The sequence below is a fragment of the Streptomyces sp. NPDC058678 genome (assembly GCF_042714835.1).
In the GTDB taxonomy this organism is placed as follows: Bacteria; Actinomycetota; Actinomycetes; order Streptomycetales; family Streptomycetaceae; genus Streptomyces.
Genome location: NZ_JBHXSG010000034.1, coordinates 72,352 through 116,035, shown reverse-complemented (window position 1 = coordinate 116,035; position 43,684 = coordinate 72,352). Strand labels below are relative to the sequence as shown.

Below are 43,684 nucleotides of genomic sequence, written 5' to 3'. Positions count from 1 at the left end.
TGCGTCTGTTGTGTATATGAGACTGTCCACGTTTGTGGTGGGGAGGGGTGGGGGCGGCGGGCGCAGATTTCGCCCCCGCCGCCCCCACCCGTCCGAACCTCACATCCCGCTGCGCTGCCCCGGCAGACTCGCCCGGCTCCCCGCATACGCCTCGCGGCCGTTGTCCGAGGCCGGGCCGAGGGACGCGGACGTCCCGACCGGGCTCGGCGGTGCCGTGCGGCGGGTCTGGAGCGGTACCGGGCCGCCGCCGTCGGGGTGCAGCGGAGAGGGCGCGCTCGGCGGACCGGCCGCACCCTCGGGGTCCGGCTGCCGCTCGGCCTGCGGCCGCCGCGCCCGGTAGGCCGCGCGGTACGCGGCCGGCGACGAACCCAGCTGGCGGCGGAAGTGCCCGCGCAGCGCCACCGGTGAGCGGAAGCCGCAGCGGCCCGCGACCTCGTCCACCGAGTAGTCCGACGTCTCCAGCAGCCGCTGGGCCTGCAGCACCCGCTGGGTGATCAGCCACTGCAGCGGCGCGCTCCCGGTGAGGGAGCGGAACCGGCGGTCGAAGGTACGACGGCTCATGTACGCGCGTGCGGCGAGCGTCTCCACGTCGAACTGCTCGTGGAGGTGCTCCAGCGCCCAGGCGACGACCTCGGCGAGCGGGTCGGCGCCGATCTCCTCAGGTAAAGACCGGTCGAGGTAGCGCTCCTGACCGCCGCTTCGGCGCGGGGGGACCACCAGGCGTCGGGCCAGCGCGCCGGCCGCCTCGTTGCCGTGGTCCGTCCGCACGATGTGGAGACAGAGATCGATTCCGGCCGCCGTACCCGCGGACGTCAGCACATCGCCGTCGTCCACGAACAGCTCGCGCGGATCCACGTGCACCGACGGGTAGCGCTTGGCGAGCGTCGGTGCGTACATCCAGTGGGTGGTGGCCGGCCGGCTGTCCAGCAGGCCCGCCGCCGCCAGCACGAAGGCGCCGGTGCACAGACCCACTATGCGGGCGCCCTCCTCGTGCGCCCGGCGCAGTGCGTCGAGTGCGTCCTCCGGTGGCGGCGAGGTGATCGAACGCCAGGCGGGCACGACGACGGTGCCCGCTCGCGAGATCGCCTCCAGGCCATGCGGTGCGGTGAGTTCCAGGCCTCCTGTGGTCCGCAGTGGGCCTTCCTCGCCGCCGCACACCAGCAGTCGGTAGCGCGGAACGCCGGCGTCCTGGCGGTCGATTCCGAACACCGACAGCGGTATGGAACTCTCGAAGATGGGGCCGCCGCTGAACAGCAGCACCGCGACGATCTCCTTGCGGCGTCGCCCGGAAAGTTTCCGGGCCGCGGCTTCCGGCGCGGCAGTGGAGTCGTGGCTCATACTGCTAAGCCCCCCTCGGTGGTCGCGGCTCCTCGGTTGTGTCGCTCCTGCACGTTTCCCCTTGGTCCTGCACGAGTCCCCCGCCGTAAGACAGTCAAGATCGAATCTACTGCGTCACGTGGTGCCGGGGAGACCAGTTGGGCATCCGGCACATTGTCGACTTGGCAACTTGGCGTGAAGCATTCGATCACGAAGCGTTGCACTCGTGGGGCGTGCAGGGAAGTGCGCCTTGTCGCCGTGGCCAATCCACGTAGGGTGCGCGGTGCCCCTCAGGCCCTTTCCGTGCAGGTGGAACGGGGGTTGGGGGGTGGTCGGGGCAAGGGACGCGCGGTGGCCGGAAGTTGGCTGAAAAGAGACGGATGCGTGCGCGGAAACCGGTCAGCCGACCGGTGTATTTCCCCCACTGTGACGTCCGCCTCTGCGCGTCCCCGATCCGGTCCTGTAGCGGTGGCCGCGACGCGGTGCGCGTTCCTCGGCGAGCATGCGTGCCGCGCCGCGCTCCGACTGGCGCAGGAGGATACGGCAGACCGCGGTGACGGCGGCGAGACCGAGGGCGGTGCCCGCGGCGCCGGCGAGGGAGGTGCCGTACCAGAGGAGGACCACGGGGACCACGACACAGCTGAAGGCCGCCCACCGGACGACGTCGGTCGAGGAGTCATGGGCGGGGGGTCGTGGTCCGGACATGGTGTACTCCCTGTGCGTGGCTCGTGGGGTTCAACGCGTGTTCGATCGGTCGGTCACTGTGCGTGCGGGTATGAGCCGGGAAGCCCGGCCGGTGCCTGAGCGCTGGGCAAAACCGCCTGTACAGCGCAGCAACCATTGCGTTGCGGGCGCCCCCTCGTGCATGCTCCCTGGAACCCCCACGCACCGGGGGCGCGATCTGGGCTAAGGAGGCGTGCCGCCGTACCCTTGGGGGTATGGGGTTGGGAAGATGATTCCCGGACACAGGCTCCGCCGCACACTGTCGGCCCACCCATAAAAGGATCACAACGCCGAGACAGCCATGGCCGGTCACGAATTCTTCGAACCCGCGGACCGCAAGCGGCCCGTCGCCGACCCCACGGCGGCCGAGCCCCTGGCGGCGGAAGAGCCACGCCAATCCTGCGACCCCGCCTTCAAGCATGGCGTCGTGGTGGGCTTCGACGGCTCCATGTCCAGTGAGCGCGCCCTCGCGTACGCCATCGGTATGGCTCATCGCTCCGGGTCGGGCCTGATCATCGTCCACGTCGCCAACCGGCTGCCCACCACCGTGTGGGCGGGCTGCGAGCCACCGGTCTTCGTCGACGTTCCCGATCACCGCACCGAGGTGCTCGGCCTCGAGCTCGCCTGCGCGGAGTACCTCGCCGAGGTGCCCTGGATCCTCGTCGAGCGCGGCGGCGACATCTGTCACGAGCTCGAAGAGGTCGGGCGGGAGTACGAGGCGGACGCGATCGTCGTCGGCTCCACCCACGGCCTCGTCGGACGCATCTTCGGCTCCGTCGCCGGGCGGCTCGCCAAGCGGGCGAAGCGGCCGGTCGTCGTCATTCCCTGACTCGTCGTCCCCCCAGGTGGGACCCGCCGTGGGATCGGCTCAACTCCCTTGTGCAGCGCATAAATCTACTCGCGCGTAGAGGTGTTTGTGCCCTTGTGAAGGGCATATACCGGTCACCGCGCAACTGCACATGCATGAAGGGAGCCCGCCGTGGACAACGACGTCTCTGCGGGAAGCACCACCACGGTCGTCGGCCGACTCGCGCTCGGCGTCACCCTGTTGGCCGTGGGCCTCGGGTACACCGACGTGATCGACGGCGTGACGGCGGCCGACGCCGTGTCAATTGCCCAGTACGTGGGCGGAGTCGCCCTCTTCGTCGCCGGACTCATGGCGTTCCGCGACCGGGACACCGCCGGTGGTACGGCTTTCTCGGCGCTCGGCGCCCTCTGGTTCACCTGGGCCGTCTCGGCGCCGGGCTCCGACAATGCGGCCGGGTTGTTCCTGCTGCTCTTCGCCCTCGTGGCGCTGTCTCTCACGGTCGCTGCGGGCGACCAACTCGCCAAGGGCACCTACGGGTTGTTCGTCGTGTCGTTGGTGCTGCTCGCTGTCGCGAACTTCGCCGACAGCGGGAGTCTCGCCCAGGCCGGCGGCTGGTTCGCCGTGGCTGCGGGGGCGGTGGCCTGGTATGCGGCGACCGCGGCCCTGGCGCACTGGCCGACGGCCCTGCCGCGACGCGCTGCCGGCCGGGGCGTGACGGCCACCGGTTGAGCTGCGCCGGCTGGGGGTTGGGCGGCCCCCGGCGAAGAGAGCGGACCCCCCGTGTCAGGTGGCGACACGTGGGGTCCGTTCCTGTTGTCTGGCCTCTGCGGGTGCGTGGGGGCTGGTCGCGCCCACGCGGCGGAGCCGCACATTGATACAGCCCCGCGCCCCTTCAGGGCGCTTACTCCACCGTTACCGACTTGGCGAGGTTGCGCGGCTTGTCGATGTCCCGTCCCAGGGCCAAGGCCGTGTGGTAGGCGAGGAGTTGGAGGGGGATGCCCATGAGGATCGGGTCCAGCTCGTCCTCGTTCTTGGGGACGATGATCGTCTGGTCGGCCTTCTCCTGGTTCTGGTGGGCGACCGCGAGGATCTTGCCGCTGCGGGCCTTGATCTCCTCCAGGGCGGCGCGGTTCTTCTCGAGGAGGTCGTCGTCGGGGACGATCGCGACCGTCGGGAGGGCCGGCTCGATCAGGGCCAGCGGGCCGTGCTTGAGCTCGGAGGCCGGGTAGGCCTCGGCGTGGATGTAGGAGACCTCCTTGAGCTTCAGGGAGGCCTCACGGGCCACCGGGTAGCCCCGGACACGGCCGATGAAGAGCATCGAGCGGGCCTCGGCGTACTCCGCGGCCAGCTTCTTGATCTCGTCCTCCTGCTCCAGCATCTCGGAGATCTGCGCGGGCAGCCTGCGCAGGCCCTCGATGATCCGCTTGCCGTCCCGGACGGAGAGGTCACGGGTGCGGCCCAGGTGCAGGGCGAGCAGCGCGAAGGCGACCGTGGTGTTCGTGAAGCACTTCGTCGAGACCACGCAGACCTCGGGGCCCGCGTGGACGTACACGCCGCCGTCGGCCTCGCGGGCGATCGCCGAGCCGACCACGTTCACCACGCCGAGGACCCGCGCGCCCTTGCGCTTCAGCTCCTGGACGGCGGCCAGCACGTCGTACGTCTCACCGGACTGGGAGACCGCGATGTAGAGGGTGTCGGGGTCGACGACCGCGTTGCGGTAGCGGAACTCCGAGGCGGGCTCGGCGTCGGCGGGGATGCGGGCCAGCTCCTCGATCATCTGGGCGCCGATCATGCCCGCGTGGTACGAGGTGCCGCAGCCGAGGATCTTCACGCGGCGGATCTGGCGCGCGGCGCGGGCGTCCAGGTTCAGGCCGCCGAGGTGCACGGTGGAGAAGCGGTCGTCGATGCGGCCCCGCAGCACGCGGTCCACGGCGTCGGCCTGCTCGTGGATCTCCTTGTGCATGTAGGTGTCGTGGCCGCCCATGTCGTACGAAGCGGCCTCCCACTCCACGGTGGTCGGCTCGGCGGTCGTCCGGGTGCCCTCGGTGGTGTAGGTGCGGAAGTCGTCGGCCTTGAGGGTGGCCATCTCGCCGTCGTCGAGGGTGACGATCTGCCGGGTGTGGGCGACCAGGGCGGCGATGTCCGAGGCGACGAACATCTCCTTCTCGCCGATGCCGAGGACGACCGGGGAGCCGTTGCGGGCGACCACGATCCGGTCGGGGAAGTCGGCGTGCAGGACGGCGATGCCGTACGTGCCCTCGATGACCCGCAGTGTGTCGCGGACCTTGTCCTCCAGCTTCTCGGCCTGCGAGCGGGCGATGAGGTGGACGAGGACCTCGGTGTCGGTGTCGGAGAGGAACTCGACGCCGTCCGCCTCCAGCTTGCGCCGCAGGTCGGAGGCGTTGTCGATGATGCCGTTGTGGACGACGGCGACCCTGCCCTCGGCGTCCAGGTGCGGGTGGGCGTTCACGTCGGAGGGGGCGCCGTGGGTGGCCCAGCGGGTGTGGGCGATGCCGGTCGTGCCCTTGAAGCGGGCGGGGACCTTGGCCTCCAGGTCCCGGACCCGGCCCTTGGCCTTGACCATCTTGAGGCCGGCCGCCTTCGGGGAGGTGACGACGATGCCCGCCGAGTCGTAGCCGCGGTACTCCAGGCGCTGCAGGCCCTCCAGGAGCAGGGGGGCGACGTCACGCTTCCCGATGTATCCGACGATTCCGCACATATATACGTATTCCTCAGGTTGGGCCCGGTGGAAGGCGGCCGGCTCGGCTCAGCCGTAGACGATCCGCCGCAGCTGCCGGAGCGTGAGCTCCGGCGGCGCCACCGTGCGATATTTCAGGTCCGCCTCGATCCGTCCGAAGATCTCCGCGTTCACCAGGCCCTGTGCCTGGAGCTCGCGGTGGCGGCGACGGACGTACTCCTCGGTCGTCTCGTCGAAGTAGGCGAGCACGTCCTGGACCACCCGCAGCGCCTCGCCCCGGCTCAGGGGCGTGGACCGCGTCAGATGATCAACAAGTTCGTCGTGCACCCGGTAGATCCTGGGGTACCGGCGGCACTTTCGCAAGAAAGCTGCCCGATTTCGGGCAGAGGTCTGTGGGGACTCCTTGGGTGAACGTTGAAGCTGTCATGAGTCCCTGTTCGTGAGCCGTCCATTCCGCGTCCGGCAACCCGTTGCCTGAGGGGACGAGTTTCAGACGCTATGGACATTCCTCGCATGGGAGTACCCGAGCAGCTCGCCGAGCGCATGAGCATGGCCGAGCAGCACGAATACCTGCACGCCAGATTCTCGCGGCGCACGATGATCAGGGGCGGCGCGGTCACCGTGGGCGCCGTCGTGGGCGGCGCGTTCGTGCCGGGTGCCACCGCACAGGCGGCGACCCGGGCCGCCACCCGGACCGTCACGCGTACGGAGAGCGTCGACGGCGCCCTCGTCGCCCCCTTCGGCCGCCACCTCGCCTACGGCAGCGACCCGCGCACCGAGATGACCGTCTCCTGGCAGGTCCCGGTCGCCGTGAATAAGCCCTTCATCCGGATCGGCGCCCGGCCCTGGGACCTCTCCCGGAAGATCGAGGCCGAGGTGCGCACCCTGTACACCCCGGCCGGCGTCGGGGCGAGCGGCGACCACACGCAGTACTACCTGCACGCCGAGCTCACGCACCTCAGGCCCGGCACGACGTATTACTACGGCGTCGGCCACCAGGGCTTCGACCCGGCCGAACCGCACCTCCTCGGCACCCTCGGCACCTTCACCACCGCCCCGGCCCACAAGGCGCCGTTCACCTTCACCGCCTTCGGCGACGAGGGCGTCGGCTACCACGGCCTCGCCAACAACAGCCTGCTGCTCGGCCAGAACCCCGCCTTCCACCTGCACGCCGGCGACATCGCCTACGCCGACCCGGCCGGCCAGGGCAAGACCGCCGACACCGGCTTCGACTCGCGGGTGTGGGACCAGTTCCTCGCCCAGACCGAGTCGGTCGCGGGGTCCGTCCCGTGGATGCCGGCGTACGGCAACCACGACATGGAGGCCTGGTACTCGCCGAACGGCTACGGCGGCGAGGACGCCCGCTGGAACCTGCCCGGCAACGGGCCCGACAAGAAGAACCTCCCGGGCGTCTACTCCTTCGTCCACGGCAACACCGCGGTCATCTCGCTCGACGCCAACGACATCTCCTTCGAGATCCCGGCCAACCTCGGCATCTCCGGCGGCACCCAGACCACGTGGCTGGAGGCGCAGCTCAAGAAGTACCGCGCCTCCAGGGACATCGACTTCGTCGTCGTGTTCTTCCACCACTGCGCTTACTGCACCTCCACCGCGCACGCCTCGGAGGGGGGCGTGCGCCAGGAGTGGGTGCCGCTGTTCGAGAAGTACACCGTCGACCTGGTGATCAACGGCCACAACCACCAGTACGAGCGCACCGACGTCATCAAGGCGGGCGCGGTCACCAAGAAGCTCCCGATCGGCGGCACGGCGTACCCCGAGACCGACGGCGTGGTGTACGTGACGGCGGGCGCGGCGGGCCGCAGCCTGTACGCCTTCAGCGCCCCGCTGTCGTACGAGGGCCACGAGAACGACGTCGAGTCCGTGTCCTCGTACGTCAATGTCAAGGACGGCAAGCAGAACGAGACCGTCACCTGGTCCCGGGTCCGTTACCTCGACTACTCCTTCCTGCGCGTGGACGTCACCCCGGCCGCCAGGGGCCGTACCGCCACGCTGACCGTGCGGGGGATCGCCGAGACCGGAGCGGAGGTGGACCGCTTCACGGTGGCGCGCACGGCGAAGTGACCCGGTAGCCGACTACATCCGCTTGAGTATCGCCTGCTTGGCCATCGAGAACTCCTCGTCCGTCAGCACCCCCGTGCGGTGCAGTTCGCCGAGCTCGCGCAGCCGTCGCAGGAGGGCGTCGTGGCCGTCCTCGGCGGCGTGCGGGGCGAGTGCCCCGGGCTCCGGCGGCCGGACGTCCTTGGGGGCGGCCGCCGCCGGATGCGGGAGCCGGGCCTGGACGGCCGCCGCGACCAGGGCCATCAGCGGGTCCTTCTTGAAGCCCCACAGCTCCACGGCGTTGGGGTCGTACTTGGGCGGGGCCTTGGTCGGGGCGTTCTTCACGCTGAAGCGGAGGTAGCCGTTCTCCAGGCCGATCGCCGGATGCCACTCCACGGCGGTGAGGTCGGTGACCGCGAGGGTGCGGGGGCCGGCGGCGGCCTTGGCATCCTCCGTCTTCCAGTTCCACTCCAGGCGGACCCGTTCGCCGTCGAAGCTCGCGGTGCCGTCCCCGGCGGACACGGACAGCGGCAGGGCCGGGCCCGGCAGCAGATAGGCCTCGACCGGGTCGGCCGGCACCTGGTCCAGGAGCAGGGCACCCCGGACCTCGTCCACGAGGTACTCGGCGACGCCGTACCGGTCCGACTCGACGACCAGCTGGTACGGGTCGTGCGGCTCGGTGAGCCGGCCCCCGGTCGCGTGCAGCAGCGGGTCGGAGCCGTCGCGCAGCCGCAGCCTCAACCGGCCCGTCTTCTTGCCCTGTTCGAAGGAGATACCGGCCAACGCGCCCAGCGGTACGACGAGTTCGCCCAGCGTCCTGCGGAGCAGGCTGACGTTCTTGTCCCGCCCCGGGGTCAGCCGCAGGGCGTCGCCGTCGAAGACCCAAGTACCGTCCTTCTGGAGGATTTCCGCCATGAGGGGATTGTTTCACTGGTGATGAGGGAGAGTTGGTCCATACCTGTCCGGGCTCAAGGAAGGGACCGTAGGTGAGTCAGCACCACATGACGACCCGCCTTCTCGGCTCGCTGCTGCTCGTCGCGGCGGCGGGTGTCTCCGCAGACGGCGCGACCCCGACTCCCACCGCACAGAAGGCCCATCCGCTCGACCGGATCGTCCCGGCCCCCGCGTCCGTCACCCCCGGCGGATCGCCGTACCGCCTCACCCGGGACACGCACATCCGCGTCGACGACTCCCGTGAGGCCCGCCGCGTCGGCGCCTACCTCGCGGACCTCCTGCGCCCCTCGACCGGCTACCGCCTGCCGGTCACCACGCACGGCAAGGGCGGCATCCGGCTGCGCCTGGCCAAGGGCCCCTTCGGGGCCGAGGGCTACCGCCTCGACAGCGGCGGCAAGGGCGTCACCATCACGGCGGCCGAGCCCGCAGGGCTCTTCCACGGCGTGCAGACCCTGCGCCAGCTCCTCCCGGCGGCCGTCGAGAAGGACTCGGTCCAGCCCGGACCGTGGCTGGTCGCGGGCGGCACGATCACGGACACCCCCCGCTACGGCTGGCGCGGCGCGATGCTCGACGTCTCCCGGCACTTCTTCACCGTCGACCAGATCAAGCGCCACATCGACCAACTGGCCCTCTACAAGATCAACAAACTGCACCTGCACCTCAGCGACGACCAGGGCTGGCGCATGGCCGTCGACTCCTGGCCGCGTCTGGCCACGCACGGCGGCTCCACGCAGACCGGCGGCGGCCCCGGCGGCCACTACACCAAGGCCGACTACCAGGAGATCGTCGGCTACGCGGCCTCCCGGTACCTGGAGGTCGTCCCCGAGATAGACATGCCGGGCCACACCAACGCCGCCCTCGCCTCCTACGCCGAGCTCAACTGCGACGGCGTCGCACCCCCGCTCTACACCGGCACCGAGGTCGGCTTCAGCTCCCTGTGCGTGGACAAGGACCTCACGTACGACTTCGTGGACGACGTCATCCGGGAACTCGCCGCCCTCACCCCGGGCCGCCACCTCCACATCGGCGGCGACGAGGCGAACTCCACCAGCCACGAGGACTACGTGAAGTTCATGGACCGGGTGCAGCCGATCGTCGCCGAGTACGGCAAGACGGTGGTCGGCTGGCACCAGCTGACCGGAGCGACCCCGGCGAAGGGGGCGCTCGCCCAGTACTGGGGCCTGGACTCCACCAGCGCCGAGGAGAAGGCGCAGGTCGCCAAGGCGGCGCAGAGCGGGACCGGGCTGATCCTCTCGCCCGCCGACCGGATCTACCTCGACATGAAGTACGACGAGGACACCCCGCTGGGGCTGTCCTGGGCGGGCTACGTCGACGTGCAGCGGTCCTACGACTGGGACCCGGGGACGTACCTGCCGGGAGCGCCGCCCGAGGCGGTGCGGGGCGTCGAGGCGCCGATCTGGACCGAGACGATCGTGACCGGCGAGGACGTCGAGTACATGGCCTTCCCGCGGCTCGCGGGTGCCGCCGAACTCGGCTGGTCGCCGGCCGCCACGCACGACTGGGACGGCTACCGGGTGCGGCTGGCGGCGCAGGGGCCGCGGTGGGACGCGCTGGGGATCGGCTACTACCGCTCGCCGCAGGTCCCTTGGCCCGAGGCGTAGGCGTCGGGACATGATGACGGGCACCCCGAAGGACCGTACTCCGGGGTGCCCGTCCGTCTGTGGGGACTGGTGGTCACAGTCCCGCGATGGGGTTCTCCAGGTCGCCGATCAGCTGGAGGGCGCCGGCCGGGTCCGCGAGGTCCACCATCTGCTTGTTGTTGCGCAGCTGGAGCCGGTTGAGGCAGGACAGCGCGAACTCGGGGGCGAACATGTCGTACCGCTTGAACTTGTCGGCGAGTTCGGGCACCGAGTGCTGGTAGTCGCGGGTCACCTCCGCGACCGTGCGCCAGAAGTCGTCCTCCTCCAGGATCCCCTCGGTGGCGAGGTTCGCGGCGAGGAAGCGGAAGAAGCAGTCGAAGACGTCCGTGAAGATCGACAGGAGCTTCTTGTCCTCGGGGACCTCGACGCGCAGCCGCTCCACCGTCGGCGGCAGCACCGCCTCCGGGTCCATGACGGCGATCTCCTCGGCGATGTCCTTGTAGATCGCGCGCTGGACCACGCCGTCCTTCAGGACCAGGATCACGTTCTCGCCGTGCGGCATGAACACCAGGTCATAGGCGTAGAAGCTGTGCAGGAGAGGGGTGAAGTAGGCCCGCAGGTAGCGGCGCAGCCACTCCGTCGGCGTCAGTCCGGACTGTTCGATCAGCGCGCCCGCGAAGGACGCGCCCTCGTGGTCCACGTGGACCAGGGAGGCCATCGTCGCGAGGGACTCGCCGTCCTGGAGGGAGGACACCGGGCTCTCGCGCCACAGCGCGGCGAGCATTTTGCGGTACGGCGAGTAGCGGTCCGTCGCCTGCTCGTACTCCAGGTGCCGGTAGCCCACGGCCGCCCGCTCACGGATGATCGTGAGGCCCGTCGACTTCAGCACCGGGTCGCCCTCGATGAGCTGGGCGAGCCAGTCGTTGATCGCTGGGGTCGCCTCCATGTACGCGGCCGAGAGCCCGCGCATGAAGCCCATGTTGAGGACGGACAGGGCCGTCTTGACGTAGTGCTTCTCGGGATGTGAGCTGTTGAAGAAGGTCCGGATGGACTGCTGGGCCAGGTACTCGTCGTCGCCCTCGCCCAGGCACACGAGGTGACCACGGGCGACTTCGGCGGCGAAGGTGACGGTGAGCTTGTTCCACCACTGCCAGGGGTGGACGGGGATGAGGAGGTAGTCCTCCGGGTCCCGTCCCTGGTCCTTGAGCACCCGGGAGAACCGCTCGACCGTGGCCTCGCCCAGCTCCTCCCGCACGAAGGACTCGTACTCGATCCCGACGCCCGCCGTGAACGCCGCCCGCGAGCGGTGCGCGGCCAGCCACACGAGGCGGACCGGGCTCGCGGTCTCGGGTGCGTACGACAGGTACTCGTGGATGCCGAAGCCGAGCCGTCCGTTGTTGGCGACGAAGCAGGGGTGGCCCTCGGTCATGCCCGTCTCGATCGCCTGGAAGCCGCTTTTCACCAGCTCGGCGACCGGGGTCTGCGGCTTGGTGAGTTTGTAGCAGGTGCCGGAGAGGGTGGAGGAGATCTCCTCCAGGTAGACCGGCAGGATCTCGTCGCTCAGGCCGAGGGTCCGCTTCAGCTCGATGAAGAAGTCCAGGGCCGCCAGGGGAAGTCCGTTGCCGTCCCGGGTGCGGGTGATCGAGTCGGCGGCCACCTGCCAGTGGTCGAGGGCGTGGCGGGTGGCGGAGAAGCGGTAGTGGGTCAGGCCGTCGTCACTCGGTACGACGTACTCGTCCCCGTCCTTCTCCGGCGATATCAGCCGCTCGTGTGCGAACTCGGCCAGCGCCTTGCGGATCAGCCGGCGGTTGGCCGTCTCCCAGCGCTCGGGGGAGAGGTGGGCCACGGCGTCGGCGAGGGTCATGCCGGCACCCCCGTCGCCGCGAGGAACTGCTCCCGGGTGCAGAAGCTCAGCAACGCCTTCTTCTCCGGTTTCTGTATCTCACGGTCGGGCACGAACCCGACGGCTTCGTTCAGGGCGTGGACGGCCTTGTTGGACACGTCGGGTTCGACGACCACACGGGCGGTGGCGGGGTCCTCGAAGAGGTGCGCCATCACGGCCGTGATGACGGCGCGGGTGAAGCCGTGCACGGGCCGGTCGGTGGGGGCGACCAGGAAGTGCATGCCGACGTCGCCGGGCTCCGGCTCGTACAGACCGACCAGCTCGTGGTGGGCGGGGTCGTACTTCTCCATCAGGAACGCGGGCACGCCGTCGTGCAGGCCGAGCAGGGCGTGCCAGTGCTCGTCGGCGGCGATCTCCATGTACGCGCGCTCGACGTCCTCCAGCTTGGCGTCCTGCATCAGCCAGAAGGCCGCCTTGGGATGGGTGACCCAGGAGTGCACCAGCTCGGCGTCCTTGAGGGGGTCGAGCGGGCGGAGGGTCAGCGTGCCCATGTCGGTGGGGGTGCCGGTGGTGGGGGTCATACGGCGAACTCCTGGAACGCGATGGTCTTCTCGACCGGGTAGTACTCGCTGCCGAGCAGCTCTCGGATGATGTAGCTGTTGCGGTACGCGCCCATGCCCAGGTCGGGGCTGGTGATGCTGTGCGTGTGGACGCCGGCGTTCTGCAGGAAGACGCCCCGGCCGGTGACGTCGATCGCGTAGTTGCGGGCGACGTCGTAGTTGCCCTGGGAGTCGTAGCGCAGCCGGTCGCGGACGGGCTTGAGGAACTCCGGCTCGGCGTACCTGTAGCCGGTGGCCAGGACCAGGCCCTGGGTGTCGATCTCGTAGTCCTTCTCCTGCTCCTCCTGACGCAGTCCCAGCGTGTACGTGCCGTTCTCGTACCGCGCGCTGTCGAGGGAGGAGTTGGTGAGCAGCCGGGTGGGGACCGGGCCGCCGAGGTTCTTCTGGTACAGCAGGTCGAAGATCTCGTTGATCAGGTCGCCGTCGATGCCCTTGAACAGGCTCTTCTGCTCGGCCGTGAGGCGGTAGCGGGTCCTCTCCGGCAGCGCGTGGTAGTAGTCGACGTACTCCGGGGAGGTCATCTCCAGCGTGAGCTTCGTGTACTCCAGCGGGAAGAAGCGCGGCGAGCGGGTGACCCAGTTCAGCCGGTAGCCGTGGACGTCGATCTCGCTGAGCAGGTCGTAGTAGATCTCGGCGGCGGACTGACCGGAGCCGACGAGGGTGATCGACTCCTTCTTCTGCAACTCCTGCTTGTGCTGCATGTAGCGGGAGTTGTGCACGAAGTCGCCGCCCAGGCCCTGGCAGGCCTCGGGGATGTGGGGCGGGGTGCCGGTGCCGAGGACGAGGCGGCGGGCACGGAAGGTCTCGCCGGCCGTGGTCTTCACGACGTACAGCTCGGCTCCTTCGTCGTACGTCACGTCCGCGACCGTCGTGCCGAAGCGGACGCAGCTCAGTTTGTTCGCGGCCCAGCGGCAGTAGTCGTCGTACTCGACCCGCAGTGGGTAGAAGTTCTCGCGGATGTAGAACGAGTACAGCCGGCCCTTCTCCTTCAGGTAGTTGAGGAAGGAGTACGGCGAGGTCGGGTCGGCGAGGGTGACCAGGTCCGACATGAACGGGGTCTGCAGATGGGCGCCGTCCAGGAACATGCCGGCGTGCCACTCGAAGTCGGGCTTCGAGTCCAGGAAGATGCCGTCGAGTTCGTCGATGGGCTCGGTGAGGCAGGCGAGGCCCAGGTTGAACGGGCCGAGCCCGATCCCCACGAAGTCGTAACTGCGGGCGGATTCAGGATGCGCGGTCAAGGGACTCTCCCAGGTACTGCTCGGCATGGCCGGCGATCAGGTCGAGTACGGCGGCCATGTCGTCGGTCGTCGTCTCGGGATTGAGCAGGGTGAACTTGAGGTAGTGGCGGCCGGCCACCTTGGTGCCCGCGACCACCGCGTCGCCGGAGGCGAACAGGGCCTTGCGGGCGTACAGGTTGGCGCGGTCGATCTCGGCCGGGTCGGTGACGGCGGCCGGGATGTAGCGGAAGACGAGGGTGGAGAGGGAGGGCGCGACCACGACGTCGAAGCGCGGGTCGGCGGCCAGCAGTTCCCAGCCCTCGACGGCCAGGTCGCAGACCTCGTCGAAGAGCTGCCCGATGCCGTCGGCGCCCATCACGCGCAGGGTCATCCACAGCTTGAGCGCGTCGAAGCGGCGGGTGGTCTGCAGGGACTTGTCGACCTGGTTGGGGATACGTTCCTGCACCATGCGGCGCGGGTTGAGGTACTCCGCGTGGTAGGTGGCGTGGCGCAGGGTGGTCGCGTCCCGGACCAGCACGGCGGACGAACTCACCGGCTGGAAGAAGGACTTGTGGTAGTCGACGGTGACCGAGTCGGCGCGCTCGATGCCGTCGATGCGGCCGCGGTACTTGACCGAGGCGAGGAGTCCGCAGCCGTAGGCGGCGTCGACGTGCATCCACACGCCGTACTGGTCGCACAGCTCGGCGATCTCGGGCAGCGGGTCGATGGAGCCGAAGTCGGTGGTGCCCGCGGTGGCGACGACGGCCATGGGGACGAGGCCGTCCTGCTTGCAGCGCTCCAGCTCGTGGGCGAGCGCGACGGTCTGCATGCGCTTGTCGGTGTCGGCGGGGATCGACACGACCGCGTCCTGGCTCAGGCCGAGCAGTTTCGCGGACTTCTGCACGCTGAAGTGGCTGACCTCGGAGGTGAAGATGCGCAGTTGGGAGAAGCTGTCCGCAGGTTCCCGCCCCACCCGCCCCGGCTTCGCCTCCTCGCGGGCCAGCAGCAGCGCCTGCAGGTTGGACTGGGTGCCGCCGGAGGTGAACACGCCGTCGGCGTTCTCGCCGAGGCCGATGCGGGCGGTGGTCCAGTCGATGAGCTTGCGCTCGATGAGGGTGCCGCCGGCCGACTGGTCCCAGGTGTCCAGGGAGGAGTTGACGGCGGAGAGGACCGCCTCGCCGACCACGGCCGGGATGACGACCGGGCAGTTGAGGTGGGCGAGGTAGCGGGGGTGGTGGAAGTAGACCGCGTCCCGGAGGTAGACGTCCTCCAGTTCGTCGAGCACCGCGGTGGTGTCGTGCAGGGGCTTGTCGAGGTCGATCTCTTCGATGCGCGGGGAGAGGGCGTCGACGGTGACGCCGGTGAACGGACGGGAGGTGGTGGCGAGTTTGGCCGCCACCCGCTCTATTCCTTCGGTCACGGAGCGGCGGTAGTGCTCCGCGGTCGTGTCGTTGAGCAGGTGCGAGCGCATGTGCAAGTCCTCCGGTGGGGACAGTCCGTGGGGCTGGGGAGCGGGGCGGAGCCTCGGCTTCAACTTAGGCTAGCCTAACCTAAGTAATCTGAAGGAAACCGCGCCTCTGCCGTGACTGCTGTCACTCTCAACACAGCCCTGTGGCAAACAAGTTGGTCGTATCGGGTCATTCCTGCTCGCGCAGCTGCTCCTCGGTCAGGCCCTGTCGCCAGTAGCCGACGAAGGTGACTCTGCGGCGGTCGAACTCGCGCTCGCGCACGAAGTGCCGGCGCAGCTCCTTCACGCACCCGGACTCGCCCGCGATCCAGACGTACGGGTGCGCGGCGGGCGGGAACCTGGTGTCGCGGAGGGCGCTGAGAGCCAGGGGCGGGCTCTGGGCGGCCTTCTCCTCCTGCACCAGCCAGGTGATCTCGGCGTCCGCCGCCGTCACCACGTCCTGGATGTCACCGGCGTGCGGGACCTCCAGCCAGACCCGGGCGCGGAGGCCGGCCGGCAGCGACTCGACGATGGAGCAGGCGGCGGGCACGGCGGTCTCGTCGCCCCAGATCACCACCAGGTCGGTGTCCTCGGGCGGGCGGAAGCGGATCGCCCGGTTGTCCGCGATCGCCGGGCCCAGCAGGACGACCTTGTCGCCGGCTGTGGCGCCCGCGGCCCACCGGGAGGCGGGGCCGGCCTCGATGGCCGCGTCCGGCTCGACGCCGTGCAGCACGAAGTCGATGTCGATCTCGGCCGTGTGACCGTCGGTGTCCCGCCGCAGCGCGCGGAGCGTGTACGAGCGCATCACCGCCCGCACGTCGTCAGGGAGTTCGCGCCAGCCCTGCCACCAGCCCTCACCCAGCTCGATCGGTACGCGGGGCTCGCTCTGGCCGGGGTGCGGGATGAACAGCGACAGGGACTGGTCCTGTCCGTCGGAGTGGAAGTCGCGGAGGTCGGGGCCGTCGAAGGTGACCCGGACCAGAGACGGGCCGAGCCGCCTCGTCCGTACGACCTGGAGGGAGAAGAAACGGAACGGGGCGGCCGCGGCGGTGGTCATGCGGTGACTCCTGAATCGACGTCAGGTACAGGTACCTGGGGGCGCGGGGCTGGGCCGATATGCGGCTTCGCCGCGGGGCGCGACCGGCCGCAACCGGCCCGCAGTCACCCGGGGAGCTCAGCCACCCCTGATCAGCTGACCTTCTTCGCCTTCTCCAGCGCCTCGGCGAGGCTGGTGAGCAGCGGCGTGCACTTGGCGTAGGACAGGATCGGCTCGGGGGAGCGCGCGATGACCTGGCCGGCCTTGACGGCGGGCAGCTTCTTCCAGGTGGCCTCGGTGATGTCGGCCGGCTGGATGGTGGAGGAGCGGTCGTCCATCATGATGATGTCGGCCTTGTGCTTGTCGACGTTCTCCCAGCTCAGCGACTCGAACCAGCCGCCGCCGACCTTCTTGGCGCTCTCCGAGGGCTCGACGAAGTTCACGCCGAGGGCCTTGAAGTACTCCAGGTCGATGGAGAGGTTGGTGCCGGAGACGTAGAACAGCTCCGCGCTGGCGGAACCGGCCATCACCTTGATGTCGGGCTTGGCCTTGGCGGCCGCGCGGAGGCGGGTGGCGGCCGCCTCGAAGGCCTTCTTGGCGTCCGTCACCTTGGTGGACGTCAGGTCGCCGCCGAGGGACTCGGCCAGCTGCCACATGCGCTCCAGCGGCTGGGTGAGCTGGCGGTCGTAGACGGAGATGCCGACGCTCGGGGCGAGTTGGGCGATCTTGTCCTTCGACGCCTCGGGCACGTACCAGAGGGTGCCGGCGTCGTCGAACATCGTGGAGATCAGGACGTCGGGCGCGAGGGCCGCGTACTTCTCGACGTTGAACTGGTCCCAGGCGTTGCCGAGGACGGTGAGCTTGCTGATGTCCATGTCGCCGGCCTGGACGTCGGCCTTGCCGTCCGCCGTCTTGGTGGGGCCGAACACGCCCTTGACCGAGATGCCGTAGTCGTGGAGGGCGGCGGCGACGCCGGTGAAGGCGACTATGTTGGCGGGGGCCTTGTCCAGCTTCACGGTCGTGCCGCGGTCGTCCTTGAAGGTCCAGGGGCCGGAGGCCTTCGCGGATGCCGTCGAGTCCGAGCCGCTGCTCTCCGAGTCGCTGTCGCCGCACGCGGCGAGGAAGGCGCCGAGGCCGAGCGCGCCACCGGTGGCGAGCAGCCCGCGGCGGGAGAAGTTGGCGGTTGTGGCGTTCGGCATGGGGTGGGTCTGCTTTCGTGCGTACGGGGGCCACTGGGGGGTCCGCGCCTGCGGGTGGCTGGAATCAGGCTTAGGTTAGCCTAACCTTGCACGCTGTCCAGAGGACACCCGGTACCTGTTCCCCGGCTGTGGATGGCGATACCCGAGACTTCTGTGAGGCGAGCCACAAACGGGCCGGGCCCCGCGGAACGGCTCCTGCGGAATCATGCCGGTGAACTCCCGTACGGGGCCCGCCTCTTCGCCCCTGCGGCGGGGATGACGTGGCGCGGCTGGCAGGGACGTCCACTGCCGTCGTCAGCTATGTCATCGCCTCGGCTTCCCTGGGTGCTCCCCGGCGCCGCGAACCTCGTCCTGGGCGTGGTCGCCGTCGTTCCCCCGTGGTTTCTCAGGCAGTTCGCGAGCAACTACCCCCTCGCGGCCCTGGGGCCCCACCAGCCGCGAACCCGCGGACGACGACGGCATGTTGCCGTGGGCGATGCCGTTACAGCCCGTCAGAGCCAGTTCACTCGGGGACGTGACCGGAATCCGCTTCAAGCTCGGTTTCAGGTGCGCGGCGAAGGAACCCCGAGGTGTCCAGCTCGAAGCCGAAGGGAGCGGGAACCCGCACAGGCCTCCCGAACGGGACGTTGGTCCGCGATCGGTATCCCTTCGGAGACGGGTCCCAGAAGACCGAGACCTCCTGCACCTGCATGTCGAGCACGAGGTACACCGGCACGATCCGCCCGTACGTGTCCAGCTTGTCGAGCCAGTCCGCGTCCTTGGTGGAGTCGGAGGTCAGCTCGGCGACGAGGGAGAGGGCGGCGCCGTCGGCGTGGCGGCCCTCGGCGTCGAACGCGGATCATCCTGAGGCAACCGGGCCGAGTGGACCTCGCCGGCCCGTTTCCGCGCGGACGCGAGCCGGCGCCCGGCACTCAACCCGTCAGGCCCAACTCCCGCGCGATCAGCATGCGCTGGACCTCGCTCGTGCCCTCGCCGATCTCCAGGATCTTGGAGTCGCGCCACATGCGGGCGACCGGGTACTCGTTCATGAAGCCGTAGCCGCCGTGGATCTGGGTGGCGTCGCGGGCGTTGTCCACCGCGATCGTCGAGGAGTAGAGCTTCGCCAGGGCGGCCTCCTTCTTGAAGGGGTCGCCGGACACCAGGCGGGACGCCGCGTCGCGCCAGGCGAGGCGGGCGGTGTGGGCCTTCATCTCCATGTCGGCGATCTTGAACTGGATGGCCTGGTTGGCGCCGATGGGCCGGCCGAAGGCGTGGCGTCCCTTCGCGTATGTCACCGACTCGTCCACGCAGCCCTGGGCGAGGCCCGTGGCCAGCGCCGCGATGGCGATCCGGCCCTCGTCGAGGATGCGCAGGAACTGGGCGTAGCCCCGGCCCTCCTCGCCCAGCAGGTTCGCCGCCGGGACCCGGACGTCCGAGAACGACAGCTCGCGGGTGTCCGAGGCGTTCCAGCCGACCTTCGAGTAGGGTGCCGCGACCGAGAAGCCCGGGGTGCCCGAAGGGACGATGATCGCGGAGATGCGCGGACTGCCGTCCGGCTTGCGGCCCGTGACCGCCGTGACCGTCACCAGGCCCGTGATGTCCGTGCCCGAGTTGGTGATGAAGCACTTGGTGCCGTTGATCACCCACTCGTTCGTCGCCTCGTCCAGGCGGGCCGTCGTGCGCGTCGCGCCCGCGTCCGAGCCGCCGTCCGGTTCGGTGAGGCCGAACGCGCCGAGCATCTCGCCCGTGCACAGACGCGGGAGCCATTCCCGCTTCTGCGCCTCCGTGCCGTACAGGTGGATCGGCATCGCGCCCAGCGAGACGCCCGCCTCCAGCGTGATCGCCACCGAGGAGTCGACGCGCGCGAGTTCCTCCAGCGCGATGCCGAGGGCGAGGTAGTCGCCGCCCATGCCGCGGTACTCCTCCGGGAACGGCAGCCCGAACAGGCCCATGCGGCCCATCTCGCGGACGATCTCGTACGGGAACTCGTGCCGCTCGTAGAAGTCGCCGATCTTGGGGGCGACGACGTCGTGGGCGAACTCCTCGACCGTGCGGCGGAGTTCCTCCAGCTCTGGGGAGAGACGGTGGTCCATGACAGGTCACTGCTCCTTGGGGTCCTTGTGAGACAAGGCTCGGACGGTACGAGAAGGGCTGGGTCGGCCCAGTTGCCCGGCCATCCACGCGCTCGTGGTGACGAGGTGGCCGAGGTCGACCCCGGTGTCGATGCCGAGACCCTGAAGCATCCACACGAGGTCTTCGGTGGCGAGGTTGCCGGTCGCGGACTTCGCGTACGGGCAGCCGCCGAGGCCGCCCGCCGAGGCGTCGACCGTGGTGACGCCGTACTGGAGCGCCGCCAGGGTGTTGGCGAGGGCCTGGCCGTACGTGTCGTGGAAGTGCACGCCCAACGCGTCGGTGGGAACCCGCTGTTCGGTGAGCTCGGTGAGCAGCGCGAGGACGTGGCCCGGCGTCGCCACCCCGATCGTGTCGCCCAGGCTCAGCTCGTCGCAGCCCATGTCGAGGAGGGCTCGGCAGACGTGCACGACCTGGGGGACCGGTACCGCGCCCTCCCACGGGTCGCCGAAGCACATCGACAGGTAGCCGCGGACGTGCACGTCCGCCGCCTTCGCCCGCGCCACCACCGGCTCGAACATGGCCAGCGCCTCGTCGACCGTGCGGTTGAGGTTGGCCTTGGCGAAGGACTCGGTGGCGCTGGCGAAGACGGCGACGCGGCGGGCGCCCAGCGCCAGGGCCCGGTCCAGGCCGCGTTCGTTCGGCACGAGGACCGGAAGCGCCACCTCCAGATCGCTCACGAGTGGGAACAGCTGCTCGGCGTCGGCCAGTTGAGGCACCCACTTCGGGTGTACGAAGCTGGTGGCCTCGATGGTCGTCAGGCCCGCGTCGGCCAACCGGCGCACAAACTCCGCCTTGACCTCCGTCGGGACGGTGCTCTTCTCGTTCTGCAGGCCGTCGCGCGCGCCGACCTCGTGGATGCGGACGCGGGCGGGCAGGCCCGGGGCCGGTACGACCATGGGCAGGCCCGGTTCCGAAGTGCTCATGCGGTCTCCTCCTCCACCGGCGTGATGACCGCCAGTACCTGGTCCATGGCGACCGTCGACCCCGGCGCCACGTCCAGTTCGGCGACCGTGCCGGCGTGCGGGGCGGAGATGACGTGCTCCATCTTCATCGCCTCGACGACCAGCAGGCTCTGCCCGGCGGTGACCTCGTCGCCCACGGCGACCTTCACGACGGTGACCGTGCCGGGCATGGGCGCGGTCAGCGAGTCGGCGCCCGCGTGCCCGGCCCGGGTGAGCGAGGCGGCGACCGGGTCGTGGTCGCGCACCTGCCAGGCATCGCCGTCACGGCCCAGCCAGGTGCCGCCCGGCAGCGCGGCGAAGGTGTGGGCGACGCCGTCGAGGTGGACGGTGAAGCGGGCCGGGCCGCCCTCGCCCGGGGGCGGGCCCCCGCGTACCGGGAGGGGTACCTCCGTGCCCTCGAGGAGTACTTCCGTCCCGCCGTCCGGCGTGCTGCGCACGCGGACCGTGCACGGGTCGTGCCCGGCCACCCGCAGGTGGTGCGCCGTCCACGCCCGTTCCCCGCCCAGACGCCAGCCGTTCGTGGCGGAGAACGGGTCTCTCCAGCCGGTCCCTTCCCCGCCGAGGGCGGCCTGGCGCAGCAGCGCCGCCGCCGCGTAGACCTCCCGCGGTACGTCGGCCGGGACGAGCCCTTCGGCCTCCCGCTCCACCAGCCCCGTGTCCAAGTCGCCCGCCATCACCGCCGGATGCGCGAGCAGCCGCCGCAGGAACCCGGCGTTGGTCGGCACGCCCAGCGTGACCGTCTCCGCGAGGGCCGCCCGGAGCTTCCTGAGCGCGGTCGCCCGGTCCGGCCCGTAGGCGATCACCTTGGACAGCATCGGGTCGTACAGGCTGCCGACCTCGGTGCCCTCGCTGAGCCCGGAGTCGGTGCGGACCCCGTCGCCCTGCGGCTCGTGGAGCCTGAGCACCGTGCCCCCGGAGGGCAGGAACCCGCGCAGGGGGTCTTCGGCGCAGATACGGGCCTCGACGGCGTGCCCGGTGAGCTCGACGTCCTCCTGCCCGAAGGGCAGCGGCTCGCCCGCCGCGACCCGCAACTGCCACTCGACCAGGTCGAGGCCGGTGACCAGCTCGGTGACCGGGTGTTCCACCTGGAGGCGGGTGTTCATCTCCATGAAGTAGTACGACGACGGGTCGTTCCCGGGGACGATGAACTCGACCGTGCCCGCGCCCGCGTACCCGCACGAGCGCGCTGCCTGTACCGCCGCCTCGCCCATCGCCGCGCGGGTCTTGTCGTCGAGGAGCACGCTGGGCGCCTCCTCGATGATCTTCTGGTGGCGGCGCTGGAGGGAGCACTCGCGCTCGCCCAGGTGGACCACGTGTCCGTGGCCGTCCGCCAGGACCTGGATCTCGATGTGCCGGGGCCGGTCGACCCACCGCTCGACGAGGAGCGTGTCGTCACCGAAGGAGGTGCGGGCCTCACGGCGGGCGGCGGCGATCTCGTCGGCGAGCACCGCGGGGTCGCGCACCAGCCGCATGCCCTTGCCGCCCCCGCCCGCGCTCGGTTTCAGCAGCACCGGCATGCCGATCTCGTGGGCGGCGTCGGCCAGTTGCGCGTCCGTGAGCCCGCTGCCGCTCGATCCGGGGACGACCGGCACGCCGGCCGCCTTCACCGTCTCCTTGGCGCGGATCTTGTCGCCCATGAGCGCGATCGCCTCGGCGGGTGGCCCGATGAAGACGAGCCCGGCGTCGGTGCACGCGCGCGCGAAGCCGGCGTTCTCGGCGAGGAAGCCGTAGCCGGGGTGGACGGCCTGGGCGCCGGTGCGGGCGGCCGCCGCCAGCAGCCGCTCGGCGGACAGATAGCTCTCGGCGGCCGGCGCCGGACCGATCCGTACGGCCGTGTCGGCCTCGCGGACGTGCCGCGCGTCCGCGTCCGCGTCGGAGAAGACGGCCACCGAGCGCACGCCGAGCGACCGCAGCGTACGGATGACGCGGACGGCGATCTCACCACGGTTGGCCACAAGCACTGTGTCGAACATCGTGTGGAAGTCCCTCACATCCGGAAGACGCCGAACTGGGGGTCACCCAGCGGGGCGTTCGCACAAGCGGTCAGAGCCAGCCCCAGCACCTGCCGGGTGTCGAGCGGGTCGATGACGCCGTCGTCCCACAGCCGGGCGGTGGCGTAGTAGGCGTTGCCCTGGCGCTCGTACTGCGCGCGGATCGGTGCCTTGAACGCCTCTTCCTCCTCCGTGGGCCACACCTCCCCGCGGGCCTCCGACTGGTCCCGCTTGACGGTCGCGAGGACGGACGCGGCCTGTTCGCCGCCCATGACCGAGATCTTGGCGTTGGGCCACATCCACAGGAAGCGGGGGGAGTAGGCCCGGCCGCACATGGAGTAGTTCCCCGCTCCGTACGACCCGCCGACCACGACGGTCAGCTTCGGCACGCGCGTGCACGCCACCGCCGTCACCATCTTGGCGCCGTGCTTGGCGATGCCGCCGGCCTCGTAGTCCTTGCCGACCATGAAGCCGGAGATGTTCTGCAGGAAGACGAGCGGGATCCCGCGCTGGTCGCACAGCTCGATGAAGTGGGCGCCCTTCTGGGCGGACTCGGAGAACAGGATGCCGTTGTTAGCGACGATCCCCACCGGGTGGCCCTGGATGCGGGCGAAGCCGGTGACGAGGGTCTGCCCGAACTCGGACTTGAACTCGGCGAACCGGGAGCCGTCGACCACGCGCGCGATGATCTCGCGTACGTCGTAGGGGGTGCGGGAGTCGGCCGGCACGGCTCCGTACAGCCCGTGCGGGTCGACCTTGGGCTCGGTCGCTTCGGTCACCTCCCAGGGCAGGGGGCCGCGCCCAGGGAGCGTGGCGGCGATGGTCCGCACGATCCGCAGGGCGTGCGCGTCGTCCTCCGCGAGGTGGTCGGTGACGCCGGACACCCGCGCGTGCACCTCTCCGCCGCCGAGCTCCTCGGCGGTGACGACCTCGCCGGTGGCGGCCTTCACGAGGGGGGGACCGCCGAGGAAGATCGTCCCCTGGTTCCGCACGATCACGGCCTCGTCGCTCATCGCGGGGACGTACGCCCCGCCGGCCGTGCACGAGCCGAGCACCGCGGCGATCTGCGGGATCCCCGCCCCCGACATCCGGGCCTGGTTGTAGAAGATCCGCCCGAAGTGCTCCCGGTCGGGAAACACCTCGTCCTGCATCGGCAGGAAGGCGCCGCCGGAGTCCACGAGGTAGAGGCAGGGGAGGCGGTTCTCCAGCGCCACCTCCTGCGCGCGCAGGTGCTTCTTCACCGTCATCGGGTAGTACGTCCCACCCTTGACGGTGGCGTCATTGGCGACGATCACGCACTCGCGCCCGCTGACCCGGCCGATCCCGGCGATGACACCGGCGGCCGGGGCCTGTCCGTCGTACATCCCGTCGGCCGCGAGGGGCGCCAGCTCCAGGAAGGGGGAGCCCGGGTCGAGGAGCGTGTCGACCCGGTCCCGGGGCAGCAGCTTCCCGCGCGCGGTGTGCCGCGCCCGCGCCTTCTCACCGCCGCCCAGCCGGGCCGCGGCGAGCTTTCCGCGCAGCTCCTCGACGAGTGCGAGGTGGGCGTTCTCGTTGGCCTGCCAGGCCTCCGACGCGGGATCTGCCGCGCTCGTCAGCTCTGCTGCCTCGTGCATCCTGCGGTCCCCTCACCCAGCGATCGACTGTTAATGAGCGTTAACCATTTCCATCAGGTTAACGACCGCTAACCTCCCTGTCTAGAATTGGTTCCATGGCCACCAGAACCGACGCCCCCACCCGCCGCGAGCAGATCCTCAAAGAGGCCGCGCGGCTGTTCGCCGACCGCGGTTTCCACGGCGTCGGTGTCGACGAGATAGGAGCCGCGGTCGGCATCAGCGGCCCCGGTCTCTACCGTCACTTCGCCGGCAAGGACGCGATGCTGGCCGAGCTGCTGGTCGGGATCAGCGGGCAGCTCCTGACCGGAGCGAAGCGACGTGTCCAGGAGGCGGACGGCGTGGGTGCCGAGGCCCTCCTCGACTCCCTCATCGAGGGCCACATCGACTTCGCCCTCGACGACCGCCCACTGATCACGTTGCACGACCGCGAGCTGGACCGCCTGCGGGACAGCGACCGCAAGCTGGTGCGCCAGCTGCAGCGGCAGTACGTCGAGCTGTGGGTGGAGGTGGTGCGGGAGGTCTACCCGGCGCTCGGCGAGCCGACGGCGCGCTCCGCCGTGCACTCGGTGTTCGGGCTGCTGAACTCGACGCCGCACCTCGGGCGGCCGGGGGCGCTGCCGGGGCGGGGGGTCACGGCGGGGTTGCTGCACCGGATGGCGCGGGGGGCGTTCGGGGCGGCGGGGGCGGAGTGGCAGGCGGGGCCCGCGCCTCAGCCTTCGGCGTAGGAAGACAGGGGTGCGCCGGGCGGCGGGGCGTGGAAGTGCGACGGGCTTCCCCGAGGACCGAGCTCGGCCCTCGGGGAATCCCGGAGTGTCAACGGGCGGGTGCTCAGGCCCCCGGCGGGTCGCGGATCGGCCATGGCGTGACGAGCGTTACGTACGGGCTGGTCTGGACGCGGCTTCCTACTCGCCGGTACCGTGGATGAGCAAGCGCTTAGACATGCCCGAGAGTACGTGGAGGTGGCGGCGGTGCGCCGTACGGTGTTCAGCGAGGATCACGAGGCGTTCCGGGAGACCCTGCGCGCCTTCATCGAGGCCGAGGTCGTCCCCGTCTACGACGAGTGGTTCGCGGCCGGCCAGGCGCCGCGCGACTTCTACTACAAGCTCGCCGAGCTCGGCGTCTTCGGCATCCGCGTGGACGAGGAGTACGGCGGCGCCGGCATCGACTCGTACAAGTTCGAAGCCGTGATGTACGAGGAGACGGCCCGCGCGGGCGTCCAGTTCGGCGGCTCCGGCGTGCACGTGCTGCTCGGCCTGCCGTACATCAAGATGCTCGCCACCGACGAGCAGAAGAAGCGTTTCCTGCCGAAGTTCGTCTCCGGCGAGGAGATGTGGGCCCTCGCGATGACCGAGCCGGGCACCGGCTCCGACCTCGCGGGCATGAAGACCACCGCCAAGCTGAGCGAGGACGGCACGCACTACGTCCTCAACGGCTCCAAGACCTTCATCACCGGCGGCGTCCACGCCGACCGCGTGATCGTCTGCGCCCGCACCTCCGCGCCCACCGCCGAGGACCGCCGCTTCGGCATCTCCCTGTTCGCCGTGGACACCAAGTCCGAGGGCTACTCCATCGGCCGCAAGCTCGACAAGCTCGGCCTGAAGACCTCCGACACCGCCGAGCTCGCGTTCGTCGACGTGAAGGTGCCCGTCGAGGACCTCCTCGGCGAGGAGAACAAGGGCTTCTACTACCTCGGCCACAACCTGGCCTCCGAGCGCTGGGGCATCGCCTTCGGCGCCTACGCGCAGGCCAAGGCCGCGGTCCGGTTCGCCAAGGAGTACGTGCAGGACCGCACCGTCTTCGGCAAGACCGTCGCCTCCTTCCAGAACACCAAGTTCGAGCTGGCCGCGTGCCAGGCCGAGGTGGACGCGGCCGAGGCCGTCGCCGACCGCGCGCTCGAGGCCCTCGACGCGGGCGAGCTGACCCCCGCCGAGGCCGCCAGCGCCAAGCTGTTCTGCACCGAGGTCGCGCACCGCGTGATCGACCGCTGCCTCCAGCTGCACGGCGGCTACGGCTTCATGAACGAGTACCCGATCGCCCGCCTGTACGCGGACAACCGCGTCAACCGCATCTACGGCGGCACCAGCGAGATCATGAAGTCGATCATCGCGAAGGACATGGGTCTGTAAGGTCCCGGAAAACACTGACCAGTAGAAATGACTGCATGAGTCAGGCATTGCAGAGTCTCCTCGATCTGCTCGACATCGAGCAGATCGAGGAGAACATCTTCCGCGGCCGGTCCCGGTCCGCCGTCGTCCCCCGCGTCTTCGGCGGGCAGGTCGCGGCCCAGGCACTCGTCGCCGCGGGGCGGACGGTCCCCGAGGACCGCCTCGCCCACTCGCTCCACGCGTACTTCCTGCGCCCCGGCGACCCCGGCGCGCCGATCGTCTACACGGTCGACCGCATGAACGACGGCCGCTCCTTCACCGCGCGCCGCGTCGTCGCCGTCCAGCACGGACAGCCGATCTTCGCGCTGTCCGCCTCCTTCCAGCGGCACGAGGAGGGCTTCGAGCACCAGGCCCCCATGCCGCCCTCCGCCGACCCGGTCACGCTGCCCACCTCCGGGGAGCGGCTGCGCGGCTACGGCCACCTCGCCCCCGAGGTCGTGGAGAAGTTCCTGGAGGCCCGCGAGGCGATCGACCTGCGCTACGTCGACGAACCGCCGTACGGCACCTTCGGCGAGCCGCGTGAGCCGCACTCCCAGGTGTGGTTCCGCACCAACGGCAAACTCGCGGACGACCCCCTCCTGCACGTCGTCCTCGCCACGTACGTCTCCGACATGACGCTGCTCGACTCGGTCCTGCTCGCACACGGCCGCGGCGGCTGGGCGGTCGGTGACGTCGTCGGGGCCTCCCTGGACCACGCGATGTGGTTCCACCGCCCGTTCCGCGCCGACGAATGGCTCCTCTACGACCAGGAGTCACCGTCGGCCCACGGCGGCCGCGGCCTCGGTCAGGCCCGCATCTACACGCAGGACGGGCAGCTCGCCATCTCGGTCATCCAGGAGGGCGTGGTCCGCGCCCCCAGGGTGACGGCTCCCCAGGCCAGTTCCTAGGCCCTGTCGTCAGCAGGGCCTAGGCCAGCCCCGCCTCCGACAGCAGGTACGCCGTCATCGGGTCGTAGTACCGCGGGCTGACCACATGATCGTCGAGCGGGACCGACACCTGGACCGTGCCCTCCGCCTCGGCGAGGAACAGCGCCGGGTCGTTGCAGTCGGCGTACCCGACGGAGTCCACGCCGTGCTGTCCGGCGTAGCCCGCCCAGCCGTGGTCGGCGACGACCAGGTCGGGCAGCGGGCGGCCGGACCGCTCAAGAGCGGTGAGGATGGCCTTCATCGGCTCGCCGGAGTGCGTGTGCCACAGGGTGGCGCCGTGCTCCAGGACCGCCACGTCCGCGAACTGCATGACGTACCCCTCGTCCGTCTGCAGCCCGTCCGGGATGACCACGATCTCGCAGCCCGCCGTGCGCAGCGCGGCGGCCGTGGCCCGGTGCACGTCCAGCAGGCCGCCCGGGTGTCCGGTCGCGAACAGGACCCGCTGCTGCCCGTCCGCCGCCTTGCGCAGCCGGCCCGCCATGCGCTCCAGGCCGGCCACCGTGAGATCGGGGTCGATGGTGTCCTGACCGTAGCGGTACTCCGGGTCGTCGTTGACACCCACCCGCTCCGCCATCACCGCGAGCACGTCCTGCTCGTCCGTCCAGCGGTCGCCGAGCTCCAGGCCGAGCCAGAAGTTGCGGACGCCGTTGGCGAGCTGGCGGTAGTGGGAGAGGTTGTTCTCACGCGGGGTGGCGACGTCGCCCGCGATACGGGTCTTCACAAGGTGCTCGACGAGCTCGTCGCGGCTGGGTGTCCCGGATATCGGCATGCCCCCATTGTGAGGCAGAGCGCTGGGCGAACACCCGTCGTCCCGCCCGCTGCGACGTGGGTCACGTGGAGGATCCACAGCGAGGTCAGAGCCGTCGCAGCGCGAACCACAGCTCCATCCGCACGTCCGGATCGTCCAGGTCCGCCGCCAGCAGCGCCGCACACCGGGCGATGCGCTGCCGCACGGTGTTGCGGTGCACGGCCAGCGCCACCGCCGTACGGTCCCAGCTGCCGTGCAGCGACAGCCAGCTGCGCAGCGTCTCGGCGAGCACGGGCGTGAGCGGCGCCAGCAGCGCCCGGGCGTGCGCCTCGGCCTCCTCCTCGGGGACCAGGTCGGCGAGGGCCGGGCGGGCGCCGTGCCGGACCAGCGGTGCGCGGGTGGCCCGGGCCCGGGCGAGGGCCCGGCCCGCATGGGCGTCGGCGGACGCCCACTCGCCGGGACCGACGGCGGCGCTGACGCCCAGCGTCCAGCCCGGCTGCGGCGCCGGTTCGCGATCGGCCGGCACCAACACCCGTACGACGTCCCGCGCCAGGTCGACCAGTGGGGAGCCGAGCGACGCGCCCAGCGCGGAGGCCGCCACGGCGTCGGGAGCGTGACCCTCCGGCGCCGCGTGCACGACGACCCACCTCTCGCCGCCGAGCAGTGGTGCGACCTTCTCCGGCGCGGCACCCAGCAGCAGCCGTACGAGCGCCGAGGACCTCGCCGCCCCGGTACCGCTCTGATGCTCGCCGGTGAGCAGCGCGAGCAGCACGGCGGCGACGGAGGCGATGGTGTGATCGCCGGGTTCGCGGCCCGGCGCCGCGACCCCGAGCACGAACCCCTGACCGGCACCGAGGGCGTAGGCGGCGAGGCGGGTGCCGGCGACGGTGTCGGTGGCGGTGGTGGCGGAGCCGCGCCCGGCGAGGTTCCGGGTCAGCTCGGCCAGCGCCTCCCGCACATCCGTCCTCAGTGCGGCATCCCCCTGCCCCGCTCTCTCCGCCGCCGCGATCTCCGTCCCCTCCGGCCCGTACAGCACCGCCCGGCCGCCGATGCGTTGGGCGAGTTGTCGTAGGACGGAGGGGACCGGGTCGGGGCGGGAGGCCGCGGCGGCCAGGCTCTGCTGGGCCTCGGTGACGCGGCGGAGTTCGGCCAGGCGGGCCTGGGCCATCAGCTGCCAGACCGCGCGGGCCACGCCCGAGAAGGTGGTCTGCGGCGGGACCTCCAGCAGCGGCAGTTCGTACGCCTCGCAGGCCGCGACCAGCGCCCGCGGCACCGTGTCGTGCACCGGCGCCAGCCCGAAGCCGAGGGCCGCGCCGCCCGCCGCGACGATCCGCGAGACATAGTCGTCGAAGTACGTCCCGGAGCCCGCCGCCTCCGGGATGTGCACCCCGGCGGTCAGCAGCAGCTCGCCGCCGAGCAGGTACGGGTACGGGTCCGCCATCTCCGAGGTGTGCGCCCAGTGGATGACGATGTCCGCGTCGAGGGGGCCCGCGATCTGCCGCAGGGCGAGGTCCTCGCGGGCGAGGAGGGCCGCCAGGGGGACCGGTGGGGTGGGAGGGACGGCGGGCTCCGGCACGGTGGACGTTCCCTCCACTCGAAGCGGCTCGAATGGATGAAACGTACACTTCCGAGGCTCTTTTCAGCCACCTAGGGTCAACCCACGAACCGGCGGTACGACCGCGAAGAAGGGTGGGGCCCATGGCCGTCGACTACGCAGTGATCGTCGTCTATCTGGCCGGCATGCTGGCCATGGGCTGGTGGGGCATGCGCCGCGCCAGGTCGAAGAGCGAGTTCCTGGTGGCGGGCCGGCGCCTGGGCCCCACGATGTACTCCGGCACCATGGCGGCGATCGTCCTCGGCGGCGCGTCCACCATCGGCGGCGTGGGCCTCGGCTACCAGTACGGCCTGTCCGGAGCCTGGATGGTCTTCACGATCGGCCTCGGGCTCCTGGCGCTCTCCGTCTTCTTCTCCGCCCGCATCGCCCGCCTCAAGGTCTACACGGTCTCCGAGATGCTGGACCTTCGGTACGGCGGCCGGGCGGGGGTCATCTCCGGCGTCGTCATGTGGGCGTACACCCTCATGCTCGCCGTCACGTCGACCATCGCGTACGCCACGATCTTCGACGTCCTCTTCGACATGAACCGCACGGTCGCGATCGTCCTCGGCGGCTCGATCGTCGTCGCGTACTCGACACTCGGCGGCATGTGGTCGATCACGCTGACGGACATGGTGCAGTTCGTGGTGAAGACCATCGGCGTCCTGCTGCTGCTCCTGCCCATCGCCGTCGTGAAGGCGGGCGGCTTCGGCGAGATGAGGGCGCAGCTCCCCACCGGGTACTTCGACCCGCTGGGCATCGGCGGCGAGACGATCTTCACCTACGTGCTGATCTACACGTTCGGCATGCTCATCGGTCAGGACATCTGGCAGCGGGTGTTCACCGCGCGCAGCGACACGACGGCGAAGTGGGGCGGCACCGTCGCGGGTACCTACTGTCTCGTGTACGCCCTCGCCGGCGCCGTCATCGGTACGGCCGCCAAGGTCCTCTACCCGAACCTGGCCAACGCGGACGACGCCTTCGCGACGATCGTGAAGGACGAACTCCCGGTCGGAGTACGGGGGTTGGTGCTGGCCGCGGCACTCGCGGCGGTCATGTCGACGTCCTCCGGCGCGCTCATCGCCTGCGCTACCGTCGCCAACAACGACATCTGGTCGCGGCTGCGAGGAGCCGCGCGGGGGCCGCGGGACGAGCACGACGAGGTCAGGGGCAACCGCGCCTTCATCCTCGTCATGGGTGTGGCCGTGATCGGTACCGCCATCGCGCTGAACAACGTCGTCGAAGCGCTGACCGTCGCCTACAACCTCCTGGTCGGCGGCCTCCTCGTCCCGATCCTCGGCGGCCTGCTGTGGAAGCGGGGCACGGTCCAGGGCGCCCTCGCCGCCGTCGTCGTCGGTGGCCTGGCGGTCATCGGCCTGATGGCGGCCTACGGCATCCTCGCCAACGAGCCCGTCTACTACGGCCTGTTGTCGTCCCTCGCCGCGTACCTCGTCATCTCCCTGGCGACGAAGCCCACCGACGCGGCCGTCCTCGCCGCCTGGCGCGAGCGCCTCGCCGGTCACGGCACCCCCGAACTCACCCCAGAACCGGTTCCGGCTCCCCAGTAGAGTCGTCAGAAGAAGCAGTACATACGCGACGAAGCGTAGGAAAGAAGGCAGCACTCCATGAGCGGCAACGAGACACCCCGCGGCCCCGTCGACTCGTCCCGCGTCCCGCGGTACGCCGGCCCCGCGACCTTCGCCCGGCTGCCCCGCCTCGACGAGGTCGGCCGTGCCGACGTCGCCGTGGTCGGGGTGCCGTTCGACTCGGGCGTCTCGTACCGGCCCGGCGCGCGCTTCGGCGGCAACGCGATCCGCGAGGCGTCCCGGCTGCTGCGGCCGTACAACCCGGCGCAGGACGCGTCCCCGTTCGCGCTCGCGCAGGTCGCGGACGGCGGTGACATCGCGGTGAACCCGTTCGACATCCACGAGGCCGTGGACACGATCGAGGCGGCGGCGGACGAACTGCTCGGCACGGGCGCCCGCCTCATGACCCTGGGCGGCGACCACACCATCGCGCTGCCGCTGCTGCGGTCGGTCGCGAGGAGGCACGGCCCGGTGGCGCTGCTGCACTTCGACGCCCACCTCGACACCTGGGACACGTACTTCGGCGCGGAGTACACGCACGGGACCCCCTTCCGGCGGGCGGTGGAGGAGGGCATCCTCGACACCTCCGCCCTCTCCCACGTCGGCACCCGCGGCCCGCTGTACGGCAAGCAGGACCTGACCGACGACGAGAAGATGGGCTTCGGCATCGTCACGTCGGCGGACGTCTACCGGCGCGGCGCCGACGAGGTCGCGGACCAGCTGCGCCAGCGCGTCGGCGACCGTCCCCTCTACATCTCCATCGACATCGACTGCCTCGACCCGGCGCACGCACCCGGCACCGGCACCCCGGAGGCGGGCGGCATGACCTCCCGCGAGCTGCTGGAGATCCTGCGCGGCCTGGCGTCCTGCAACCTGGTCTCGGCGGACGTCGTCGAGGTGGCCCCCGCGTACGATCACGCGGAGATCACGTCGGTGGCGGCATCGCACACGGCGTACGAACTGACCACCATCATGTCCCGCCAGATTGCAGAGGCCCGCGCGAAGTGACTCACGACCACGACCTGGAGCTCCGTCCGACGGCCGCCCAGACATCAGCCGCCCTGAACCCGCCCCCCGGGCGGAACGGCGGAGACCTGGTCGTGGAGACGCTGGCCGGGCTCGGCGCGACGACGGTGTTCGGTCTGCCCGGCCAGCACGCCCTCGGCATGTTCGACGCCCTGCGCCGCTCCGACCTGCGGTACATCGGCCTGCGGGTGGAGAACAACGCGGGCTTCGCGGCGGACGCGTACGGCCGGATCACGGGCGAGGCGGCCCCGCTGCTGCTGTCGACGGGCCCGGGCGCGCTGACCTCGCTCGCCGCCTTGCAGGAGGCGGCGGCCGCCTCCGCCCCCGTCCTGGCGATCAGCAGCCAGATCCCGACGGCGGGACTGGGCGGCGGCCGCCACGGCTATCTGCACGAACTGCCGGACCAGTCGGCCTCGTTCCGGGGCGTCGTGAAGTCGGTTCACACGGTCCGCGCCCAGTCGCAGATCCCGTCCGCGATCGCGGAGGCGTGGAAGTCGGCGCTGACGGCCCCGCACGGCCCGGTGTGGGTGGAGATCCCGCAGGACGTCCTGCTGGCCGAGACGGCGATCCCCGTGGTGACCGGCGGCGACGCCTTCCCCGAGGAACTCCCCCCGCGCCCCGAACTGACCGCGGTGGCGGCCGACTTGCTGTCCCGCGCCGCCCGCCCGGCGATCATCGCGGGCGGGGGAGTCGTACGCGCGGACGCGTCGGGCAAGCTGAAGCAGCTGGCGGAGAAGCTCCAGGCCCCGGTCGTGACCACCTTCGGCGGCAAGGGCGCGTTCCCCTGGAAGCACCCGCTGTCCCTCCGGTCCTGGCTGGAGGACCGCCACACCACGGACTTCCTGGAGGACGCGGACGTCCTCCTCGTCGTCGGCTCGGGCCTGGGTGAACTCTCCTCCAATTACCACACGTTCAAGCCACGCGGCCGGGTCGTCCAGATCGAGGCGGACCTCGGCAAACTGGAGTCCAACCACCCGGCGCTGGGCATCCACGCGGACGCGCGCCTGGCGCTCCAGGCACTGCTGGAGACGGTCGAGCCGAGGCAGGACGAGACGGTCCAGGAGCGCGTCCGGGAACTGCTCTCGCGGGTGCGCGAACGCATCGATGCCCAGGAACTCACCCTGGAACAGGACGTGTTGGCGGCCGTCCGCAAGGCACTGCCCGCCGACTCCCCGTCCTTCTGGGACATGACGATTCTGTCCTACTGGGCCTGGTCGGCCTTCGACGCGAAGTCCCCGAACACCATGCACTCGGCCCAGGGCGCCGGCGGCCTCGGCTACGCCTTCCCCGCGGCTCTGGGCGCGGCGGCCGCCGACCCCACCCGCCCGGTGCTCGCGGTCTCCGGCGACGGCGGCGCCCTCTACTCGATCGCCGAACTGGCCACGGCCCGCCAGTACGACCTGAACGTCACCTGGCTGATCGTCGACGACGGCGGCTACGGCATCCTGCGCGAGTACATGACCGACGCCTTCGGCGAGGCGACGGCGACGGAACTGACCCGCCCGGACTATGTGGCGCTGGCCGAGTCGTTCGGGGTGCCGGGGGTGCGTACGACCCCGCAGACCCTGGCGGACGACCTGGCGAAGGCGCTGGCGTCCCCCGGCCCGGCGGTGGTCGTTCTCCCGGCGGTACTGCGGATGTTCGCACCGACGCATCTCGGCTGAGGGTGAAATCCTGGGGGCCCACCACTCATCCGGAGAGGCCCCCCATGCAGAGCGCAGCCGACTTCATCGCCGACACCTACGCGCTCGGCACCGGCCCGTGGACGACGACGCCCGTCACCCGGGGGGCGCTGGGGCAGATCTGGAAGCTGTCCGGGCCTGGGAACGGCGACAGTAGCGGCAACGGCAGCGGCAACGGCTCTTGGGCGGTGAAGGAGCTGCTCTTCGGCTGTGACGAGCGGCAGGTCGACCGGGAGGCGGCACTGCGGAACGCCTCCGAGAAGCTGGGGATCTCCTCGCCGCGCCTCCTGCCGAACCGCGACGGTGCGCACGTTTCACAGCTCACGCCCTCGCTGGGCGGGTCGTACGTGAAGCTGTACGACTGGGTCGAGGGGACGGAGGCGGACGCTTCCGATCCGGAGATGCTGAGCTGGTGCGGCCGGACCCTGGCCCTTCTCCACCGGGCCGGAGCCGGCCCCGCCGTCGGGGCGCCGAGTGCCTGGTACGAGCGGTGCCCTCAGGAGGCTGACTGGGAGAAGCTGCACCAGGAGACCCGGCGCGCCGGCATGCCCTGGGCGGACGCGCTGGGCCGGTTCATCGCCACGTCGGCGGCGGAGTTGGCGCGGCATGTCACCCCGTCCGACCCCGGTGACGTGGTCACGTCCCATCTCGACATGCGGCCCCAGAACGTGCTGGTCGGCGCGGCTGGGCCGGTTCTCCTCGACTGGGACAACGCCGGGGTCATATCGGCGGAACGCGAACTCGCCCGTGCCGTGTACGTGTGGGCGGGCGGGAACGACTTCCACGCCGCATCCGCACAGCGGTTGGTGCGGGCGTATCAGGATGCCGAAGGCCCCGGGGTCCTCAAGGGTCTGGACTCGTTCTCGATGCTGTTCGCGACGGACCTGAACTACGTCCGCGTACAAGCCGAGTGCGCGGTCGATCCGACCGTGACCGCCGAGCAGCGCGAGTTCGCGGGCGATCAGGTCGTCGCCTCGCTGCGGAAACTGCCGGACCTGGCCGCCGTGTCCCGTCTGGCGGAAGCGGTGGAGGGCCCGGCCTGATCTCTTCGGCCGGGCCCCTACTGCCCTGCTGCTACCAGATCGCCTCGACCCACTCCGGGTGGTCGATGAACGGGTTGCGGTTCTTCTGGTAGGTGTCGTAGATGACCTGGTTGCGGCGCTCCTCGAAGGCGTCCGGCGGGTCCGCCTCGTTCCAGGCCTTGAGGACCGAGAGGCGGCCGTGGAGGGGGACGCTGCCGTTGGTCACGGCATCGTTGGGCTCCAGGTCGGGCCAGCTGTCGTCGCCCTCGTAGCGGACGGCCATGTAGAGGATCATGCGGGCCACGTCGCCCTTGACCGCTGCGCGGGGCTCGAAGGAGTTCGAGTCGGTGAGGCTGCCGCCGGAGTTGGTGAAGCTGCTGCCGCCGTTGTCGAAGTCCTTGTTGCCGCGGATGCTGTTGACCTGCACGTCCTCGGGGCGCAGATGGTGCAGGTCGGTGCCGGGACCGGCCGAGGTGCCGAAGTCGCCGTGGGACTGCGCCCACACGTGCTCACGGTTCCAGTTGCCGGTGTTGCCGCCGTTCAGGGTCTTGCTGCGGGAGATTCCGGAGTAGAGCAGCTTGACGTTGCTGGTGTTGTTCGGGTCCTGGTCGGTGACCTTCAGCGCTTCCCAGACGGCCGAGTACGAGAGCTTCGTCTGGGGGGTGATGATCGTGTGCAGCGAGGACTTGAGGCTCGTCCCCGTCTTGCCGACCGCGTTCTTGTAGTACGTCGTGTCGTACGCGGTCGTCGTGGCCGCGGCCGGGGTCGCGGTCAGCGCGGGGGCGGCGAGAGCGACCATGACGGCGGAGACGGCGAGCGCCAGGGGCTTCCAGCGGCGCGTGCGTATGGGGGTCACGGGCATCGGGGGTGTCCGTTCTACGCGGGTTGAATGAGCAGGCAATCGGGATCGTGACATGGACATGCGAGCGTGTCCATGAATCGAACATGTCCATCAGGTGACTGGAACCGACAATGTGCCCCTTGTCTACGCGAGTTGACATACCAAAACGGCCCCTGACCGTGGGTCAGGGGCCCTTGGGGCGGTGTGGGCCGTGTGGGCCGGATCAGCCGACGTCCGACGCGTCCAGACGGTAGACCGTCGACTGGTTCTGCGTGGACGAGGGCGTGTCCGAGCTGGAGTTGGTGGCGGAGGAGCTGTACTCGCTCTCCTTCACCGCCGTCCCGTTCTTCTGCACCCACTCCGTGACCTCGGAGCTGATGCCGGAGTCACCGCCCATGCCGCCGCCACCGAGCTGGATGTAGTGCAGCTCGCCCTTCTTCACCAGTTCCTTGAGCCTCGCGAGGGTCATCGCCTTGTCGCTGCCGGACCAGCCCCACATGGAGATGACGGGCTCGCCGCTGCTCACGATCAGCTGCGCGGCACTCTGCGAACTCGACACCGCCAGCAGCCACTTGGCGCCGTCCTGGTGCTTCTCCAGATACGAGACGAGCTCGCTGCTCGCGCCGCCCAGGTCGCCGCCCCGGCCGGTGCCGCCGCCGACGGCCCCGCCGGTGCCTCCGGGCGGCGTACCGCCCGTCGCACCGGTACCGCCGGGAGCCTGGCCGCTCTGGCCGCCGGGCAGTTCACCGTTGCCGCCGCCGGGCGTCATCTGACCCCCGCTGTCCTGGCCCGGCTGCTGACCGCCCGCCTGGCTGCCCGCCTGACCACCCTGCTGCGTACCACCGTCCGGCATCTCACCGCCGCCGAAGCCGCCCCGCCCGCCGCCCGCACCGCCGGGGCCACCGCCCGCGCCGCCGCCGAAGCCGCTGCCCGTCGACGGCCCGGCGGTCGGGTTCGTACCGCCGCCCATTCCGCCCCCGCCGCCCGAACCGGACGGCACCGACCAGGCGTACGCCGCCGGGCCCGCCACCGCGGCGACGATCGCCGCGACCACCGAGGCCGCCAGCAGCCGTACCCGGTTGCCGGAGCGGAAGACGAGCAGACCCGTGATCGCCAGCGCCATGACCACCGCGATCGCCGGCCACAGCCAGGTGTTCCAGCCGGAGGCCCGGCGCAGGAGTACGACGGACCAGATCGCCGTGACGGCCAGGGCCGCCGGCAGGACCCACGCCCAGCGCCTGTCGGCGCGGAAGGCGCGCAGCAGCATGACGCCGCCGCTTCCGCACAGCGCCGCGATGCCCGGGGCGAGCGCGGTCGTGTAGTACGGGTGCATGGTGCCCTCGGCCATGGCGAACGTCAGGTAGTGCAGGGCGGTCCAGCCGCCCCACAGCACCAGCGCGGCCCGGGTCAGGTCGGTGCGCGAGGTGCGGCCGCACAGGACGAGACCGCCGGCGCAGGCGATCGCCGCGAAGGGGATCAGCCAGGAGATCTGGCCGCCGAGGATGTCGTTGAAGAGGCGTCCGAGTCCGGCCGTACCGGAGAAGCCGCCGCCCCCGCCGCCCCCGCCGTTGCCCTCGCCGCCGAAGATCCGGCCCAGGCCGTTGTAGCCCATGATCAGGTTCCAGGCGGTGCCGTCGGTCGAGCCGCCGATGTACGGCCGTTCGGAGGCGGGTACCAGGGACACGGCCGCCGCCCACCAGAAGCTGGAGACCGCGAGCGCCACGGCCGCCAGGACCAGGTTGACGGCCTTCTTCTTCCAGTCGAGCCTCGACGCGTACACGTACACGGCGAAGACGGCCGGCAGGGCGATGTAGCCCTGGAGCATCTTGGTGTTGAAGGCGAGCCCGAAGCAGACGGCCGAGCCGATCAGCGGCAGCAACCTGTCGTTGCGGACCGCCCGCAGCGCCAGCGCCGCACCGCCCACCATCAGCAACACGAGCAGCGTGTCGGGGTTGTTGTCCCGGTTGATGGCGACCGTGATCGGCGTGAGGGCGAGCACCAGCGCGGCGACGGCCGCCGCCGCGTGCCCGAACACCCGCTTCACGGACGCGTGCAGGATCCAGATCGTGCCGAGCGCCGCCGCGATCATCGGCGCCATCATCTGCCAGGTGCCGTACCCGAGGATCCGGCACGACAGGCCCATCACCATCAGCGCGAAGGGCGGCTTGTCGACGGTGATGAAGTTCCCGGCGTCCAACGAGCCGAAGAACCAGGCCTTCCAGCTCTGCGTGCCGCTCAGCACGGCGGCGCTGTAGAAGCTGTTCAGGCCCGAGCCGGACAGGTTCCAGGCGTAGAGCACCGCCGCCAGGACCATGATCGCGACGAGCGCGGGGAGCGACCAGCGGGGCGCCTTGTCCGGAGGCGCCGCGGGCGGGGCCGGCGGCGGCAGGTCGGGGGACGCGGTCGTGTGGGGGTGGGGATCGGTGGCTGATGTCACCCGGGCATGATCCGAAGTGGGGGTGGGTGCGCGCTGTGCCGGACCTTGTTGCCGCCTGTGAATTCGCACAGGACCGGGTAACGCCTTGCGCAGGCTTTGCCCAACACATGCGCCGATCCGTACAACCTTTCCCTCGAACTCGTGAGTCAACAGGGGCATGACTCAAGGGATATCGAGACGCGCGAGAGTGCTCGCGGCAGGCGTGGGCGCGGGTGTGCTCATCCCCGTCGTGGCCGCCGCCGCGCCCGCCGCCGCTGCCACACCGACCGTCAGCTGTACGTCCGCCAAGGCGGGCCTCGCCGACAAGCTGAGGAAGGACATCACCGCGGCTCTCGCGACCCGCAAGGGCACGGTCGCCGTCGGCGTCTACGACCGCACCACCAAGACGACCTGCACTCTGCGCCCCTCGACGGCCTTCGACTCGGCCAGCGTGGTCAAGGTCACCGTGCTCGCCACGCTGCTGTGGGACGCGAAGAAGCACAACCGCTACCTCACCGACCGCGAGACCACGCTCGCCAAGGCCATGATCACCAAGTCGGACAACGCCGCGACCAGCACGCTGTGGAAGCAGCTGGGCCTGACGAAGATCAAGGGCTTCCTCACCGCGGCCGGGATGACGCAGACGAAACCCGGCGCGAACGGCTACTGGGGTCTGACCCAGATCACCGTCACCGACGAACAGAAGCTGCTCAAGCTCGTCACCGCGAAGAACACGGTCCTGAGCGACAACTCCCGCGCCTACATCCTCAAGCTGATGGGCCAGGTCATCTCCTCGCAGCGCTGGGGAACGCCGTACGGAGTGCCGTCCGGAGTCTCCGTCGCCGTCAAGAACGGCTGGCTGCAGCGGGCCACCAACGGCTGGCGGGTGCACAGCGTCGGCGCCTTCAAGGGCGGCGGCCACGACTACATGATCACGGTGCTCACGCACGGCAACAGCACCATGAACTACGGGATCGCCACGATCCAGGGCGTCGCGAAGGTCGTCCACAGGGATCTCGCCGCGAGCTGAGGCCACGACGCTTCACCAGCCGGTCTCCCGTCCGTCACCGGCCCGTCCTACCGTGACCTTCATGCGCCTGCGAACCGTACTCGCCACCACCTCCGCGGCCCTGGCGGCGGCCACCTGCCTGACCGCCGCCGGTCCCGCCCACGCCGCCGCGAACGCCTGCTCCCCGTCCGTCTCCATCGACCGCTTCTCCGACGCGCTCGACAAGACGACGTACGACGGCACCTTCGTCGGCAACCTCTCCGCGCTCGCCGTGGACAAGGACGGCTCACTGGCTGCCCTCTCCGACCGGTCGTCCCTGTTCGACCTGGACGCGAAGACGCTCGGGCCGAAGTCCGTCGTCCCGCTCGCCGACGAGAACGGCACCGCCCTCGACTCCGAGGGCCTGGTGATCGACCGGGACGGCACCCGGCTGATCACCTCCGAGACCGAGCCGTCGATACGTCGCTACAGCCCCGAAGGCAAGATCCTCGACCGCCTCCCCGTGCCGCCCGCCCTCCAGGTCGCCCCCGCCGGCCGGGCCGTCTCCAACGGCACCTTCGAGGGGCTGACGCTGCTCCCCGGCGGTCGCACCCTGCTGGCGTCGATGGAGTACGCCCTGACCGGCGACAGCTCGACCATCGTCCGCTTCCAGACCTGGCAGCGGACGAAGGGCGGACACTTCGAGCTCGCCGCCCAGTACGCCTACCCGGTCGACGCCGGTCTCGGCGTCCCCGAGGTCCAGGCCACGCCCGACGGCCGCCTCCTCGTCCTGGAACGCGGCTTCACCTCCGGCGTCGGCAACACCGTCCGCCTCTACCTGGCCGACCCGCGCCGGGCGACCGACACCAGCGGCATCGAGAACCTGACGGGCCAGGACGGCGTACGCCTGATCAAGAAGACCCCGCTCGCGGACATCGCCGCCTGCCCGACCCTGGGCGCCACGGCGAAGCAGCCCCAGCCGAACCCGCTCCTCGACAACATCGAGGGCATGACGATCACGGGCCGGGACAAGGGCGCCCTGAAGGTGCTCCTGGTCAGCGACGACAACCAGAACCCGGTACAGACGACCCGCTTCTACTACCTGCGGGTACGCGTCTGACCCACCTGCGGGTACGCGTCTGACCCACCCGCGGGTCGCGTCTGACCCACCCGCGGGTACGCGTCTGACCCACCTGCGGGTCGCGTCTGACGCTCTTGCCTCCCGTTTTGTTGCGGAGGGATGAAATCCGCTTCCTTTCGCGTTGGTGCCTTCCGGACGAGCAGGATGAGCAGGCGAGCAGGACGAACGGAAGGCACCGGCGTGGCAGCGCAACAGGGGGAGACGCAGGGCTGGGCGCGCAGGCTGGCCGGTTACGCATGGCGCCACCCCAAGGACGTCGTCCTCGCCCTCGGCTCCTCGCTGGTCGGCATGGCCGTCATGGCGCTGGTCCCGCTGGTCACCAAGGTGATCATCGACGACGTGATCGGCGACCACAGCCGGGACATGGCCCCCTGGGCGGGTGCCCTGATCGCCGCGGCCGTCGTCGTCTACGTCCTCACCTACATCCGCCGCTACTACGGCGGCCGCCTCGCCCTCGACGTGCAGCACGACCTGCGGACCGACATGTTCGGGACGATCACCCGCCTCGACGGCCGCCGTCAGGACGAGCTGTCCACCGGCCAGGTCGTCGGCCGGGCCACCAGCGACCTCCAGCTGATCCAGGGCCTGCTGTTCATGCTCCCGATGACCATCGGGAACTTCGTGCTGTTCCTGATCTCCCTGGTGATCATGGCCTGGCTGTCGCTGCCGCTCACGCTGGTCGCGCTGGCCGTCGCCCCGGCCCTGTGGTGGATCGCCAAGCGCAGCCGCACCAAGCTGCACCCCGCCACCTGGTACGCCCAGGCCCAGGCCGCCGCCGTCGCGGGCGTGGTCGACGGCGCGGTCAGCGGCGTACGCGTGGTGAAGGGCTTCGGGCAGGAGGACCAGGAGACCGGGAAGCTCCGGGAGGTCGGCCGCCGCCTCTTCGCCGGCCGTCTGCGCACCATCCGCTTCAACTCCAGGTACACCCCGGCCCTCCAGGCCGTCCCCGCCCTCGGCCAGGTCGCGATGCTCGCGGTCGGCGGCTGGCTCGCGGTCCGCGGCCACATCACGCTCGGCACGTTCGTCGCCTTCTCCACCTACCTCGCCCAGCTCGTCGGCCCGGTCCGCATGCTCGCCATGGTCCTCACGGTCGGCCAGCAGGCCAGGGCGGGCACGGAACGCGTCCTGGAGCTGATCGACACCGAGCCGTCGATGCGGGACGGCGGCAAGGAACTTCCCGCCGACGCGCCCGCGACCGTCGAGTTCGACGACGTCTCCTTCGGCTACGACCGTGAGCGCCCGGTTCTCGACGGGCTGAGCTTCGAGATCCGCCCCGGCGAGACCCTCGCCGTCGTCGGCTCCTCCGGCTCCGGCAAGTCGACCGTGTCGCTGCTGTTGCCCCGCTTCTACGACGTGACGCGCGGCGCCGTCCTCATCGGCGGCCACGACGTCCGCGAGCTGACCCTCGACTCGCTGCGGGCCGCGATCGGCCTGGTCCCCGAGGACTCCTTCCTCTTCTCGGACACGGTCCGCAACAACATCGCGTACGGCCGTCCGGACGCGACCCAGGAGGAGATCGAGAAGGCCGCCCGCGCCGCCCAGGCGGACCGTTTCATCAGGGAACTCCCCGACGGTTACGACACCACGGTCGGCGAGCACGGCCTCACCCTCTCCGGCGGCCAGCGCCAGCGCGTCGCGCTGGCCCGCGCCATCCTCACCGACCCGCGCCTGCTGGTCCTCGACGACGCCACCTCCGCCGTGGACGCCCGCGTCGAGCACGAGATCCACGAGGCCCTCCAGCACGTCATGCGGGGCCGGACCACGCTGCTGATCGCCCACCGCCGCTCCACCCTCAACCTCGCCGACCGCATCGCCGTCCTCGACGGCGGCCGGCTCGCCGACCTCGGCACCCACGAGGAGCTCCAGCAGCGGTCCGCGCTCTACCGCCGCCTCCTCACCGACCCCGACGAGCTCGGCGGCGTCTCACCCGGCCACGCCCGGCCCGCGGAACCGGCGGAGGACACCTCGGTACGGGACGAGCTGGACGCCGAGTTCGACGCCGAGAGCGGCATCACGCCCAGGCTCTGGGCGGGGGAGCGCGAGCGCCGGGACATCGCCATGGACGGCACCCCGGCCACCCCCGAACTCCTCGCCCAGGTCGACGCGCTGCCCCCGGCGACGGACACCCCGGGCATCGACGAGGCCCGGGCGGTCGCCGCCGAGGAGTCGTACGGCCTGCGCAGGCTGCTGCGGGGCTTCGGCCTGCCGCTGCTCGTGAGCCTCGTCCTCGTCGCCGTGGACGCCGGGATGGGCCTGCTCCTCCCGGTGATGATCCGGCACGGCATCGACGACGGCGTCACGGACATGGCCCTGGGCGCGGTCTGGGCCGCCAGTCTCCTCGCCCTGCTCAGCGTCTTCGTCCAGTGGGCCGCGCAGGTCGGCGAGATCCGGATGACGGGGCGGACCGGCGAACGGGTCCTGTACTCCCTGCGCCTGAAGATCTTCTCCCAGCTTCAGCGGCTCGGACTCGACTACTACGAGCGGGAGCTGACCGGCCGGATCATGACGAGGATGACGACGGACGTCGACGCCCTCTCGACCTTTCTCCAGACCGGCCTGGTCACCGCGTTCGTCTCGATCGTCACCTTCTTCGGCATCATGGGCGCCCTGCTGGTGATCGACGTGCAGCTCGCCCTCGTCGTCTTCGCGACCCTGCCTCCACTGATCATCGCCACGTTCTTCTTCCGCCGGGCGAGCGTGAAGGCGTACGAACTGGCCCGTGAGCGGGTCTCGCTGGTCAACGCCGACCTCCAGGAGTCGGTGTCCGGGCTCAGGATCGTGCAGGCCTTCCGCCGCGAGCACGACGGCAGCCGGCGGTTCGCGGAGCGCAGCGACAGCTACCGCCAAGCGCGCATCCGGGGCCAGTGGCTGATCTCGATCTACTTCCCGTTCGTGCAGCTGCTGTCGTCGGTGGCGGCCGCCGCCGTCCTGATCGCGGGCGCGGGACGGGTCGACGCGGCGACCCTCACCACCGGCGCCCTGGTCGCCTATCTCCTCTACATCGACCTGTTCTTCGCCCCCGTCCAGCAGCTCTCCCAGGTCTTCGACGGCTACCAGCAGGCGACGGTGTCGCTGGGCCGCATCCAGGAACTGCTCCAGGAGCCCACCTCCACCAAGGGCGCCGACGACCCGCTCGACGTCCTCTCCCTACGGGGCGAGATCGCCTTCGAGGACGTGCACTTCGCGTACGGCTCCACCGACAAACCCGAAGAGGCCCTGACCGGCATCGACCTGCGCATCCCCGCCGGCCAGACGGTCGCCTTCGTCGGCGAGACGGGCGCCGGCAAGTCGACGCTGGTCAAGCTGGTCGCCCGCTTCTACGACCCGACGGGCGGCCGGGTGACCGTCGA

General features: G+C 70.6%; 33 protein-coding genes and 1 pseudogene (1 of these 34 cut by a window edge). 14 read left to right on the top strand and 20 right to left on the bottom strand.

The features are described from left to right. Positions 1-99 precede the first annotated feature (99 nt). Positions 100-1,338 carry a helix-turn-helix domain-containing protein gene (locus ACFWWR_RS28195; RefSeq protein WP_384306001.1) on the bottom strand — a complete coding sequence of 413 codons (1,239 nt, stop codon included), beginning with the start codon at positions 1,336-1,338 and terminating at the stop codon, positions 100-102. A 378-nt stretch (positions 1,339-1,716) separates the two neighbouring features. Then, a complete protein-coding gene (locus tag ACFWWR_RS28190; RefSeq protein ID WP_383869199.1) occupies positions 1,717-2,022 on the bottom strand; it encodes a hypothetical protein in 306 nt (101 codons plus the stop codon). Positions 2,023-2,341: 319 nt separating this feature from the next. On the opposite strand from ACFWWR_RS28190, the gene ACFWWR_RS28185 reads away from it, so the two are divergent. After that, positions 2,342-2,869 carry a universal stress protein gene (locus ACFWWR_RS28185; RefSeq protein ID WP_383869201.1) on the top strand — a complete coding sequence of 176 codons (528 nt, stop codon included), beginning with the start codon at positions 2,342-2,344 and terminating at the stop codon, positions 2,867-2,869. Positions 2,870-3,019: 150 nt separating this feature from the next. Beyond that, a complete protein-coding gene (locus ACFWWR_RS28180; protein WP_383869203.1) occupies positions 3,020-3,577 on the top strand; it encodes a GPR1/FUN34/YaaH family transporter in 558 nt (185 codons plus the stop codon). Between the two features lie 172 nt (positions 3,578-3,749). Here the strand turns inward: ACFWWR_RS28180 and glmS are convergent, their stop codons facing one another. Together glmS and ACFWWR_RS28170 are read right to left on the bottom strand one after the other, a co-directional pair. Next, positions 3,750-5,567 carry a glutamine--fructose-6-phosphate transaminase (isomerizing) gene (gene glmS / locus ACFWWR_RS28175; RefSeq protein ID WP_383869206.1) on the bottom strand — a complete coding sequence of 606 codons (1,818 nt, stop codon included), beginning with the start codon at positions 5,565-5,567 and terminating at the stop codon, positions 3,750-3,752. 48 nt (positions 5,568-5,615) lie between these two features. Then, entirely contained in the window at positions 5,616-5,873 is a 258-nt protein-coding gene (locus ACFWWR_RS28170) for a hypothetical protein (RefSeq protein ID WP_053755677.1), read from the bottom strand. Between the two features lie 186 nt (positions 5,874-6,059). Here ACFWWR_RS28170 and ACFWWR_RS28165 point away from each other — a divergent pair, with 186 nt between their 5' ends. Then, positions 6,060-7,628, top strand: coding sequence for a purple acid phosphatase family protein (locus ACFWWR_RS28165; RefSeq protein WP_384305998.1), 1,569 nt, complete (start codon positions 6,060-6,062; stop codon positions 7,626-7,628). A gap of 12 nt (positions 7,629-7,640) precedes the next feature. On the opposite strand, the gene ACFWWR_RS28160 is transcribed toward ACFWWR_RS28165, so the two are convergent. Continuing rightward, positions 7,641-8,519: a DUF4429 domain-containing protein gene (locus tag ACFWWR_RS28160; protein ID WP_383869211.1), complete on the bottom strand. Its 879-nt coding sequence runs from the start codon at positions 8,517-8,519 to the stop codon at positions 7,641-7,643. Positions 8,520-8,590: 71 nt separating this feature from the next. On the opposite strand from ACFWWR_RS28160, the gene ACFWWR_RS28155 reads away from it, so the two are divergent. Further along, positions 8,591-10,180, top strand: coding sequence for a beta-N-acetylhexosaminidase (locus tag ACFWWR_RS28155; protein WP_383869214.1), 1,590 nt, complete (start codon positions 8,591-8,593; stop codon positions 10,178-10,180). Positions 10,181-10,253: 73 nt separating this feature from the next. Here ACFWWR_RS28155 and ACFWWR_RS28150 read toward each other — a convergent pair whose 3' ends face one another. From ACFWWR_RS28150 to ACFWWR_RS28100, 11 genes and pseudogenes are all read right to left on the bottom strand, one after another. Further along, positions 10,254-12,023 (bottom strand): IucA/IucC family protein, encoded by a 1,770-nt coding sequence (locus tag ACFWWR_RS28150; protein ID WP_383869217.1) that lies wholly within the window; start codon positions 12,021-12,023, stop codon positions 10,254-10,256. After that, on the bottom strand, positions 12,020-12,583 hold the full coding sequence (locus ACFWWR_RS28145) for a GNAT family N-acetyltransferase (RefSeq protein WP_383869220.1): 564 nt from the start codon (positions 12,581-12,583) through the stop codon (positions 12,020-12,022). Before ACFWWR_RS28145 ends, ACFWWR_RS28150 begins: the two co-directional genes overlap by 4 nt. Further along, complete coding sequence (locus ACFWWR_RS28140; protein WP_384305996.1) at positions 12,580-13,887, bottom strand: lysine N(6)-hydroxylase/L-ornithine N(5)-oxygenase family protein; 1,308 nt, start codon at positions 13,885-13,887, stop codon at positions 12,580-12,582. Before ACFWWR_RS28140 ends, ACFWWR_RS28145 begins: the two co-directional genes overlap by 4 nt. Then, positions 13,844-15,310: a lysine decarboxylase DesA gene (desA, locus tag ACFWWR_RS28135; RefSeq protein ID WP_384305994.1), complete on the bottom strand. Its 1,467-nt coding sequence runs from the start codon at positions 15,308-15,310 to the stop codon at positions 13,844-13,846. Before desA ends, ACFWWR_RS28140 begins: the two co-directional genes overlap by 44 nt. Before the next feature lie 166 nt (positions 15,311-15,476). Further along, positions 15,477-16,343: a siderophore-interacting protein gene (locus ACFWWR_RS28130; protein ID WP_384305992.1), complete on the bottom strand. Its 867-nt coding sequence runs from the start codon at positions 16,341-16,343 to the stop codon at positions 15,477-15,479. A gap of 131 nt (positions 16,344-16,474) precedes the next feature. Further along, on the bottom strand, positions 16,475-17,521 hold the full coding sequence (locus ACFWWR_RS28125; protein ID WP_384305990.1) for an ABC transporter substrate-binding protein: 1,047 nt from the start codon (positions 17,519-17,521) through the stop codon (positions 16,475-16,477). A gap of 502 nt (positions 17,522-18,023) precedes the next feature. Then, a pseudogene (locus ACFWWR_RS28120) lies at positions 18,024-18,329 on the bottom strand (hypothetical protein); the annotation flags it as partial. Between the two features lie 103 nt (positions 18,330-18,432). Next, positions 18,433-19,593, bottom strand: a complete 1,161-nt coding sequence (locus tag ACFWWR_RS28115; protein WP_384305988.1) for an acyl-CoA dehydrogenase family protein — start codon at positions 19,591-19,593, stop codon at positions 18,433-18,435. Positions 19,594-19,599: 6 nt separating this feature from the next. Further along, entirely contained in the window at positions 19,600-20,556 is a 957-nt protein-coding gene (locus ACFWWR_RS28110) for a hydroxymethylglutaryl-CoA lyase (RefSeq protein WP_383869235.1), read from the bottom strand. Then, entirely contained in the window at positions 20,553-22,568 is a 2,016-nt protein-coding gene (locus ACFWWR_RS28105; RefSeq protein WP_384305986.1) for an acetyl/propionyl/methylcrotonyl-CoA carboxylase subunit alpha, read from the bottom strand. The genes ACFWWR_RS28110 and ACFWWR_RS28105 overlap by 4 nt, the downstream gene beginning before the upstream one ends. A gap of 14 nt (positions 22,569-22,582) precedes the next feature. Next, positions 22,583-24,199 carry a carboxyl transferase domain-containing protein gene (locus ACFWWR_RS28100; protein WP_384305984.1) on the bottom strand — a complete coding sequence of 539 codons (1,617 nt, stop codon included), beginning with the start codon at positions 24,197-24,199 and terminating at the stop codon, positions 22,583-22,585. Positions 24,200-24,294: 95 nt separating this feature from the next. Here ACFWWR_RS28100 and ACFWWR_RS28095 point away from each other — a divergent pair, with 95 nt between their 5' ends. From ACFWWR_RS28095 to ACFWWR_RS28085, 3 genes are all read left to right on the top strand, one after another. Further along, positions 24,295-24,924 carry a TetR/AcrR family transcriptional regulator gene (locus tag ACFWWR_RS28095; RefSeq protein ID WP_383869244.1) on the top strand — a complete coding sequence of 210 codons (630 nt, stop codon included), beginning with the start codon at positions 24,295-24,297 and terminating at the stop codon, positions 24,922-24,924. A gap of 243 nt (positions 24,925-25,167) precedes the next feature. Next, positions 25,168-26,325, top strand: coding sequence for an acyl-CoA dehydrogenase family protein (locus ACFWWR_RS28090; protein WP_383869247.1), 1,158 nt, complete (start codon positions 25,168-25,170; stop codon positions 26,323-26,325). A 35-nt stretch (positions 26,326-26,360) separates the two neighbouring features. After that, complete coding sequence (locus tag ACFWWR_RS28085; protein WP_383869250.1) at positions 26,361-27,251, top strand: acyl-CoA thioesterase; 891 nt, start codon at positions 26,361-26,363, stop codon at positions 27,249-27,251. A 19-nt stretch (positions 27,252-27,270) separates the two neighbouring features. Here ACFWWR_RS28085 and ACFWWR_RS28080 read toward each other — a convergent pair whose 3' ends face one another. Continuing rightward, entirely contained in the window at positions 27,271-28,059 is a 789-nt protein-coding gene (locus ACFWWR_RS28080) for a phosphatase (RefSeq protein WP_383869252.1), read from the bottom strand. A gap of 85 nt (positions 28,060-28,144) precedes the next feature. Beyond that, entirely contained in the window at positions 28,145-29,614 is a 1,470-nt protein-coding gene (locus tag ACFWWR_RS28075) for a PucR family transcriptional regulator ligand-binding domain-containing protein (RefSeq protein ID WP_383869255.1), read from the bottom strand. Between the two features lie 122 nt (positions 29,615-29,736). On the opposite strand from ACFWWR_RS28075, the gene ACFWWR_RS28070 reads away from it, so the two are divergent. Genes ACFWWR_RS28070 through ACFWWR_RS28055 form a run of 4 tightly spaced genes read left to right on the top strand, consistent with a single transcriptional unit; the run spans position 29,737 to position 34,969 of the window. After that, positions 29,737-31,200 carry a sodium:solute symporter gene (locus ACFWWR_RS28070; RefSeq protein ID WP_383869258.1) on the top strand — a complete coding sequence of 488 codons (1,464 nt, stop codon included), beginning with the start codon at positions 29,737-29,739 and terminating at the stop codon, positions 31,198-31,200. Between the two features lie 57 nt (positions 31,201-31,257). Next, the gene (gene speB / locus ACFWWR_RS28065) at positions 31,258-32,226 is read left to right on the top strand and encodes an agmatinase (RefSeq protein WP_383869260.1); all 969 of its coding nucleotides are present in this window, start codon (positions 31,258-31,260) and stop codon (positions 32,224-32,226) included. Beyond that, positions 32,223-33,908: a thiamine pyrophosphate-binding protein gene (locus tag ACFWWR_RS28060; RefSeq protein ID WP_384305982.1), complete on the top strand. Its 1,686-nt coding sequence runs from the start codon at positions 32,223-32,225 to the stop codon at positions 33,906-33,908. Before speB ends, ACFWWR_RS28060 begins: the two co-directional genes overlap by 4 nt. 44 nt (positions 33,909-33,952) lie before the next feature. Beyond that, positions 33,953-34,969, top strand: coding sequence for a phosphotransferase enzyme family protein (locus ACFWWR_RS28055; RefSeq protein WP_383869265.1), 1,017 nt, complete (start codon positions 33,953-33,955; stop codon positions 34,967-34,969). A 31-nt stretch (positions 34,970-35,000) separates the two neighbouring features. Here the strand turns inward: ACFWWR_RS28055 and ACFWWR_RS28050 are convergent, their stop codons facing one another. Then, the gene (locus tag ACFWWR_RS28050) at positions 35,001-35,810 is read right to left on the bottom strand and encodes an endonuclease I family protein (protein WP_383869268.1); all 810 of its coding nucleotides are present in this window, start codon (positions 35,808-35,810) and stop codon (positions 35,001-35,003) included. A 202-nt stretch (positions 35,811-36,012) separates the two neighbouring features. Then, positions 36,013-38,226, bottom strand: a complete 2,214-nt coding sequence (locus ACFWWR_RS28045; RefSeq protein WP_384305979.1) for an ArnT family glycosyltransferase — start codon at positions 38,224-38,226, stop codon at positions 36,013-36,015. A gap of 157 nt (positions 38,227-38,383) precedes the next feature. Here ACFWWR_RS28045 and ACFWWR_RS28040 point away from each other — a divergent pair, with 157 nt between their 5' ends. The 3 genes from ACFWWR_RS28040 to ACFWWR_RS28030 all read left to right on the top strand — a co-directional run. Then, positions 38,384-39,235, top strand: a complete 852-nt coding sequence (locus ACFWWR_RS28040; protein ID WP_383869273.1) for a serine hydrolase — start codon at positions 38,384-38,386, stop codon at positions 39,233-39,235. Positions 39,236-39,296: 61 nt separating this feature from the next. Next, the gene (locus ACFWWR_RS28035) at positions 39,297-40,313 is read left to right on the top strand and encodes an esterase-like activity of phytase family protein (RefSeq protein WP_383869276.1); all 1,017 of its coding nucleotides are present in this window, start codon (positions 39,297-39,299) and stop codon (positions 40,311-40,313) included. A gap of 165 nt (positions 40,314-40,478) precedes the next feature. Next, positions 40,479-43,684, top strand: partial view of an ABC transporter ATP-binding protein gene (locus ACFWWR_RS28030; RefSeq protein WP_384305976.1) — the 5' portion only. It continues 556 nt past the right edge of the window; 3,206 of the gene's 3,762 nt are visible here — the first part of the coding sequence; its start codon is at positions 40,479-40,481; the stop codon falls past the right edge of the window.

Excerpts from the sequence above, each read along its gene's own strand:
- ACFWWR_RS28195 (WP_384306001.1), bottom strand. The coding sequence starts at position 1,338 with ATGAGCCACGACTCCACTGCCGCGCCGGAAGCCGCGGCCCGGAAACTT.
- ACFWWR_RS28190 (WP_383869199.1), bottom strand. The coding sequence starts at position 2,022 with ATGTCCGGACCACGACCCCCCGCCCATGACTCCTCGACCGACGTCGTC.
- ACFWWR_RS28185 (WP_383869201.1), top strand. The coding sequence starts at position 2,342 with ATGGCCGGTCACGAATTCTTCGAACCCGCGGACCGCAAGCGGCCCGTC.
- glmS (WP_383869206.1), bottom strand. The coding sequence starts at position 5,567 with ATGTGCGGAATCGTCGGATACATCGGGAAGCGTGACGTCGCCCCCCTG.
- ACFWWR_RS28165 (WP_384305998.1), top strand. The coding sequence starts at position 6,060 with ATGGGAGTACCCGAGCAGCTCGCCGAGCGCATGAGCATGGCCGAGCAG.
- ACFWWR_RS28160 (WP_383869211.1), bottom strand. The coding sequence starts at position 8,519 with ATGGCGGAAATCCTCCAGAAGGACGGTACTTGGGTCTTCGACGGCGAC.
- ACFWWR_RS28150 (WP_383869217.1), bottom strand. The coding sequence starts at position 12,023 with ATGACCCTCGCCGACGCCGTGGCCCACCTCTCCCCCGAGCGCTGGGAG.
- ACFWWR_RS28145 (WP_383869220.1), bottom strand. The coding sequence starts at position 12,583 with ATGACCCCCACCACCGGCACCCCCACCGACATGGGCACGCTGACCCTC.
- ACFWWR_RS28140 (WP_384305996.1), bottom strand. The coding sequence starts at position 13,887 with ATGCCGAGCAGTACCTGGGAGAGTCCCTTGACCGCGCATCCTGAATCC.
- desA (WP_384305994.1), bottom strand. The coding sequence starts at position 15,310 with ATGCGCTCGCACCTGCTCAACGACACGACCGCGGAGCACTACCGCCGC.
- ACFWWR_RS28130 (WP_384305992.1), bottom strand. The coding sequence starts at position 16,343 with ATGACCACCGCCGCGGCCGCCCCGTTCCGTTTCTTCTCCCTCCAGGTC.
- ACFWWR_RS28125 (WP_384305990.1), bottom strand. The coding sequence starts at position 17,521 with ATGCCGAACGCCACAACCGCCAACTTCTCCCGCCGCGGGCTGCTCGCC.
- ACFWWR_RS28115 (WP_384305988.1), bottom strand. The coding sequence starts at position 19,593 with ATGGACCACCGTCTCTCCCCAGAGCTGGAGGAACTCCGCCGCACGGTC.
- ACFWWR_RS28110 (WP_383869235.1), bottom strand. The coding sequence starts at position 20,556 with ATGAGCACTTCGGAACCGGGCCTGCCCATGGTCGTACCGGCCCCGGGC.
- ACFWWR_RS28105 (WP_384305986.1), bottom strand. The coding sequence starts at position 22,568 with ATGTTCGACACAGTGCTTGTGGCCAACCGTGGTGAGATCGCCGTCCGC.
- ACFWWR_RS28100 (WP_384305984.1), bottom strand. The coding sequence starts at position 24,199 with ATGCACGAGGCAGCAGAGCTGACGAGCGCGGCAGATCCCGCGTCGGAG.
- ACFWWR_RS28095 (WP_383869244.1), top strand. The coding sequence starts at position 24,295 with ATGGCCACCAGAACCGACGCCCCCACCCGCCGCGAGCAGATCCTCAAA.
- ACFWWR_RS28085 (WP_383869250.1), top strand. The coding sequence starts at position 26,361 with ATGAGTCAGGCATTGCAGAGTCTCCTCGATCTGCTCGACATCGAGCAG.
- ACFWWR_RS28080 (WP_383869252.1), bottom strand. The coding sequence starts at position 28,059 with ATGCCGATATCCGGGACACCCAGCCGCGACGAGCTCGTCGAGCACCTT.
- ACFWWR_RS28070 (WP_383869258.1), top strand. The coding sequence starts at position 29,737 with ATGGCCGTCGACTACGCAGTGATCGTCGTCTATCTGGCCGGCATGCTG.
- speB (WP_383869260.1), top strand. The coding sequence starts at position 31,258 with ATGAGCGGCAACGAGACACCCCGCGGCCCCGTCGACTCGTCCCGCGTC.
- ACFWWR_RS28055 (WP_383869265.1), top strand. The coding sequence starts at position 33,953 with ATGCAGAGCGCAGCCGACTTCATCGCCGACACCTACGCGCTCGGCACC.
- ACFWWR_RS28050 (WP_383869268.1), bottom strand. The coding sequence starts at position 35,810 with ATGCCCGTGACCCCCATACGCACGCGCCGCTGGAAGCCCCTGGCGCTC.
- ACFWWR_RS28040 (WP_383869273.1), top strand. The coding sequence starts at position 38,384 with ATGACTCAAGGGATATCGAGACGCGCGAGAGTGCTCGCGGCAGGCGTG.
- ACFWWR_RS28035 (WP_383869276.1), top strand. The coding sequence starts at position 39,297 with ATGCGCCTGCGAACCGTACTCGCCACCACCTCCGCGGCCCTGGCGGCG.